The organism is Calyptranema fuscum S582 (assembly GCF_055793305.1).
Map to the genome: position 1 here is coordinate 173,015 of NZ_JBSLYH010000004.1, position 47,010 is coordinate 220,024.

35 protein-coding genes (1 of these 35 running past the window's edge) are annotated in these 47,010 nt (G+C 48.5%); 12 read left to right on the forward strand and 23 right to left on the reverse strand.

The features are described 5' to 3' along the window. Nucleotides 1-171, reverse strand: the start of a protein-coding gene (locus ACR6Z4_RS04860; protein WP_479716095.1) for a hypothetical protein. It extends 189 nt beyond the left edge of the window; 171 of the gene's 360 nt are visible here — the first part of the coding sequence; its start codon is at nt 169-171; its stop codon lies off the left edge, out of view. A gap of 250 nt (nt 172-421) precedes the next feature. Between ACR6Z4_RS04860 and pssD the strand changes: the two genes are divergently transcribed. The 4 genes from pssD (at nt 422) to ACR6Z4_RS04880 (ending at nt 3,028) form a co-directional block, all read left to right on the forward strand. Continuing rightward, the gene (pssD, locus tag ACR6Z4_RS04865; protein WP_479716096.1) at nt 422-868 is read left to right on the forward strand and encodes a PssD/Cps14F family polysaccharide biosynthesis glycosyltransferase; all 447 of its coding nucleotides are present in this window, start codon (nt 422-424) and stop codon (nt 866-868) included. Between the two features lie 21 nt (nt 869-889). Then, nucleotides 890-1,417 carry a glycosyltransferase gene (locus ACR6Z4_RS04870; RefSeq protein WP_479716097.1) on the forward strand — a complete coding sequence of 176 codons (528 nt, stop codon included), beginning with the start codon at nt 890-892 and terminating at the stop codon, nt 1,415-1,417. Between the two features lie 93 nt (nt 1,418-1,510). Next, a complete protein-coding gene (locus ACR6Z4_RS04875; RefSeq protein WP_479716098.1) occupies nt 1,511-2,509 on the forward strand; it encodes a sugar transferase in 999 nt (332 codons plus the stop codon). A 192-nt stretch (nt 2,510-2,701) separates the two neighbouring features. Beyond that, nucleotides 2,702-3,028 carry an STAS domain-containing protein gene (locus tag ACR6Z4_RS04880; protein WP_479716099.1) on the forward strand — a complete coding sequence of 109 codons (327 nt, stop codon included), beginning with the start codon at nt 2,702-2,704 and terminating at the stop codon, nt 3,026-3,028. Nucleotides 3,029-3,060: 32 nt separating this feature from the next. On the opposite strand, the gene ACR6Z4_RS04885 is transcribed toward ACR6Z4_RS04880, so the two are convergent. Next, entirely contained in the window at nt 3,061-4,185 is a 1,125-nt protein-coding gene (locus tag ACR6Z4_RS04885; RefSeq protein WP_479716100.1) for a PP2C family protein-serine/threonine phosphatase, read from the reverse strand. A 148-nt stretch (nt 4,186-4,333) separates the two neighbouring features. Here ACR6Z4_RS04885 and ACR6Z4_RS04890 point away from each other — a divergent pair, with 148 nt between their 5' ends. Continuing rightward, on the forward strand, nt 4,334-4,774 hold the full coding sequence (locus ACR6Z4_RS04890; RefSeq protein ID WP_479716101.1) for an ATP-binding protein: 441 nt from the start codon (nt 4,334-4,336) through the stop codon (nt 4,772-4,774). Between the two features lie 162 nt (nt 4,775-4,936). Here ACR6Z4_RS04890 and ACR6Z4_RS04895 read toward each other — a convergent pair whose 3' ends face one another. The 4 genes from ACR6Z4_RS04895 to ACR6Z4_RS04910 form a co-directional block, all read right to left on the reverse strand. Further along, the gene (locus ACR6Z4_RS04895) at nt 4,937-8,368 is read right to left on the reverse strand and encodes a response regulator (RefSeq protein ID WP_479716102.1); all 3,432 of its coding nucleotides are present in this window, start codon (nt 8,366-8,368) and stop codon (nt 4,937-4,939) included. Nucleotides 8,369-8,568: 200 nt separating this feature from the next. Continuing rightward, nucleotides 8,569-8,757, reverse strand: coding sequence for a CPXCG motif-containing cysteine-rich protein (locus ACR6Z4_RS04900; RefSeq protein ID WP_479716103.1), 189 nt, complete (start codon nt 8,755-8,757; stop codon nt 8,569-8,571). A 98-nt stretch (nt 8,758-8,855) separates the two neighbouring features. Further along, on the reverse strand, nt 8,856-9,503 hold the full coding sequence (locus tag ACR6Z4_RS04905; RefSeq protein ID WP_479716104.1) for a class I SAM-dependent methyltransferase: 648 nt from the start codon (nt 9,501-9,503) through the stop codon (nt 8,856-8,858). 77 nt (nt 9,504-9,580) lie between these two features. Further along, nucleotides 9,581-10,774: a site-specific integrase gene (locus ACR6Z4_RS04910; RefSeq protein ID WP_479716105.1), complete on the reverse strand. Its 1,194-nt coding sequence runs from the start codon at nt 10,772-10,774 to the stop codon at nt 9,581-9,583. Nucleotides 10,775-11,232: 458 nt separating this feature from the next. On the opposite strand from ACR6Z4_RS04910, the gene hemH reads away from it, so the two are divergent. Further along, entirely contained in the window at nt 11,233-12,396 is a 1,164-nt protein-coding gene (gene hemH / locus ACR6Z4_RS04915; protein ID WP_479716106.1) for a ferrochelatase, read from the forward strand. Nucleotides 12,397-12,483: 87 nt separating this feature from the next. On the opposite strand, the gene ACR6Z4_RS04920 is transcribed toward hemH, so the two are convergent. Further along, nucleotides 12,484-14,136, reverse strand: a complete 1,653-nt coding sequence (locus tag ACR6Z4_RS04920) for a bifunctional pantoate--beta-alanine ligase/(d)CMP kinase (protein WP_479716107.1) — start codon at nt 14,134-14,136, stop codon at nt 12,484-12,486. A gap of 323 nt (nt 14,137-14,459) precedes the next feature. Between ACR6Z4_RS04920 and ACR6Z4_RS04925 the strand changes: the two genes are divergently transcribed. Together ACR6Z4_RS04925 and ACR6Z4_RS04930 are read left to right on the forward strand one after the other, a co-directional pair. Continuing rightward, nucleotides 14,460-14,993, forward strand: a complete 534-nt coding sequence (locus tag ACR6Z4_RS04925; RefSeq protein ID WP_479716108.1) for a cofactor assembly of complex C subunit B — start codon at nt 14,460-14,462, stop codon at nt 14,991-14,993. A 68-nt stretch (nt 14,994-15,061) separates the two neighbouring features. Next, the gene (locus ACR6Z4_RS04930; protein WP_479716109.1) at nt 15,062-16,351 is read left to right on the forward strand and encodes an adenylate/guanylate cyclase domain-containing protein; all 1,290 of its coding nucleotides are present in this window, start codon (nt 15,062-15,064) and stop codon (nt 16,349-16,351) included. 134 nt (nt 16,352-16,485) lie between these two features. Here the strand turns inward: ACR6Z4_RS04930 and ACR6Z4_RS04935 are convergent, their stop codons facing one another. The 5 genes from ACR6Z4_RS04935 to ACR6Z4_RS04955 form a co-directional block, all read right to left on the reverse strand. Continuing rightward, nucleotides 16,486-17,487 carry a zinc-dependent alcohol dehydrogenase family protein gene (locus tag ACR6Z4_RS04935; RefSeq protein WP_479716110.1) on the reverse strand — a complete coding sequence of 334 codons (1,002 nt, stop codon included), beginning with the start codon at nt 17,485-17,487 and terminating at the stop codon, nt 16,486-16,488. Nucleotides 17,488-17,713: 226 nt separating this feature from the next. Next, nucleotides 17,714-18,538, reverse strand: coding sequence for a hypothetical protein (locus tag ACR6Z4_RS04940; RefSeq protein WP_479716111.1), 825 nt, complete (start codon nt 18,536-18,538; stop codon nt 17,714-17,716). A 207-nt stretch (nt 18,539-18,745) separates the two neighbouring features. Beyond that, the gene (locus tag ACR6Z4_RS04945; protein WP_479716112.1) at nt 18,746-19,024 is read right to left on the reverse strand and encodes a hypothetical protein; all 279 of its coding nucleotides are present in this window, start codon (nt 19,022-19,024) and stop codon (nt 18,746-18,748) included. Nucleotides 19,025-19,231: 207 nt separating this feature from the next. Then, complete coding sequence (locus tag ACR6Z4_RS04950) at nt 19,232-19,666, reverse strand: hypothetical protein (RefSeq protein ID WP_479716113.1); 435 nt, start codon at nt 19,664-19,666, stop codon at nt 19,232-19,234. A gap of 16 nt (nt 19,667-19,682) precedes the next feature. After that, nucleotides 19,683-23,315, reverse strand: coding sequence for a choice-of-anchor D domain-containing protein (locus ACR6Z4_RS04955; protein WP_479716114.1), 3,633 nt, complete (start codon nt 23,313-23,315; stop codon nt 19,683-19,685). Nucleotides 23,316-24,165: 850 nt separating this feature from the next. Between ACR6Z4_RS04955 and ACR6Z4_RS04960 the strand changes: the two genes are divergently transcribed. Both ACR6Z4_RS04960 and ACR6Z4_RS04965 read left to right on the forward strand, forming a co-directional pair. After that, complete coding sequence (locus ACR6Z4_RS04960) at nt 24,166-24,981, forward strand: M23 family metallopeptidase (protein ID WP_479716115.1); 816 nt, start codon at nt 24,166-24,168, stop codon at nt 24,979-24,981. A gap of 253 nt (nt 24,982-25,234) precedes the next feature. Continuing rightward, nucleotides 25,235-26,554 carry a D-alanyl-D-alanine carboxypeptidase gene (locus ACR6Z4_RS04965; protein WP_479716116.1) on the forward strand — a complete coding sequence of 440 codons (1,320 nt, stop codon included), beginning with the start codon at nt 25,235-25,237 and terminating at the stop codon, nt 26,552-26,554. Nucleotides 26,555-26,762: 208 nt separating this feature from the next. Here ACR6Z4_RS04965 and lptC read toward each other — a convergent pair whose 3' ends face one another. From lptC to metG, 3 genes are all read right to left on the reverse strand, one after another. Continuing rightward, nucleotides 26,763-27,920: an LPS export ABC transporter periplasmic protein LptC gene (gene lptC, locus ACR6Z4_RS04970; RefSeq protein WP_479716117.1), complete on the reverse strand. Its 1,158-nt coding sequence runs from the start codon at nt 27,918-27,920 to the stop codon at nt 26,763-26,765. Between the two features lie 93 nt (nt 27,921-28,013). Continuing rightward, complete coding sequence (locus ACR6Z4_RS04975) at nt 28,014-28,619, reverse strand: LabA-like NYN domain-containing protein (protein WP_479716118.1); 606 nt, start codon at nt 28,617-28,619, stop codon at nt 28,014-28,016. Between the two features lie 129 nt (nt 28,620-28,748). Next, the gene (gene metG, locus ACR6Z4_RS04980) at nt 28,749-30,350 is read right to left on the reverse strand and encodes a methionine--tRNA ligase (protein ID WP_479716119.1); all 1,602 of its coding nucleotides are present in this window, start codon (nt 30,348-30,350) and stop codon (nt 28,749-28,751) included. A 952-nt stretch (nt 30,351-31,302) separates the two neighbouring features. On the opposite strand from metG, the gene ACR6Z4_RS04985 reads away from it, so the two are divergent. Together ACR6Z4_RS04985 and ACR6Z4_RS04990 are read left to right on the forward strand one after the other, a co-directional pair. Then, on the forward strand, nt 31,303-32,022 hold the full coding sequence (locus tag ACR6Z4_RS04985; protein ID WP_479716120.1) for a lysophospholipid acyltransferase family protein: 720 nt from the start codon (nt 31,303-31,305) through the stop codon (nt 32,020-32,022). Between the two features lie 14 nt (nt 32,023-32,036). After that, nucleotides 32,037-32,858, forward strand: a complete 822-nt coding sequence (locus ACR6Z4_RS04990) for an alpha/beta fold hydrolase (RefSeq protein WP_479716121.1) — start codon at nt 32,037-32,039, stop codon at nt 32,856-32,858. 75 nt (nt 32,859-32,933) lie between these two features. Here the strand turns inward: ACR6Z4_RS04990 and ACR6Z4_RS04995 are convergent, their stop codons facing one another. The 8 genes from ACR6Z4_RS04995 to ACR6Z4_RS05030 all read right to left on the reverse strand — a co-directional run bounded on the left by ACR6Z4_RS04995 (nt 32,934) and on the right by ACR6Z4_RS05030 (nt 46,703). After that, nucleotides 32,934-35,141, reverse strand: a complete 2,208-nt coding sequence (locus ACR6Z4_RS04995; protein ID WP_479716122.1) for a PAS domain S-box protein — start codon at nt 35,139-35,141, stop codon at nt 32,934-32,936. 3 nt (nt 35,142-35,144) lie between these two features. Next, nucleotides 35,145-35,522 (reverse strand): response regulator, encoded by a 378-nt coding sequence (locus ACR6Z4_RS05000; protein WP_479716123.1) that lies wholly within the window; start codon nt 35,520-35,522, stop codon nt 35,145-35,147. Nucleotides 35,523-35,666: 144 nt separating this feature from the next. Then, on the reverse strand, nt 35,667-36,854 hold the full coding sequence (locus tag ACR6Z4_RS05005; RefSeq protein WP_479716124.1) for a sensor histidine kinase: 1,188 nt from the start codon (nt 36,852-36,854) through the stop codon (nt 35,667-35,669). Nucleotides 36,855-37,333: 479 nt separating this feature from the next. Then, nucleotides 37,334-37,756: a response regulator gene (locus tag ACR6Z4_RS05010; protein WP_479716125.1), complete on the reverse strand. Its 423-nt coding sequence runs from the start codon at nt 37,754-37,756 to the stop codon at nt 37,334-37,336. Between the two features lie 21 nt (nt 37,757-37,777). Then, on the reverse strand, nt 37,778-42,370 hold the full coding sequence (locus ACR6Z4_RS05015) for a PAS domain-containing protein (RefSeq protein ID WP_479716126.1): 4,593 nt from the start codon (nt 42,368-42,370) through the stop codon (nt 37,778-37,780). A gap of 142 nt (nt 42,371-42,512) precedes the next feature. Continuing rightward, nucleotides 42,513-44,057, reverse strand: a complete 1,545-nt coding sequence (locus tag ACR6Z4_RS05020; protein ID WP_479716127.1) for an ATP-binding response regulator — start codon at nt 44,055-44,057, stop codon at nt 42,513-42,515. A gap of 75 nt (nt 44,058-44,132) precedes the next feature. Continuing rightward, entirely contained in the window at nt 44,133-45,086 is a 954-nt protein-coding gene (locus ACR6Z4_RS05025) for a lysylphosphatidylglycerol synthase transmembrane domain-containing protein (RefSeq protein ID WP_479716137.1), read from the reverse strand. Nucleotides 45,087-45,110: 24 nt separating this feature from the next. Further along, on the reverse strand, nt 45,111-46,703 hold the full coding sequence (locus tag ACR6Z4_RS05030) for a hypothetical protein (protein WP_479716128.1): 1,593 nt from the start codon (nt 46,701-46,703) through the stop codon (nt 45,111-45,113). Nucleotides 46,704-47,010 lie beyond the last annotated feature (307 nt).

Here is a 47,010-nt window from a genome sequence, read left to right on the forward strand (position 1 = left end):
CCTCTCGGACACCCCGAAATCTGCCGCCAAGGCATCATAAACCCGCTGTTCTACATCCCCAGGCAACCGAACCGTAGCCGCATCAACAACGTCCGGAGGGGGAACAGAAGCCGCTTGACCATCGACCCCTGGCGTTACCTTGCATGAACTGATTACTACCAACAACAGCATGATCCAAAAGACTTTAGACCGAAGAAATATAAAGCACTTTCTCATGAGATCAACAGAGATTTAAGCTACTATTCCCAACCGTAAAAACACTTATCCAAAAAACTAGCGGATTTTCGTCTAAACCCAGTCCAAGTATATTTCCGCAAGGCATTTAAGGAGCGCTCCGATACACTACGTTCATAAGCTGTCAGAGGCTGATTTAAGCCGGTATTACTCAATCCTTCGCTTCAGCATTGCTATTAAGTTCGGTATGAAAATCCTACTCATTTGTTCTACAGGTGGTCATTTCCGTGCATTGCAGCAACTCAAACCGTTTTGGGACAGCTATGAACACTCTTGGGTAACTTTTCGTACCGGACCGAGCGAAGCAGCACTGAAAGGAGAAACCGTTCATTGGGCGTTCGGGCCGACCAATCGCAACATTCCCAACTTAATTCGTAATTTGTGGTTTGCCTGGAAAGTTATTACCCAAGAATGTCCTGATTTAGTCATTTCAACAGGGGCAGGTGTTGCCGTTCCCTTCATTATTCTGGCTAAGTTTTTTGGTAGCCAAACTGCGTTTGTTGAATCGATTACCCGTGCCGAAGAGTTGAGTCTATCTGCTCGTTTGGTACTGCCATTCTTAGATGTTCTTTATGTTCATTGGCCCCAGCTCAAGGTGCGCTATCCCAAGGCAGAACTGATTACCTCTTTATAATTATTTTTCTGGCATGATCCTATGATCCTCATTACAGTTGGCACAGAACAATTTCCGTTTAATCGCTTAATGCAGTGGGTTGACGCCCTGATAAACCAAGGCTTTTTGCGAGACGAGCAAGAAGAAATTATTATTCAATACGGCAGTTGCACCATCCTTCCAGCAGGTGCCAAAGTTTATCCGCTTTTACCCGAAGCAAAATTCCGTAGCCTCCTCTACAAAGCACGGTTGGTCATTGGGCATTGCGGCGAGGGAACCATCAATTTGTTAGAAGATATTGCAACCCCTTACATCTTGGTACCCCGTAGCCACCAGTATGGAGAACATGTCGATAACCACCAAATTGAGCTAGCTCTTGCCCTTGAGCGAACAGGTGTACCAATCGCCTGGTCACCCGGAGATTTGGTTCGCTTCATTGCCTCACCGACCAGATCAACTCTTTCAAATGTCCCGGCAAGTTCTATTAATAACCTGTGTCGAATGCTGGAACTGAGGTTTGGGCATAATGAGGTGCAAGAACACCTAGAAGTATTGTCTATAATGGGCTGACAAATGGGCAAAATCTAGGTTAGGTAATAGAGGAGATTATCATACATAGTCTCTTCTGTTACTTCCTGTAGCCCGTATCTCTCTAGAAAAATCATGACCCCGACCCCTGGAGATGTGGATTTTCAAGTCACATACCAAAATCAGATCTGTCTGATCCAGCTACCGTCCCTTTTTACCGTGACCGAAGCAGTCGCCTTTAAGAAGAAATTCCAGGAGATCTGCAAATCTGAGTCAGTGCCAACCCGGATGGTTTTAGACTTTGGTCAGACCAGTTTTATCGACAGTAGCGGCATTGGTGCATTGGTCAGTTGCCAGAAAGTTGCGAAATCTCTCGATATTGAACTGGTGTTGTGGAGTCCTTCTCCGCAGGTAGAAATGGTGCTATCACTCACCGGGTTAGATGAATTCTTTACCATTGATAAAAGCACTAAGGCTGTTTTACCTAGTGATGCAACAACTCATAAAGATGTTCCTATCATCACCCATCCCTCTGTGCGGTCGAGAGTGAAGCGCTTAGTTGACATTTTAGGAGCACTGGTCGGGTTAGGTATTACTGGATTTATTTTTATTCCCCTGGCGATCGCCATCAAACTAGACAGCCCCGGTCCTATTTTCTTTGGTCAGACCCGCTGTGGCTGGATGGGCAGACGCTTTAAGCTTTGGAAATTTCGCTCAATGGTGCCTAATGCGGGCGAACTGAAGCACTTGGTCGAAAACCAAGTTCAAGGTCCTATTTTCAAAAATGCCAACGACCCCCGAATTACAAAGGTGGGTCGCTTTTTGCGGCGTACGAGTTTAGATGAACTACCGCAATTTTGGAATGTTCTCAAAGGAGAAATGAGCCTTGTGGGAACTCGTCCGCCCACACCAGACGAAATCGACATTTACGAAGTACCGGAGTGGCGACGGTTGGATGTGAAACCGGGAATGACCGGAGAGTGGCAAGTTTATGGTCGTTCTAAAGTCACCTCTTTTGAGGAGGTCATTCGCTTAGATCTCCGGTATCAAGAGAATTGGAGCCTAATGTATGACTTCAAGCTGATTTTTCAGACAATTTGGGTCATCTTCCGAAAAGATAGCGGAGCATTCTAAGTAATACTGGTGTTGGGTGTTCTTCTTGGCATCAGTATGAGTTTGGCTCAGGTTTCAGAGGTGCTTCTTTAGTGGCAGAAGTGACATATCAGCGGTGCAACAGGCAGATTTTACGTCTTGCCTGCATTATGCTGGAAGCGAAGCTACCGCATCATAGTTTTGAAAACTATTCATATAGTTAGGACTGAAGACATGGAAGCAGAAGTAAAAGTAGTTCGACCTGCCGGAATTTTGGATAGTACAAAAGCTGGTCAATTTCGCTCTGAAATCAACGAGATCGTCAATGAGGGTGCAAAACTACTGCTCGTTGATCTGGGAGATGTAACTTTTATGGATAGCTCTGGGCTGGGTGCCTTAGTTATTGCTTTAAAGACAGTTAAATCGACGGGTGGGAATCTATATGTCTGTGCAGTTAATGAACAAATTAAAATTTTGTTTGAACTGACCAGCATGGATCAAGTTTTTGAAGTGTTTGCAAGTCAAGATGAATTCCAGCAGACTGTCTTATCCAGGCAGTAGTGTGATAGCCCCAGGGTCGCTAGTCACACAATTTATTTGAACGTCATTTGGAGTAACGAAACGTCATCGCTGAACGTATCAGACCCACTGGTGGCTCGGATCGAATCTAGAATTTCATCTAAGTTATAGTTGTCTTTAGCTAAAAGATTGACAAATGTGTCTAAGTTCCAGATTTGTCCACCGGGTTGACCAAGGTCATAAATTCCATCGCTAAAAATGTAGAGTTTACTACCCGATGGAATTTGTTGTCTACCACTGGTAAACATTGCATCGGATAACATGCCTACCGGCAAACCAGGGGTTCTAAACCGTTTGACTTGAACTGTATTATCGGGTGCAGGAGAGATTAGAATTGCAGGAGGGTGCCCTGCACTGGCATAGGTCAATTGCCGTTTCGATTGGTTATAAATTCCATACCAGATCGTGAAATATTTTTCATTCTGGTTATTCATTTGAAACGTTTCATTCAGGGCGCGCAATACATCATGAGGCTGGTAAAAATTGACATCCGGTAAGGATTGCGATCGCAATAGATTTAAAACCGAAATTGACGGTAGTGCCGACCCTAAGCCATGTCCAGAAACATCTAATAAATAGATCATGAGATAATCGGGATCAAGCCAATAGTAGTCAAAACAATCGCCTCCCAGCTGACGGGATGGAATAAAGCGAGAGTCAATACAAACTTTTCCGGTGATAGGTTCCGGTAGCAGCGATTGTACGTACATGGCTGCTTCTGCCAGTTCTGTTTCTAAAAGTTGTTTCTGAGTTTGCAAATCGCGGCTCAGTTGGTGCAACCGTAACCCAGCTCGAACTCTGGCTTGTAGTTCAGTAATTTCGATAGGCTTTGCCAAAAAGTCATCTGCCCCTGTATCAAGACCTTTGATTCGATCTTCTAAAGCGCCTCGAGATGTCAGCAAGATAAAAAAAGTGGTTGCAAGATCTGGATTTGCCTTAACTTGACGGCAAACCTCCAATCCATCAACCAGGGGCATCATCCAATCGCAAATGATCAGATCTGGATAAATAGCATTTGCCTTCTCAAGACCTTCCTCACCATTAACTGCAAGGTTGACCTCATATCCCTGCCCTTGCAGTGCTTTTTTAAGAACTAATCGAATTGTTGGATCATCATCAATGACTAGAACTTTTGGCATGAGAAAATTAGAATTAGAATTAGAGTTGTTTTTTAGATCCTGACACAGAGTTTAAGAACAGGCTTGCGATCCCTTTTAACCACTTTAACCGTTTTCTTAACTGATACCGTTCTCCTACTCTCTTTACAAGTTAGAGGATCTTCACCAGTTGAAATTCCCGAAACAGGCACGAATTAAAGTCAATACTGACCTTAGTGCTTTGGCTACAGTTTTGACATGGTTTGGTGAGCAGTTCGATCATTCCATGATGCCTTACTCTGCATGGCTACAGTGCCAATTAGCACTTGCAGAAGGTTTTACAAATGCAGTTCGCCATGCTCACCGAGATAAACCAGTAGAGACCCCCATAGAAATTGAGGTGACCTTGTCTCAACATGCTCTAGAGATGCGAATTTGGGATTGCGGCTCAGAATTTGATCTCGAACACTTGATTAGTACATTGTCGCCAGAAGTGGATAAAGAAGCAGAAGGAGGCAGGGGATTAAAATTGATGCGACAAATGGCTGATATCTTGACCTACACCCGCAGCGTAGATCAGCGGAACTGTCTGCTGATTGTGAAGTATTATGCTGAAAGTCAGGTTTCCTAGCCAAAAAATATCGACGGGCAGCGGGCACAAATTAGATAAACTCCGGACGTTCAGGATTATGGTATTGCTTAATCGCAGGATGGGTTTGGACGTGAAACCAAAGGTTTCACGTCCAAACCCATCCTCAAAATCAGCACCGCCAGTTAGCGCGGGGGTGAGCCTTTACCTCAGCTGCTTGGGGTGCGTTGCCAGGAATTGATGCATCATTTGCAACGTGTCTTTAAAGGCAGTAAACAAATGGATTGGGTTTTCCAGGTGGTGTTGACGTGCCTGCTCTTCTAATTCACTGGCGATCGCCTGTAGGGTCTTGGCACCAATGTTAGCACTAGCGCCTTTGAGATGATGGGCTGCGCGTTCGAGTTCGTGTAAATTTTGCTCTGCGATCGCCTGTTCCAATTCCGTAAGATGATTGGTGCTGTCTTTAACAAAAAGATGGAGCAATTCTAACTCAAAGTCGGGATTGCCGTCTGAAATTTGGTGCAGTTGCTCCCAATCAATGTCTAATTCCGCCTGAGTAGACCCATCCCATGCATTAGCAGAGGGCGGTGCGTTAGCAGGAGAGAGAGCCGTCGTTGTCTGTTCTAATGGTGGTATGGCGGAAGAACCAGGAGCGTTGGATAGGAGTTGACGCCAATGGGCAAGCGTGGCTGCTAAATGGTCTTTACTAACAGGTTTTTGTAAGTAATCATTCATTCCGGCTTTAAATGCCCTATCGCGATCGTCTGGCAATACGTTGGCAGTCATCGCAATAATGATGATGGGATGACGTTGGTCTATCCGTTGGCGTTCGATCCTGCGGATGGCTTGAGTCGTGCTATAGCCATCCAAAACTGGCATCTGACAATCCATCAAAATCATGTCGTAGTTCGTTTGAGCGATCGCAGATAGGGCTTCTTGTCCATTTTCAACCACATCTGCTTGATACCCTAAATGGGTTAATTGCTTTAAAACCACTTTTTGATTGACGATATTATCTTCTACCAGTAAGAGTTTGAATTCTGCAATAAAAGCCGTAGGGTCGGAGGTGAATGGATCGAGCGCTAATAGGTTTGGATCATGTTTATCTCTAGAGACGATAGATTTTGGGGCAACAAGCGTTGCAAAACATCCAAACATATCAACAGGATGAATTGGTTTCACTAAATCAGTGGAAAAAATTGTTTTTAGTTTTTGTTTTTCTGCTCCACTTTGATAAGGCGATCGCAGCAAAATCAGCGGAGTTTGACTAAAAGTAGGACAACTTTGCAGCTTTTTCCCCAGTTTGATCAGGTGCAGATCCGATGAATTAGCTTCAAGAATCACCCAATCATAAGCAAGCTCTAAGTTTTCATTTTTTCTAGCCTGATTTAGCGCTAAATCTACAGACCTAAAACGGTCAACCTGTATTCCCCAGCTTAGGGCATAGAAGGACAAAGTCTTATAAGTAATTTCAATATTACTAATTAATAAAACTTTGATATCTTGCAATCTTTCCAAAACCTGAATAGGCAAGCAGGGTTGGCTTTTTTGTTTGCCAAATTCTATCCAGAATCCAATATTTGAGCCTTTGCCAACTTCACTATCAACCCTAATTTGCCCCCCTAAAAGTTCTATTAACTGTTTAGAAATGGCTAAACCCAATCCGATGCCTCCATACTTTCGGGTATTGGAAGAATCAATCTGACAAAATGGCAAAAATATTTTTTCTAAATTAGCTGGAGCAATACCAATTCCTGTATCTGAAATGGAGAACAGCAATGTGACGTTTTCAGGCGTTTCTGACTCTACACTAATTTGAATTAAAATCTCACCCAGATCCGTAAATTTAATCGCGTTATCAATCAGGTTAATTAAAACTTGCTTGAGATGATTCAGGTCTCCACACAAGTTAACGGGAATATCGTGAGAGATTAAATAGGCAATTTCAAGGTGTTTGGCATAAGCCTGGGGTGCTAAAAAATCAATAATTTCCTTGAGGCAACTCTTGAGATCAAACTCCAAAATCTCAGGTTCTATTTCTTTGGCTTCTAATTTAGACCAGTCTAAGATGTTGTTGATCAGGGTTAATAAGTTTTTGCCACTCGCACAAATTGTTTCAACCAGATCTTTTTGCTCAAGTGTTAATCGACTATCTAATAACAGTTCTGCCATACCTAATACAGCATTCATAGGAGTACGAATCTCGTGGTTTACAGTCGCCAAGAATGTACTCTTCATCTGAGATGCTTTTTCTGCCTGTAGACGGGCTTGTTCTAGTTCTACATTTTTTTGGGTCAGTTGTTGGCGTTGTTGCACTTCTTGCTCTAGAAGATGCGATCTTTCTAATAAGCCACCGATGCCTCTGGCAATCACTAACAACGACGACTCTTCTGCGGCTGACCAATCGCGTAAACAGGTACAGTCATCCAGGCGAATAAATCCCCAAAAGCGATCGCCTATATAGATAGGAATAATGATCAAAGACAAAATGTCTTGTTCCTCTAACATCTCCCGTTCTGATTCGGGAAAATCTTGGATTAACCCTTTAATCACTCGGCCTTGAGACAAGGTTTTAAACCAACGATTGAGCAGGGGTGTATACACCGTATCGCAAGGATGATCTGGACTCTGTTTTGCCCCAGATAAATGATTTAACCACTCAAATCTCTGGATGGATTGACTTTCATTAATATCTGAGTCTATGTGATTTTCAAAAATATAAATACGACTGACATCAGCTGCATTTCCTAAGGCGCTTAAGGCATTGGCGATCGCATCGTGATAGTTAATTTGAATTAACAAATGGTGCGTGGCTTCTGCAACACCTTGAACTAACCGACTTTGACGCAGCAATAATGCTTCATTTTTTTTACGTTGTGTAATATCTTGAACTAAAACTAACACTTCATTGTCTGCACAGGGTGCAATTCGAGCTTCATAGTCGCCGATTGCATCACCGTTTTGCAGCTGATAATTAAAGATTTGAATATCGCTTGTTTTAAGAGCCTGATCAATGTAATACAAAGCAGAGGCTGAAACATCAGGTGGCAGCAGATCTACGAGATTTTTACCAATCACCTGATCGGGTGGCAAAATTGGATCAAAATATTTTGCCCCTCTACAATCTAAATACACCCCATCCTGACTCATCCTTAAGATCAAGTCTGGAACTGTAGTGGTCAGAGCATAACTAGTTTTTTGAAGACGCTGGATTTCTTGTTCTAAAACATAATTTACATCCTGAAGATGTTGATGTTGAATAATCTTGTGAATTGTGTGAGGTAAAAGGGTGAGATAGTTTCCTGGATCATCTTTTAATAAATAGTCATTGATCCCATGACCCATGGCATGAGCAATATTTTCTTCATCTCCATAATTAGCGATTAAAATAACAGGAATCTTTTGACCTAAAAAATCAAGTAGATCAATTACGGTTCCATCTGGTAGTTGATAGCTGCAAAGAATAATATCAACTGAATTAATAGTGGCGCTATCTAACGTTTTTTTTAATTCAGCAATTGAAGATACGGTTTGAAGTTCACAATTACAACTCTGAGCTGCGATCGCACGTTGAAGGGCAGCTAGATCTAACGACCTACTTTCGACTATGAAAATCTGGGTTTTGTCGTTTTTCATTGTTACTCAATGGTTTAAAAAATCATGCCTCATGTGATTCCCCAACAATCCAGGAAAACAGCACGAATAGGGACAACCCCATGAACCAGGGGGGTAAATGGAAAAAACCGATGATTGTGAGCGGTACGTGGAGAATGACTTGGTAGACCGCGATCGCCAGAAATAATACAAGCAGGAATAGCAAGACAGCCATGTTGGGGTCATCCTTCGTATTCACTATCAATTTCAATTTCTAACGTATCTTCATCGATCCGGATATAGAGCACATTCGGACGGCAGCACACCTGACAATCTTCAACATATGACTGTTGCATGCCACCACTGAAATCAACGAATGTTAGATTCGATTCGCCGCAGTAAGAACAACGATATTCACCTGTGTTTTGCATAGAAGAAACGATCAATGAAGAGAATAAATTGTGAATTCCAGTTCTGTTTGAGAGCGCGACGGCGGAGCTGTCGCGCTCTCAAAAAAATTACCCGTTAATTATTTATAAGCCTGAATAACTTGTAAACTACCGCCTGCATATAGGGTGCGATCGCACGTTTTGAACCCAGCCGTGGTTAATTCAGCCGTTAGATCCGTCTGAAGCAATTGCCACGCTGTTTCGGTTTCAAACAGCCAAAGAAATAGGGCTAAGCCAGGGAAGAATAGGGGATTGGTCGGGTTGTGAAAATCAACCAATGTAAAAATGCCACTGGGTTTCAGCACCCGATAGACTTCTCCCAAAATTTTTCGGCGTTGATCGGGTTCCATTTCGTGCAAGGCAACACTGGTATGAACCACATCAAATTGTTCAGCCGCAAAGGGCATGGCTTCTGCCCACCCTTCGACAAACGTAGCCTGGGGTACATTTTTGCTCGCTCGTTTTAGAGAGAGTGGCGACGCATCTAAGCCGATAATGGGATGCGATCGCTGTAGATCGTCATCTGAAAACCGCTGAACTAAAAACTGTGTTGCCTGACCACTGCCGCAGCAAAGATCTAACACCTGCATGGTGGGCTCAAGGGTGAGATTAGTTAATGCCAGTTGTCGAAAGCGCGTTTCACCACCGACTGCCAACGCCGATAAGCGGGCGATCGCATCGTAGAGCCATTGATAGCGATAACTGAGAGATCGTAAAAAAGTTGCCACGGCAGGAGTTGGGTAGTAGATGGGGTCAATAGGACGGGAGCAGGAGAGATCGCGTCTTCGTCTGGTAGTGCATACGCCTATTCTGGTTTTGCCAGATCAACGGTCGGGGCTTTGATTTGGCTGCGGCTGAGGGCGTTGCTAACGGCTTGTTGTTGATCTCGACGAGCAATCCATCGATGGTACGTGCGGTTGTGAATGGTGACGGAGTGTCCCATCATCTTAGCTGCCACCGTATCGGGCAAGCCAAAGTGAATGGTTCTAACCGCCCAGGCATGGCGCAAGTCGTAGGGAGAAAACGGAATATGATAGCGACGAAATTGATTGGTAACGTGTTGCCCAATCCGTTGCAGAGTCGTTTGGCTCAGATCTGTGCTGACGGGCGGAAGTTTCCCTTCTTTTAGATGAAATTGTTCAACCCATTCTGGATAAAAGGGCCAAACTTCGTGGTACCCGGTTTTAGTCGTAGCCAACACTTCAATGGTGGCTTCAGAATTATTTTGCTGGAAGGTAGAATACTCGCAAAAAAAGACTTCGTGGTTTCTCAACCCGTAGGTTGCCATCATGCCATAGACAAATTGCCACGCCGGATTGGGGATTTGTTGCCATGCAGCAATAATGGCTTCGTCGGAGGGTAAATCTCGAACTTGGGTAGCACTGGCGCTATAACTTCCCCAGAAGGCTTTCAGCTCTGTTGGCAGTTCAAGCTCTAAAAAATCTGACAGGGCAGATAGAGCAGTACAACAAACCTGACGACTACGAGAGTTTGCCGGTGTAGACTGAACAGCCGCATAAATGGCTTCGGGTAAGTTTAATTGGGGGTGAGTCTGGGCGATCGCCTCTAACTTGCGCAGATAAGGCGCATAGGATTTTTCCCAGGTTGTCTTTGCCGATGCCTGATCTTTAGTGCCTCGGGACTGGGTGCGAAACGATTGCTCAAATGCCTGGAGCTTTTCAGCCAAATCCATTTGATGCAACCGCCCACCCCCACCCGTCGGTAAGTATTTGCGCCAGTCAAACGTATTTTGGATCAGTTGGGCAGCAATAATTTTGGCTTCTTGCTCAGCCTGCTTTAATCCCGTAGGAGTAGCGGGTAAATTGAGGCTAATCCGCTGTTGGTATGCCCGCAACCGATGACTGTCAGGGCGAGGAGGCAACGTTCCGCGCAAACTGAGTTTTTCGCCTCGACGCTCTAACAGCAACCCTAAACGAGCCGCTTTTAAGCGCTGGTTCACTTGAGCAAGGCGAGCATCAATAGCAGATTGATCTGTCATGAAACCCTGAACAGCGATAAGTGAAACGATCGTTGATATAGCGCTGTGCTGGTTGATTCAGTCTGGTGTTGTGGGGCGCTCTGCGCCCCACAACACCGTTTCCGTACGTAACGAACTTGCACACCGTTATATATCCAATCTATAGCGCTTTGTCGGCGCTTAAACCCTGATTGTGGTTTACAACTCTCGTTTCGTCAGGGTTTCAAAAAATCTAGGCTCCATGCAATTGAGAATTGCTATAGTTTGGGAACGAGCGTTTTGCCGGATATGACCCTCTTGTTACGGAATTGAACTCCATGTAGAGGTGCTGTAGCAGAGAACGGTCAGCAAAGCGTTACAATTTCAAAAACTTTTGTTGCAGATATCCCGGTTCTTGCCGATGGAGAGACGCTACACTTCAGTATCATTGTTAAAATTGATAACGAATATTAAAAGCTAACGTTAAGGATTGTAGCCATATGGGGCGTGTTGGGGTTTTGTTACTCAATTTGGGCGGACCGGACCAACTCGATGATGTCCGTCCGTTCTTGTTCAATCTGTTTTCAGACCCCGAAATTATTCGATTACCGTTTCCCTGGCTGCAAAAACCTCTGGCTTGGATGATCTCGACCTCTAGAGCCGATAAGTCGAAGGAAAATTATAAACAAATTGGCGGCGGCTCGCCGCTGCGCCGCATTACGGAAGAGCAGGCTCAAGCATTGCAAGCCCAGCTGCAACATATGGGTCAAGATGCGCAAGTCTACATCGGAATGCGCTATTGGTATCCCTTTACCGAAGAGGCGATCGCCCGGATCAAGCGAGATGGGGTAGATGAGTTAGTCATTCTGCCGCTGTATCCTCAGTTTTCGATTAGCACCAGTGGCTCCAGCTTTCGTTTGCTAGAGCGCATTTGGAGTGAAGACGAGGGACTGCAAAAGGTAGACCACACGGTTATTCCATCCTGGTATCAGCAGACGGGCTATTTGCAGGCCATGAGCGATTTAATTGCTCAACAGCTAGACCAGTCTGCCAACCCCGATGACGTTCACATCTTTTTCAGCGCTCACGGTGTCCCCGTCAGCTATGTAGAAGAATCGGGTGATCCCTATCAACGGGAGATCGAGGAATGCACGGCACTGATCATGCGGACGCTCAATCGCCCCAATGCCCATACGCTGGCATACCAAAGTCGGGTGGGCCCGGTGGAATGGTTGAAACCCTATACCGAAGATGCGATCGCTGAACTGGCTGAACAGGGGATTAAGAACCTGCTAGTCGTTCCCATTAGCTTTGTTTCAGAGCACATCGAAACGCTCCAGGAAATCGATATTGAATACCGTGAGATTGCCGAAGAAGCCGGAATTCATCACTTCTACCGAGTTCCGGCACTGAATACGCACCCTATCTTTATTCAAGCGCTGGCAGACATGGTGGTGGATGCGCTCAAGTCTCCTAAACTGAGACTGGCTGATGTGATACAGCCCAGAGAAAACGTCAAGCTCTATCCTCAAGAACGATGGGAATGGGGAATGACCACCACAGCTGAGGTTTGGAATGGTCGGTTAGCCATGCTGGGCTTCCTGGCATTGTTGCTGGAACTGATTAGCGGACATGGTCCCCTACACTATGTTGGGTTGCTGTAGCCAGTCGCTCTGTAGACGCATCTCTACTGTTCGAGAAAGCTGAGAGAGTGCGCGCCTGTGGCGCGCACTCTCTCAGTATCAAGTGATTTATTCGGCAGCTTGAGCTGCAAGACCTACTTTCTCGTGGTAGAGACGGACAATTTTGGCGACGACTTCATCGATATTGAGATCATCGGTTTGAATCTCGATCGCATCTATAGCTTTACGCAGGGGTGCCATAGTGCGGGTGCTGTCTTTGAAATCTCGCTCGTAGATGGTGCGCTCCAATTCTTCTAAGCTAACGTCAGGTTGCCCTTGATTTTTCAGGTCTTGCTGACGACGACGGGCACGCTCTTGCACGGAGGCGGTCAAGAAAATTTTGAGTTCGGCATCGGGAAACACATGGGTGCCAATATCGCGGCCATCCAAAACAACGCCGCCCCGACGACCAAACTGTTGCTGCTGTTTGACCAATGCCTGTCTCACAGTAGGTTGTGCCGATACTGCCGAAACCTGTGCCGTCACCTCTAACCCTCGAATTGCCTGAGTAACCTCTTCTCCATCGAGCCAAATTTTGAAATCCGCAGGATCGTCATTCATCTCAATCTGGCACTGGCTGACCAATTCAGCGATCGCCGCTTCATCGTCAACAGCAATCCCCAACTGCAATACCTTCCAGGTCACGGCTCGATACATCGCCCCCGTATCGAGATACAACAACCCCAGTTTTTGGGCAACTTGACGCACAACGGTGGTTTTCCCGGCTCCGGCGGGTCCATCGATCGCCAAAATGGGTTTACGGTTGTGCAATACCAGATTGTCAATCAGCCGCGTTGAGCCTACCCGAGCCGCGATCGCCAATAATCCGACGTCATCAATTTGGTCTAACGGTTGCATGGTTTCTGGATGTACAAGTTCAATATATTCAGGTTGAATGGCAGGCATAGTGGCTAATTCGGATTTGACAGCGGAAATTAAATCGTGACTGAGATTATGTCCCTGACGGAGCATCTGGTTTGCCTTTTTTAAACTGCGATAGAGGACGGTAGCTTGCGATCGCTCTTCTGGCGATAGGTATTGATTACGAGAACTCAGTGCCAAACCATTGGCTTCTCGGACAATCGGACAAATGCGCAACTCAACCGGGACATTCAGATCGGCAATGACCCGTTGCAATACGGCAACCTGCTGCGCATCTTTTTGCCCAAAATAGGCGCGATCGGGCTGCACAATATTCAACAACTTCATTACCACCGTGGCAACCCCTTCAAAATGCCCCAACCGCGATCGCCCACATAATCCACTGATCATGGCTTTGGGTGGAATGATTTGGGTCAGGGAATTTTGGGTGGCAACATCGGAGGCGGAACCCGGTACAGTGCCGTATAACGCCGCCGGAGTCGGCGCAAAAATAACATCGACCCCTGCCTGCTCACACAAGGCTTGATCGTGCGCTAGGGGGCGCGGATAGCGCTGAAAATCTTCGTTGGGACCAAATTGCAGCGGATTGACGAAAATGCTGACGACGACCCAGTCATTTTCTTGTCGGGCACGTTGGATCAAACTTAAATGCCCTTGATGTAATGCCCCCATCGTCGGCACTAACCCAATGGCGATCGCCGACGGTTCAGAACCCGGTAAATGAGCAGAGGAATCTTCAGTCGCAGGGGCGATCGCCTGATCTCGTACAGACCGCTGCTGCCGGGACTTCGCCTGACTTAAATAGCATCTCAATCCAGCAACCGTGGCAAATACGCGCACCTGATCCCCCACTCAGTTCAAGCAGTCTTCCGCTTAGTAGTGTACAGAATTCCTGCCAAATCTGCCTTCATCAAGTGTCCACTCGCTGCACTGGACGCCATAAACATAAAATCCCCGACCGAAGTCGGGGATACACTTAATCAACGAGGTTCCACCTTTAGAGTTCCCACAAACCCAGCCAAGTTCACTACCAAACACAACCACGCTGGAAAAATATAATGAATGAGACGCCAAAATTTGCCAGGGGAGCTGTGGCATTGTGACAACTCCTCTGACAAACCCAACCGTTGATCGAATTTATATTCCGCCTACCCTGAAACTGAATGGATACTGCCGTCATTCCCTCTACCGCTTTTCTTACCGTACTTTTGTCGATTGGGCTGTTTTTCTTTATCCGGGCTTCTGCGAAGGATAGAACTCAGGTCGTTCAACTGACGTCAGATGCACCAGAGGCATCTTTATTCGAACAACTGCAAACCTATTTCACTCAGCGTTCCTATCGGCTGGCTGCCGTAGACGCTGCTCAAAACCAGGTGACCTATGAGGGCATGGTTCGCCCCAGTTTATTTTTAGCCGTGTTTTTAAGCCTGCTAGCCGCTGTTGGCATTCTCTGTCTGTCCTTGGTGTTATCGATGCTATTTCCTGCCGGAGCAACATTTTTTCCGGGCTTAATTTTAATTGCCCCTCTGGCTGGATTGTTTTATTGGAAAAAAGCAGGGCGACAAGAACGGGTGCTACTGCGCATTGAAACGGTGACAGATGAACAGGCGACGACCCAAAATTTACTCACCGTCACGGCTCATCGCGATGAATTGCTGGAACTTCAGCGAAGTTTGCCATTGCAATCGGTCGAGTGATGTTCTGTGAAATACTGGCTTCAGTGCATCCAACCGATCGCAAACCCGTCGGGAGAACCTGAGAACCAATGAGCCTACTTGCTCGCGTTAGACGTATCTTAAAGCACTGGAGCGAGGCTCAACCCCCTGAGTCCGCCGCATATAAACTTTGGCGACGACAATTTCTGCGAAAACGCTTGCAGCTCTCTTTACAAATTGCCATTTGCGCGTATCTAACCTTTACGGCGCTGAGACTCAGCCTTGCCGCATTGCAGATCCAACCCTGGGATCTGTCCTGGTTTTTGCTCGCCGGAACTACTCAGTTAGCCTTGCTTACCTGTCTTGTATTGCTGCGCACCCCCATGGGCAAACGGTTGCCGATGGGGGTGTTTTTGGGGGCATCCTGGTCAATTACCCTGATCGAGCAACTCTGGGCAACGCTGAGAGGCGAAGCTTTTACGGGAATTTTTTCCTGGACGTTGGTATTTTTGGCTCAGGCAACCTTAATGCCCCTGTCCTGGCGATTGCATCTGATTTCGCAATTGGGCGTCTTTGTTTATTATTGGGGGGTCAACCGCATCCTCAATCTGCCAAATCCGGCGGCAAATTTTTGGGATACGTCCCTGTGGCTATATCTGTTCTGGTTTTGTGCCATCAGCAACCTTTCGGTGTATATGTATGAACGGTTGCAACGGTCTGAATTTCATGCGCGCCAAGCCTTAGAGCTAGAGCAACGAAAGTCGGAGCGGCTGTTGTTAAACATTTTGCCGGAAGCTGTTGCTCGACAATTAAAACAAGAACATCGCACGATCGCCGAGCAGTTCCCGGAGGTGACGGTGTTATTTGCTGATATTGTTGGCTTTACGCAAATGTCGGCAGGGATTCCACCGGAAGAAATGGTGGGGTTGTTGAATCAAATTTTTTCTGCATTCGACCACCTGGCAGAACAATATGGGCTAGAAAAAATTAAAACAATTGGTGATGCCTATATGGTGGTGGGCGGGTTGCCCATGGAACAGGAAAACCATGTCGGGGCGATCGCCAATATGGCACTAGGCATGCAACGGGCGATCGCCCAGTTCAACAAGGAAAATCAGCAATCCTTTAGTATGCGGATTGGCATTCACACGGGTCCCGTTGTTGCCGGAGTGATTGGCATCAAAAAATTTATTTATGACCTCTGGGGCGACACCGTCAATATTGCCAGCCGCATGGAGTCTCATGGGTTACCCGATCAGATTCAGGTGACGACGGCTGTCTATGAACGGCTACAGCACGATTACCTGCTGGAAGAACGGGGGCTGATCGATATTAAAGGCAGAGGCAAAATGATGACCTACTTCCTGAAACGCAAAAAAGCAGCCCTGGTCAAGCAATAACCGTTCGTCATTGCTTAATAGCGGAACGGATGTGAGTGTGAAACCTCTGGTTTCACACTCACATCCGTCCCAAAAATCAGCAAGGTTGATTAAGAAATGTGGGCTGGGATTGAGATACGCTGCCTCTCAAACACTCAGCCATCAATAGATAGCACCACCTTCCCGACCATACCGCCGCGTTCAATCAGCCGATGTGCCTCTGCGGCTTCGGATAAGGGCAACACATGGGTGAGTTGGATCTTGAGCTTATCCTGGTCAATCAAATGGGCACTTTGTTGCAACATCTTGGCTTGCTCTGCCTGGGCATCGGCTAACCCTTTGAGCATGGGGGTCAGCATCAACTCAAAACTGATGCGTAAGTTGCGATCGCGTGCTACTTTCCAATCGGTTTCAGGATCCGCCGCCAACAACGTTACGACATCGCCATAGACCTTAGTTGCCGCAAAGGTTTGGGAGAAAATTTTCCCGCCTACTGTATCAAATGCCAGGTCTACACCTTCCCCATTCGTCCATTCCAGAGTTTTCTCAACAAAATCACTCTGGGTATAGAGAATTGCCTGATCCGCACCCCATCCATAAACCAGTTCTGCCTTTTCGGGGGTGCTGACCGTGGTACAGACATCTGCCCCAGCAATCTTGGCTAATTGAATGGCAATATGCCCTACACCTCCGGCACCCGCATGGATCAACACCTGCCGCCCTGCTTCCAGCCCTCCCCGGTCAAACAGTGCTTCCCAGGCAGTAATCAGCGCTAAGGGCACCGCTGCTGCTTCCTCAAAACTCAGGGAACGCGGCTTATGGGACACAAACCGTTCATTGACTACCGCATATTCGGCATAATTTCCGGAAGGTCCACCCAAGCCACCCGCACAGAAATAGACCTCTTCGCCAATGTGAAACTGGCGCACACCCGGAGCGATCGCTTCAACCACCCCTGCTCCATCACACCCCAAAATAGTAGGCGACTGATCCGGGAAAAACGTGCCTCGCTGCCGCAATTTTGTGTCGATCGGGTTAATGCCTGCGGCTTTGAGTCGGATCAGCAGATCGGTTTCCGTTTTTAGCTCTGGCTCAGCAACCTCCTGAAGGTGGAGGACATCCGGTGCGCCGGGAGCAGTCATCACAACAGCTTTCACAGTTTTATTCTCAAAGATTAGAGGTCAGACGTTAGGGATCATAACGTAGAGACACGATGAATCGCGTCTCTACATCAGGATAATTGGCAGGAAATCACATCTCTCCGGATCGGGACGAAGGCTAGTACACCAACTTAAAAGTTTTAGAGGGGGGGGTGGAGGTAAAAACCCCTCTTGGGGGCGCAGCCCCCAAACCCCCATGTTGCAAAATTTCGTGTTTGCAACACTAGGTATCACGCCTCACGGGTTCGGGGGCGAATTGTGTTTTTACAGACGCAGGAGTAAATTGCATTTCTGCCTGAGCAGGGGCTAACCGTTGGGTGGCATTTAAGGCATCCAAACCATCGACCAGGGCATGACAGAGAATCGGATCGGTTTCTCGACTCAGCATGACTCGGAAACAATCGACCAGTTCAGTCCGCATTTGTCGTTGCGATAGTGTATTGGGCGATCGCCCTGCTTTTACCGACATCCCTTTCACGTCAGCCGCCAATACCCAACGGGTTGCCTGCCGAATGGCAATCAATCGCTTCAACGGATCTGCCTGAGTCAGAGCATTCAGCAGCCGATCAAACCCTGTGATATCCGTCTCAGGAGCGGCTTGAGCAACATGCAATGCTAACGCCACAGCAACCCCCCATAAACCAAACTGAGCCAGGGTGAGCGCCAGGGCTAACCAAACGCTATCGGCGTCTGCCCATACTTGCAGCACCATATACACACTGAGACAGGATAGGCTGCCCGTGGCGATCGCCAGGGTTAATCCGCGATTGGCTCGATGCCAGAGGCTATGCCACAGCGGCAATGGCAAGGTCAGGCGCAAGCGTCGTTGCTGCACCATAAATACAGTCACGGCAATGCCCAAACCCAGGGCGATCGCCACCACCAACTGCCAATTCCACAACAAGAACATCAGCAATGCCAACCCGATGACACTGCGCTTCTCTTGTCGCAATCGCCGGAATGCCAGCCGATTAAACGATATAAAGTCAGAAACGTAGCGCTGACACTGTTTTACCAGTCGCCACCACCGCACGGAAGCCTGCGCCACAATACTCTCCCTCAGGATCTCGATGAAGCGAACAAGAAAATCCTATCGGAAAAGCAGCCTGATGAACCATTCTGGTAATTATCGTTCAAATTTGGTCAATAGCTATTAGCTATTAGCTGTTAGCTATAAGCTATTAGCTATGAGCTGTTAGCTGTTAGCTGTTAGCTGTTAGCTATTGGCTGTTAGCTGTTAGCTATGAGCTATGAGCTATTCCCCACTCCAATCTGGGCAACTCTCTCCACTTTGCCAGCCGTAAGGATGCAAGCCACAAATTAAGATGGTGCGGGTTGCTTTGCTGCACCCGTAGGCAATGCCGTGATAATTCGCGCACCCTAGGCAAGCTCTGGGACGTGAGGGTGTGACATCGCCAAAGCCGAGTTGCGATCGCAGAATATGTTGCTTACTTTGTTGTCGGTGCCATTTAGCATGAGCCGCTTTTCTAAAAAAGTAGTTGGCCTGGCTAAAGGGGTCTTGGGCGCTATCCATTTGGGTTTACCCCATATCGAAGATGATCTAACCCACTTGCCGCGATCGATCCAGTAATTCACACACCAAACAATCCACACACTTAAGGATCACAGATCAATTAACTTCTAATTCTTTTTTAGAGAGCAACGGCTCCGCTGTTGCTCTCTAAAAAAGAATTAGGTTTTATAAAATCTACAATCCTAAACAAACCTGAGCAAGCAAGGTCTAACGTCCTAAGCGTTGGCGTAAATCTGTTGCCAAAACTTCGCCAGTCGCTTCTACTAGTTTTCCCACGATCGGATGAATAACGACGCTGGCAACCATGCCTGATACCGCTGGCACATATCGGGCGAACCATTGCTGCACTCGTTTTAGACGAGTTGGGTCAGGCTTTTCGGCAGTGACCGCACCTTCTAGCTCTTGTACCCATTGTAAAGCAACCTCTTTATGGGCAGGTAAAGCCTCGGTTTCGACCTGGGTTTTCAGTTGTGCTAACAGCCTGACAAACTCCATCAGTTCAGCGTCTGTGGTGCCGGTATTGGGGGTCGTTTCAACCTGCTTTTGTTGATGCACATTAACCCCTAACCCGACCACATCGCCTGTGATAGAGCCGCCGATGCTAATGTTCAAACTATTGTTAGTAGGTAATTGTTCGCTCATACGATGATTAGCCTCGTTAAATTAATCCAAATTCAGGACAGCTAAAGTAATGCCAGGGAGCTGCTTCACTCTGGCTGTCATCGCTGCCATAGGCACTCACAGTCCATCGCCATAGATAGGTTTTGGTATCCAATAACCATTGCGTCACATCAACTTGAGTGGGGGTCACGTTTAAGTCTTGAACGACGGTTGACCAGCTCTGTTGGCTATCGTCGTAATACTGCAAGCTGACGCGATACCCCGCAGGCGTTCCACCCGTCGTCCCTGCTGCCCAACTCAACATAACGCCACCAGAACACGACAAACTTGTTCCGTCTTGTTCAGTTGTACCTGGAGTCAGAGCTTCGGGAGTTGAAGGTGGCTCTTGCTGCACCTGGATGCGGATAGTCTCGCGAACGGTTTGATCATTGCGACCCATAGCAACGAGGGTATAGCTGGTATCTTGGGTCGGACGGATGGGAATACACTGTCTGGTGCCAACGGCAACATCACCCATATCCTGGATATAGGCACGAGTGGCATTGGTGACGCTGTAACACAGTTCCGCATCTTGACCGATGCTGATGACTTGGGGCGTCGCCACAAATTCTGAGATTTGCGGGGGTTCTACAACACTCCCTGTACCGGATAAGGTAACGGTGCGACTGCTGCCTGCGGCATTGTGCGAAATCACTAACGTAGCAGTGCGATCGCCTGCTGCTGTCGGGCTAAACTGAATGGCAACCTGGCAGCGTTCATCTTCTGCCAGACGAGCGTTGCAATTGTTGGTCGCGATCGCAAAATCACCTTTTTGTTCGCCAGCGATCGTAATGGCACTCACACTCAGAGGCACCGCACCGGGGTTAGAAATCGTCACCGTACCCACGTCACTGCGATCGCCCACCGTTATCTCACCCCACGACAGGCGATCGCGATCGACCTGAATGGCTGACGTTGGCTGAGATGGTGGAGTGGTGCCACGCCCGCTCAAGGCAATATTCCAGACGCGTTCTGATGCGTTGGCAGTCGCTGTGGTGCCAATTGCCGATAAGACTAAATTGGCAACCCGATTGCCCTCACGGGTGGGCTGAAACGCAACCTGAACCGTACAGGTTCCGCCCGGAGCCAGGGTTGTTTCAGCACAATTGTCATCACTCCAAAAGTCATCTTTATGTTCTCCTAGCGGACTGATGGCTTTGATCTGAACGGGTTCGGCACTGGTATTTTTGACCGTAATGGATTTTGCCTCACTGCGCGTCCCTAGATTTTGATCTGGAAAGGCGATCGCACCCGGATCAAACTCCAACGTCACTTCACCCGCAACGGCTCGCCCGGTTCCCGATACCTCAATAATGGATTGGCTGTCTCCCGCTGCACTTTCTAGCATCACAGTAGCCTGACGATCGCCTGTCGCCTGGGGTGTAAAACTCAGGGTGACGGTGCAATCGTCTCGTGGCAGCAGGGGTGTAGCGGTGCAGTCATCTTGCACCTGAAAATCACGGGCGTTATCCCCCGTCAACGTCAACCGTTCAATATCCAGCGGGGTTGTGCCCAGATTCCGCAGCTCAACCGTTTCAGGTGTACTGCGGGTATTGATGTCCTGTTGGCTAAATTCCAGGCGATCGCGGCTGACTGAAATTTGGATATCGGGCGATCGCGGTGACAGCGAAGGACGCCACCACAGCAACAACAGGGCGATCAAACTGCCACCCCCTACAACAGACCCAAATATCAGCAGATTGCGCCAAAGATTGGGCGGCACATGAAACTCAGGTCGGGTCGGTAACCTAATCTCTGTCGCACCATCGGGTTGCACCAACGGCGGTAGCAAATTCAAATTATGCCGAGTCAGCGCAGCAGCCGTTTCTTCTGCCAGCGACTCTCGCAGATGCAATGCCTGGGTCAGTTGGGTTTGCGCAACAGCAACGTTATCTAACCCCAGTGCCCGTGTCCCTAACTGATGAAATGCCCAGGCGGCTGCCGATTCATTGCCCATCGCCTGTGCTGCCTGCAAGCTTCCGTGCAACACTTGCTCCCACGCACCCCACTGGTTGCTGAGCATGAGGATTGGGTCTAATGTCTGTCCCAGTTGCAATGCCGCAGACCATTGTTCGGTTGCAACAGCCTGTTTTGCCAGCTCCAACAGCAGGTTAGAACTCTGCAATAGAATATCGGGCGATTGGCTACTTGCCCAGTTGGTAAAGTAATGGAGGATGCGTTGACCCCATTCGCCCAGATTCCAGGCGTGTTGCAACGGTTGCAGCAAGTTCTCTGCCAATCCATAGCTATTGCCATCAGTTAACACCAGATTATGGCGCACTAAGTTTTGCAGAACAGGGGCAATATTGGGAATGGCAATCAATGCTCCCAGGTGGTGTGCCTGGACGGGTGCCCCGTTCAACACAGACAGCACCGCCAGCGATCGCCGTTCTTCATCGGGCAATTGTGCCGATAACCGCACGCTCAACTCTTCCATAGATGCGGTTTGCAGCAATGTTACCAGCGAGTCAAATGGACAGGTCTGTTCGCGCACCCATGCCGTTGCCTGAAGAATTCTCAGCGGATGACCTTTAACGAGTTGACAAACAGACTCTGCGGCAGACCGTTCTGCTGCCGTAAGCGATCGCCGTAATTCTCGCTCGACCAATGCCATCGCATCGGGTAACGATAACCCCGGCAAAGCGATCGCCTGATCGTCTTCCCACAATTGACGGGTCGGAGATGCCAACAAAAACGTCAAACTCGGCAGATTATTTGCCAGTTCTTCAATCTCTTCTCTTGCCCACTCGACATCATCCAGCAGCACCACAGCTTGCTTGCCGCGTAAGGCATAGCGAATTTCGGTATCGGTTGGCTTAACCGCAGCATCGCCCGGATAGTGCCAGAAGTCGTCGAAGAGGGTTTGCACCACATCAGCAACGGGTTGTCGGCGAATGCGACGATAGACCAAGCCATCGGTAAACAGGTCGGCAAACGCCGTGTGATACGCCAGCGATCGCAATAAAGCTGTTTTGCCCAATCCCGTTTCCCCGTAAACTTCAATCGGGGACGTGAGTTGCAACGCGCCTGTGACCTGTTCGATTTCACGCTTACGCCCCAGCAAATTCACCGGACGGCAATACAGCGAAGCGTCTGGTTTGGGGCGAGCGGTCAAGGCTGGCGGTTTCTTAGCCGTCAGGTCTACCTTGCCACCATAATTCGTAATTTGGATAATTTTGCTGCCGATAGCAATTTGCTGCCCCTGCACATTGCCCTGAATATGTGCCTCAATATTTGTGGCTGTATTTGTGGTTGTCGCACCGGCGATCGCAGAGGATAACTCAGCCGGGGATAGCGATGACCCCATCTCGGGTGGCTCAGTGATTGGATCTAAAACCAGATCTTGCTGCCAGAGAAAATCCGTTTTGCCCGTTTGCCGAGCGGTGATTTTAATCGTTTGGATCGAGGTAATGCCCAGTTGCGATAACCCTTGCTTCAGCAACGACATGACCCCTGCTTGTGCCAACGTCCGGGAAGATTCCAAAATCAGGTGCAAATCATGACCATGACGTTGCCCCGTAACGGTGATGCCTTTGGGCTGTAGCGAACGATTGATCAGAGCCGCGATCGCCTGGGCATCACCTTGTTTGGCTAATTCTAGATAGGTTTGAGGAATCATCTGATGAGCCATGATAATAACCCTGAGCCTTCGTCGATAGAAAATCGCGATCGCACTCCCACCGGGAATGTCACAGTACCAGGAGAAGGAAATAGTCTAGATTGCGGGGAATCGGTCTGAAAATCCTATTGCAAAAACTTTTCAGATTTACGAACCCCACCGTTGCACTATCACCAATGCGTCGTCTTTCGTGAGAACGCAAATCGCTATATATACTGATCTACAGAGAAATTCGGATGACTTCCCGGAACTTCAGACAGCTTTACAGGTGTCCTACTGCTTTTCGTTGTCCGTAGAAATTTATTGCGATAATTTAGCATTTGCATGGCTAAGCAGGACGGGGTGCCGGGGTTCCACCCCGGCACCCTGTTCTAGCCAGCCTTTCGGCTGCTAGACACATGAAAAAAGTCCCCAGAGATGGGGTCTCTGAGGAGGAGGTCGTTCTTTATTCATCAGTTGCTAACCGTACTTTTTCGCAAGATCTTCAAGATTAATCAGAATTAATACGGATCAATTTCAACTCGATTTCAACGCGATCGCCATGGTCGAGACGATTTTAAAGGGGCGTGGGTGCAACCCTTAAACCTGTGGATTTAATAATTTTATTGAATCCTTGCCGTTTAAGGTTTTTAAGATGAAAACTGTGGCATAATTTGGGCTCAAGAATTCATATTCAAATACCTAGTATTGCAAACACGAAATTTTGCAACATGGGGGTTTGGGGGCTGCGCCCCCAAGAGGGGGTTTTACCCCCTCCACCCCCTCTAAAACTTTTAAGTGGGTGTACTAGACTACGCCTGACCTGCGCAACGCCAAACGATTCACCATTGAGGAAACTTTTACTCACTCATCTTTGCCCTCTATGACATCAAACGCTGGAATTCGTTCAAATAAGCTATTGCTACTTGTGGGTATTAGTTTGTTTGGGCTTGTCATCCTCGATACCCACCAAGACTTAGTTGCAGCTCATGGGTTAAACGCCGTCGAAATTCCTCAAGCGAATTCCTCCCAACCCACGTTTAATACATCGACGCAGACACCTACGGCAAATCCAAACTCTTATTCTTCAACGACCTCCGCACGTCAACCCGACCTCGCCATTAATACAGGCGTTGTCAGCGCCAATGAAGACCCTCAAGTTGCTGACATTACCTCCACGGATATCGCCGTAAATGAATGGCAAGGTGCTTCTTTTCCGGTGGAAAATTTTCAGTCTTACACCTCGCCGTTTGGATATCGCCGCTCTCCAACAGGTGGCTATAGCCAGGAATTTCACTATGGGCTGGATATGGCAGCGCCCGAAGGCAGCTATATTCGGAATTGGTGGTCGGGTCGGGTTGTAGAAGTGTCGGACAATAGCAACTGTGGCACGTCGGTCGTAGTGGAATCTGGAAACTGGACGCATATCTATTGCCATATGCGTGGACATGTCGAATCCGATGCCAATGGTCCGTTTCTGATTGACCGCGAAGGGGGCTTACAGATCCGGGAAGGGCAAGAAGTTTTAGCAGGCGATCGCATTGGGCGGGTCGGTATGACTGGTCGCACCACAGGCCCTCACCTGCATTGGGGATTGAAATTTAATGGCAACTGGGTTGATCCGGCATTGGTCTTAAGAGCCATGTATGCAGGGCAACAAAATGCTTATCGTCCTGGCGATAACACTCCAGTTCAGTAAGATCAATACGTAATACCGTTTCCATGTGAAGATGCGCCTGATTGGAAGAGGGGGTGAAGGGGGCGTTGCCCCCTTCGTGGGGGTTTCACCCCCACACCCCCTCTTAAAAAGTTGCAGCTTCATATTTGATTGGTATAAGGATTGTAGATTTCATAAATCCGCAGATTTATGGCAGCGCGGCGTCGCCGTGCTGCCATAAATAACCTGGCTTAGCTCATTTCTCATTCGCTCATTTTTCACAGGAGCACTAAGTGTGCTGGAATTTTTCAGCTCTATCCTGTCACTGTTTCTCAGCACAGGAGAGGTCAAACCCTTGCACGAAGTCAATTGGGGCAACTGGTTAGATGCCACCTGGGTAAAATCGCTGGGGCAACCCGAACGTGCGATCGAACCGACTGCTACCGCGATCGTGCAACGGCACGTAGAGGCAGTAGCCGCCGCAGGCATGTCAGTCCCAGAGCAGGGCATTTGGATTCAGACGCAAGATCAGATTCTTGCCGAACATCAAGGTGCAGCATTGCTGTCGGCTGCCTCGTTGAGCAAAATTCCCACGACGCTGGTAGCACTAGCCACCTGGGAACCGGATCATCAATTTATTACTCTGGTCAGTGCTACCGGATCGATTCAAGCTGGCGTTCTGCAAGGGAATTTAGTAGTTCAAGCTGGGGGCGATCCCTTCTTTGTCTGGGAAGAAGCGATCGCCCTTGCCAATGCTTTAGAGCAAATGGGAATTCGCCGCATCACCGGGGATCTGCTCGTGACTGAGAATTTTGTGATGAATTTTCAATCGGATCCCCTGATATCTGGCAATCTCTTGAAGCAGGGGATCAATGCGACTGAGTGGAATGCTGAGGCGGCTACTCAATATCAAACCTTACCTCCAGGCACCCCCCAACCTCGTATCAGCATCGAGGGAACCGTGCGCGTGCTATCTCAGGCAGAAGCGGCTAACACCAGTGCCAAACCGATTTTGCGCCATCGATCGCTGCCAATGGTAGATATTCTTCGCTCGATGAATATCTACAGCAATAACCTCATGTCAGACATGATGGCAAACTCGGTCGGGGGAGCAAATGTGGTTGCCACCAAAGCAGCGCAACTGGCGGGGGTGCCCGCTGAAGAGATTCACTTGATCAACGGCTCTGGATTGGGGGAGGAAAATCGCATCACCCCCAGAGCGATCGCTGCTATGCTCATCGCCCTGCAACGATACGTTCAACCCCATCAATTAACCGTGGCAGATTTATTTCCAGTGATTGGTCGCGATCGCGGTACTCTGGGCGGTCGCATGCTGCCTACAGGGGCGGCAGTTAAAACAGGAACGTTAGACAGGGTGAGTGCCCTGGCCGGTGTGATCCCCACTCGCGATCGCGGTCTTGTCTGGTTTTCAATTATTAATGTAGGCACTGCCGACCTGGAATTGTTACATGCCCAACAAGATCTGTTAATCCAGGGCTTAATTCAAGATTGGGGCGTCACCGACCCAGCAACGGTTGGGCTGGCAAGCAGCGATCGCACGCAGATCGAGGGCACTCAGCTAGGCGCAGCCAGCCGCAATGAAATCTTGCCGTAGGCTCTGCCTTCTATAGCAGTATGCAAGTTCGTTAAGTACAGAAACGGTGTTGTGGGGCGCTCCGCGCCCCACAACACCGTACTGAATCAACCTGCACAGCGCTACATAGCCGTCGAAGGGTTGATTAAGACAAAGGGTGTGGGGGCTTGCGCCCCCAGTCAGGGGTTCCACCCCTGCACCCCGTTCAACCAGCCTCTCGGCTGCTATATTACTCAGGAATGATCTCTGACACCACTCTGCCGCCGCTAACGACCACCGTCTGGTCATCCAGCCGTCCAAAGGCACGCGGACCACGCACATGCAAAAATGGCTGCACTTGCCGATAATCAACATTGCCCTCGGCTTGTACTTGCTGCGTCGGAATATTCCACGTCAGGCGATCGGAATTGAGCTGCGATTGGTTGCGTTGCGAAACAGCACGAACATTTTGGGTAAAGGTGGCAATCCGGCGCTTTAAATCCATGCGTGCCTGATTGGAGTTAATCACGACCTGCTGTTGTTGCTGATTGACCGTCACAGGTTGATTAGCCACTAAAACATCTTGCTCTAAATTCCAGATTAAGGAATTGCCTCTAATTTGCAGCGGGGGATCGCTCATGGCAATTTGAGCATCTTGCCGCAGAGTAGCAACTTTGGTTTTGAGATTGACATCTGCCCGGTTTGCGACTGCCGTATCGGTAATGCGGTTACCCCGAAGTCGCGCCACTTGCACCAGGCGATCGCTCAACACCTTTTCTTCATCGATAAACCAGGTAAGTTTTTCCCCTTGCAGCCTCATCGCCGGATTTTGAGAAATCATTACCACACGACCCGTAATTTCTGCGCGTCGCTCTTTACTGAACAGTTGCAACTGCCGACCCGACAGCCGCAGCTGTGGATGGGTACCCACGACATGATTGCGAACGGTCAAAACCCCCTCCGCTGGCACCCATTCCATTTCATCTCCGCGTAAGACTGCCTTGCTTTTTAGATCGGTTGCCACAACCTGACCCCGCAATACAATCCTTTCTCCGTCTTGCTGAATCTCTCCTTGCTGCGCCTGCACTTGAAGGATTGCTTTGCCATCTTCAAACAACTCCCCTTTCGGGTTAGTTACCTGGGCAATTTTTTGATCCTGGCTATAGACCACACGTTCAGCATGAACATTCCACAGCGTGGCACCGTTGTCACCGGCTTGTTTGAGGGTGAGGTTATTAAAAACTAAACTGCTTTCAATTTCTTGAGTAGGCTCGCTGTCATCCGTTGCACTGTCGGTAGTGCGCTCCCCACCCCGGCACCCCGACAAACTAACCAACAACGAAACCGTAGCTAGCAGTATGGCTAACGCTTTCGGTAAATAAATTCGTGAACCTCGGAGACTTTGCATGAACTTTTTCAGCGACCTTAGTTGGGATCGATGCTTCCGCATAGAGGTGGTCTATGTGCCACACTAGCATCTACGCAAAAACATTATCTTAATCTAGGGTTCGTCGGGATCATCCATCAAGCCAATGCCTGAAAGAGGTCGGTAGGTATAGTTTTGCCGAGGCATTTTCTGGATATCTTCTTTAATCGAATCCAGATCAATATATCGATCTGCCACATTGATCAAGCTGTCGCTCGTCATCGACCGCAGACTCACCACTTCTACCCGTGCGCCCCGATAGCTGACGGCATTCACAGCGTAAGCCAGATCTCCATCGCCACTGACCAGCACAGCAGTGTCATAGGACGACACCAGTGCCATCATATCCACAGCAATTTCAACATCTAAATTGGCTTTTTTAGAACCATCTGGCAGTTGCACCAGGTCTTTTGCAATCACCCGGTAGCCATTACGACGCATCCAGAGCAAAAAGCCCTGTTGCTTTTCGTTGGTGCGATCGACGCCCGTATAGAAAAAGGAACGCAACAGTCTAGACCCGCAGGTCAACCGGCACAGTAGTTTTGTATAGTCAATTTCGATGCCCAATTGCAGCGCTGCATAAAACAGATTGGAACCATCAATAAAAATCGCAACTCTACCTCGATTTTCTAAAACCTGTTCGGGGGTGAACATGTCTTCGTTGTCTACTTGATTAAACATAGTTTTATACCTCAACGTTGTTATGAAAGAGTCATCCAGGGTTTTTATGGAATCTTGTTTAGAGCTTTAGTTAGGTTGAATCGGGGCGAATCAGGTGAAAAAAATAGCCGTCGATTTGCAGTGACCGAGTTAAACGGGAGCGATCGGCTCTAATCGTTTGAAAATAGGCTGGGGATCACCCAAATATTGATTACCCGGTAGAGTTCCCCACTGCGAATGGGAAACGAACAATGCAACGTGATTTATTGTTGTTTCGTCATTAAAGTCAATATCAAACCCAAGCTGACGGTAGATAGCAGTGCTGATATCGGGAATGATGGGAGACAAAAGATACGCAGACAACCTGACAGATTCTAAAACTGAGTAGAGCACTTGTTCAACATCGGCTTGTTTGCCCTGTTTATACAGTGACCAGGGAGCTGTCTCATCGAGAAACTTATTGCTTGCCCGCACCAGTGACAGAATGGCGTCACACGCCTGACTAAAGGCAAGGGCATCATAGGCTTGGGTCACTTGCTGCCCTAACAGCGTTCCTTTGGATTTAAGAATGATATCAGGTGCAATCGTCTCGGCTGAGACGGGGGGAACACGGCGATCGCAGTATTTGATAGCCATGGGTATGGTGCGATTTAGAAGATTACCTAAATCATTTGCCAGATCTGCATTCAGAATATGAATGAAACGGGTTTCGTTAAAATCGCCATCTCGCCCAAACTCAATTTCTTTGAGGAAATAGTAACGAACCGCATCCGCCCCATACTGCTCGACTAAATCGACGGGATCAATTGTATTGCCTAGACTTTTTCCCATTTTCTGTCCGTCTTTGGTCAGAAAACCGTGCCCAAAGACGCGACCTGGCAGCGGTAGATCTGCCGACATCAGCATAGCAAGCCAATAGACCGCATGGAAACGCAGAATATCTTTGCCAATGAGATGCAATTGAATCGGCCACCAATGGGCTAGGGCATTTTCTAGGGTGGGTTCGACATCAGGATCTAAAAGAGCCGTAACATAACCCAGAAGAGCATCAAACCAAACATAGAGGGTATGGTTGGCATCGGTGGGGACAGCAAACCCCCAGTCTAAGTTAATCCGAGAGATCGAAAAGTCTTGTAGCCCTTGGCTAACAAAACTCAACACCTCATTGCGGCGACTTTCAGGTTGGATAAACGTTGGATTGTCTTGATAAAAGGTTTCTAAAGAATGTTGATAGTGGGACAGACGAAAAAAGTAATTTTGCTCGTCTCGCCATTCCACCTCTTTATTGGTATGGATAGAGCAGCGATGTCCCTCTAATAGCTCTCGTTCTTCTTTGAACTCTTCACAAGAGACGCAATACCAACCTTTTTGTTCCCCTAAGTAAATATCACCCTTTTGCCAAACCCGCTGAAAGAACTCTCGGACAATACTCTCATGGCGAGGAGACGTCGTACGACTAAAGCGATCGTAGCTAATATTGAGCTGTTTCCAGAGGGATTGAAACCCTGCTACAACCTGATCGCAGTGATCTTGAGGCGATCGCCCCAGATCGGCTGCTGCCCGTTGTATTTTTTGCCCGTGCTCATCGGTTCCGGTAATCAGGAGCACTGATTTACCCTGAAGCCTTTGAAATCGCGCGATCGCATCCGCAGCTATGGTCGTGTAAGCACTGCCCATATGGGGCAAGTCATTCACGTAATATAGAGGCGTTGTTAATGCAAATGAGTCTTTTCCCGTAGCAATACGATCCATGAGAATACTAATAATTAACCCCCACTACTTATCTATAGCTTGAAGACAAAAGGGGTTAATCCCTATCTCGTCCTAAAGTAAGCACAGCCTATCTGAACCGGACTAACCGATTGAGATGAGGCAGCGTCATACTATTTACAAAGCAATACTATGTTTAGCGTGTTTATGTGTTCTGCTTGGCTTGTTTGATTGGTTTGTTTGTTTGATTTGCTATAGAAGTATCCGGAAAATTTGAACGTAAATACTAACTATAGTAATCATTAACTCTCCCGAAAAGAGGCTGAAAATCTTAAATGATTATAATTACTGAGATACCTATTCATGAATCTAAAATCTATTAATCAAATCTTAATGTTTAGTCATTGAACCATAGATTTCTTTAAATCAGAACCTATGCAAAAGATGACAGTAAGACTTAATCAGCAAGCCCTGCGGGCTTCCCCGTTCAACTTTCCAGACCGATTCTCAGTGAGATATAGCCGTTCTAAATCCGTTCTAAATGAGTTTTAAGATGGGCGCGTTGGCAGAGGCACACCCCGGCGGGGTGTGCCTCTGCCAACCCATTTGGAATTGCGATATTAGATTATCTTTTCGCACCCACCAGAATTACTGTTCTATCGTTTGCTATCCAGATTTTTCCTGGTTCTAACTCAGGTTGGGTTGACTCCAACACAAAATCGATCAGAATCAGGATTTCTGCCGCTGTTTGCCTATAGTTGCCAAAAGGATTGGGCAAAGACCGCTGACTCTAACTTAAGTAGGAGAGCGATGGCTCCAGTGCCTTACTCTGGAAGCATGGTGAAACAGCACGGGTGATGTAAATTAATGTAAAAGACTATTTGGGTTTCAGAATGGGGGGTTTTAGTTTGCTCAAAACAAGATGTCATACGCGTTGGGAGCAACTGAGGGAGCAATTGAGAGGGAGACTATATCAGCGTCAGAGGTTATCTGTATGACTCTTGTCAACCCGCTACTGATTTCGCAACATCTCCTATCCTCTTTTGGAACGCGGGCATTTTTCCATCATCAAGACCGGATTCCCGATAGCAGTCGGGTATTGTTGATTAGCAATCATCGCAGCTTTTTAGATGCTCCCCTATTGATGGCAACGATTGATCAATCTGTACGATTTGCCTGCCATCACTATATGGCGAATGTGCCCTTACTACGGGAATTTGTCACCCGTCTGGGCTGTTTTCCGTTGGATGCGCCCAATCAGCGGCAACAACACTTTTTTCATCAAGCCGTTAGACTGTTGCAGAACCGTGAGATTGTTGGCATTTTCCCGGAAGGGGCACAGACCATGGTCAGTCTTACCTCGCCCAGCCAGGTAGGCGTGTTCCAGCGGGGGTTTGCGCATCTGGCATTGCGATCGCACGTTGAGGATCTCGCCATCTTACCCGTGGCGATCGCATCTCAGGAAGAAATTTCTCACTCCCTTTTTCCGGTCAAACTGCTCAGCTGGTTTGATGCCTCTGAGCCATTGTTTGACCAATCGGGCTGGCATCCGTTAGTGGTCTACCAGCGGGTAAATGTATTAGTGGGGCGTCCGATCTGGATTACCCAGGCGCACCGTCAGAGCTATCAGGGGAAACAAGCCAGAAGCATTATTACAGAACTGACAGAGCAGTGTCATAGTGAAATTTGTGACCTACTCCGCCAGGGTTTTTAAGATTGCAAACCACCATGCCTCCATCCTCTGCTAACGTTTATTTTCGGACGCCCAATAAAACTAGACATGAACTTCCCTTATTTGTGTTTCTCCCTGGAATGGATGGCACAGGCAGCCTGTTGCATAAACAAACGGAAGGATTAGAACGGTCCTTTGATGTACGCTGTTTGGCGATCGCACCCGATGATTTAACCGATTGGGACAACCTCACAGATCAGGTCACAGCCTTGATCAGAACGGAATTGGATGGCGACTTTCAACGCACCGTCTATCTATGTGGCGAATCGTTTGGCGGTTGTCTGGCATTGAAGCTGGTGTTGCGATCGCCAGATTTGTTTCATCGTCTGATTTTGATCAACCCGGCATCATCGTTTAACCGACGGCTATGGATGAGCTGGGGATCGTATTTAACTCAGGTGTTGCCTGAACCCATTTATCAGTTATCGTGCATTTCGTTGTTGCCCTTGTTAGCCGCGCTAGATCGCATTGAAGCCAATGACCGTCAAGCCCTGTTGACTGCCATGCAATCTGTCTCTTACCGCAGCTCGGTCTGGCGAATTGCCCTGTTGCGCGAGTTTGAGGTCAATGAGCGACAACTGCAACAGATCACCCAACCGACATTAGTGATTGCCAGTGAGTGCGATCGCCTATTGCCGTCGGTGTCTGAAGCCCGATATCTGGTCAGCAAATTACCCAACGCCCGCACCCACACGTTGCCGGTCAGTGGTCACGCCTGCCTGTTAGAAGGTGATATCAACTTGCATGAAATCTTACAGAGAGTCGCGTTTGTCGAACCTCTGGCACCGCGATCGCAGGTGTCTGAATTGATGGGCTGATCGGCTGAATCAACCTGCAATGTATTGAGAGGGGGCGACGGCTCTGCCGTCGCCCCCTCTCACATCTCCAAGTTCCTAAATCGGCAGGCAGACCCGAAAGATCGTCTGTCCGGGGATACTTTCGACTTCGATCTGCCCACTGTGACGGTCGATAATTTTTTTGCTGATATCCAGCCCTAAGCCACTGCCTTCTCCGGGCGGTTTTGTGGTGAAAAAGGGATCAAAAATTTTGGCTTGAATGTCCGCCGGGATGCCACATCCAGAGTCTGTAATTTGCACGATCGCCTGATCCTGTTGCAGAAATGTGGCGATCGCCAAGGTTCCCTGACCCTGCATGGCTTGAATAGAATTTTGGATGAGATTCGTCCAGACCTGGTTGAGTTCATCGGGATAACAGAGGATTTTAGGCAACGGTTGGTAGTCGCGGATGACGTCGATGCCTTGCTTGATCTGGTTATGGCATAGGGTCAACACAGTTTCCAAGCCGTCCGTCAGATCTGCCAATACCCGTTCGCCGCTGTGGTCATAGCGGGCATAACTCTTGAGCGCAAACACAACTTTAGAAGCCCGTTCGACCGCCGTCGAAATATTTTGGCTATTGCCTTTGAGTCGCGCCAGATTGTAAGCCACTTGTAATATCAAATCAGCATGGTCGTCTTGGAGTAATCCAATAAAAGGGTCAATTTCGTCGTGAATCCCCATATCAACCAGGGTATCGGCAATATTCCATGCCCCCTCAATCTGATGGGCTTGCAGGTGATCGCTGAGCGATCGCTTTAATTGTCGCCTTTCTCGCGAACTCGGCGTTTTTAACAGATCAATTTGCATCACCCGATCAACCAGGGTAAAAAATCGGATCTGTTCAGCCTCAGGCAGAATCTGAAACAGTTTGGGTAGCTGACCGAGTGATTCTTCTAGCGCTTTGATCGTATTGCCATTCGAGGCACGAATTGCCCCCAGTGGGGTGTTGATTTCGTGAGCAATGCCCGCAATTAAATGCCCCAACGCCGCCATTTTTTCAGACTGGATCAGTTCTGCCTGGGTTGCTTGCAGTTGTTGCAGAGCGGCTTCGAGTTCTTGATTGGCTTGTCGCAACGCTTCTTCAGCTTGTTTGCGTTCGGTAATGTCATTGGAAAGGGATAGCAAACATTCTTCCCCATGCAGACTAATAATTTCCAGCGATAGCAATGCCGTCCGGGTTTCGTTTTTCTTAGTGCGATATTCAAATTCATGGTTGCGCACCACCCCTTCGGTCGATAAGACATGGAAGACGCGATCGCGATCGTGTGGATCCATCCATAAGTCGAGTTCAATCGCCGTGCGCCCAATAATTTCTTCTTTTTTATAGCCTGTCACCTGACAAAAACTTTCGTTGACTTCGATGTGACGACCATCTTTGAGGCTGGTGATGGTGACCGCACTGGGGCTGGAGTTAAACGCTTTAGAAAATTTTTCTTCTGAAAGTCGCAGTGCCAACTCGGCTTGTTTGCGATCGCTGATATCGCGGATCATAAACAGCGCTTCTTTCTCACCACTCACGACCACCCGCACTTCTTCATACTGCAATTTGCCATGCACCCAGTTTTGTTGCTCATACAGCTGGCTTTTGCGAGTGCTGAGTGCCTGATTGAGGTGATACAAATGTCGCTGGACAACTTCTGCGGGCAAAAAATCCTGGATGTGCCTGCCAATGGGGTGGTAGTCCGGTGGCAGTAAATCGTTAAGCTCCTTGGTTTTGACGTAGCCTAAATAAAACCCATCGCTGTTCATGCGAAACATTAGATCGGGGATGGCTGTCAAAATGGCGCGGTTTTGCGCTTCGCTTTCCAATAGTGCGGCTTCTGCTTTGATCCGTTCGGCTTCGTTGTGCTTGCGATCGCTAATATTTTGCACAATCCCTTCGTAATACAGCAGGTTGCCATTGGCATCACAAATTTTCCAGGCAGTTTCGGCAATCCAAATCGTGCTACCGTCTTGGCGGTAAATTTGCGATTCAAAGTTTGAAACTTTGCCCACTTGCGCCATTGAGGCGGCAAATTCGGCGCGGCGGTTAGCGTCTACATAGAGGCGATTGTAGAAATTGGGTTGGGATAGGAGTAACTCTTCTAACGAGTGATAGCCATACATGTGCACCAGAGCAGGGTTGGCATCTAAATATTTGCCATCCATGTCGGTTTGAAAAATGCCATCGACGGCATTTTCGAAGATACTGCGATAGCGCTCTTCAAAGGGATAGGAGAGAGGTTGAGGTGGGCGATCGCGGATGTCTGAGGACTCATTCATAGGCTAAGCATTCCAGCCCAAGGCTTGGCTAATTTGCGCGGCGAGTTTGAGCGGGCGAAACGGTTTAGCAAAAACAGCTGCCACCGCCAGTTCTGAGAAACTATTTCGCTCTGCCGATTGAGCTTTGGCAGTAACAAAAATCACGGGAATTGCCTGGGTGACAGGGTTGTTTTTTAAGTGCTGTAAGGTCGTTCGCCCATCCATATCTGGCATCATCATATCCAGCAAAATCGCATCTGGTCGATGATGGGCTGCCATCGTCAAGCCTTCGTGACCCGAACATGCCGTTAAAACCGTCCAACCTGCGCCCATTTCTAGACCCAATTGGGCGATCGCCCGCACATCCTCTTCATCATCCACAATTAAAATTGATTTATTCATGAGCGTTTCAACCATCAAGCAGTCTTTTCATCCCAACATGTGCGATGCACAATAGAACGTTTCCAACATCCCCTAACAGGGTAACGTTCAATCGGGAAGAACTCGGATAGATCCGCCATCTTGCTGATGGGGAATAGGTGTTGATCAGGGATGGGGATTCATGGAAGGGGTTGACGAGGGTAGGGATGAATAAATATAGGGCAACTGAACGGTAACAGTTGTTCCGTGATTTACAGTACTGCTGACCTGGATTTGTCCTTGGAGCGCATCAACACAGCGTTTGACGATAGACAAACCCAGCCCCGTTCCTGGCAGTCCAACGGCATTGCTGGCTCGATAAAAACTTTCAAACAGACGATGTTGTTCAGACTCAGGAATACCAATGCCTGCATCTTGAACCTGAAACAGAAAAACGTCATCCTGACGGATTAAATCGACCTGAATTGTTCCGCCCTGGGGCGAATATTTGATTGCATTGGATAGCAAATTGCTACAAATAGAGCGGATCAAATTGATATCAGTGACCGCATGATTAAGTTCACCATGACAGGTCAAAATAATGCGATGGCTATCGACAATGCCCTGACGAATATCTTCAACTAAATCCTGACAAAATATAGCTAAGTCTAATAAAGCAGGTTCGCATTTCAACTCACTCGCCTGAACTCGGCTGAGGTTCAGCACATCGTCAATTAAATAAATCAGTTGATCGTTGGCAAATTCAATCCGCTCAAACCATCGTTTACACTTTTCATCGATCGAGTTTTCTAAACTTTTTTGCAAAAGTTCTGAAGCCGTGCGGATGATGGTTAATGGATTGCGAAATTCATGGGAAACCATCTCAACAAAACTGGATTTGAGACCATTTAATTCTTGTTCGCGTTCTAATGCCTGACGAAAGCGTTCTTCACTTTGTTTGCGTTGAATTAATAGTTGTTGCCGCTCGATCGCAAACCGAAAAATTTGGATCAAACGTTGTAACGTCACTTGATCTTTAACAATGTAATCTTGGGCACCTTCAACCACCGCTTGTAGCGCTAATTCTTCATCATCTAGCCCCGTTAAGACGACCACTGAGACATCAGGAATGGCTGCCCGAAATTGTTTTAATGTTTCGATGCCGCGTGAGTCGGGTAACCCCAAATCGAGTAAAACCAGGTCAAAGGGGCGATCGCTTTCATAGGCTTGATACGTGGCGATCGCCTCTTCCAGGGTTTCAGCAGTCACAATCTGCCATTCTTGCGTAGCCAGACGGGTAAACCCTTGGCTCAAAAGCCTGGCATCAGCAAGATTATCTTCTACCAATAAAACTTGAATTGATTGATTCTGCATAACCCGTTCAGTCAGAAAATGTCCGATTTCATCTCACCAGCCCCAGTTGTTTAATAAACCTCTGGCAAATTAAGTGGTTGGGGTTCGTTGGGTGGAGGCAAAGCCCCCGCCCAACGAACTTGAAAGAGATCGAATAGGCAGGATCGCGTGCCGTACCCATCACCTTCAGGTTGGAGAAGAAAGCAGCTTGATTAAGGTGTAATGTCCTGCGTAGAGGCGCGGCATACCCTACAAGAAGCAGGTCTGCCGAATGTTGCGCCATATAAGCCCCATAAGTAGAGGGCTGAATGCGCCAATAAGCCCTAGAAGTAGAGGGCTGAAGGTGCCAATGCGAGATATGAGACCCCCCGTAGAGGAGATACGACCGCTACACTCCTGTACTTTATCAATCTGTATGTCGTTATAGGGGTATAGATCATTGGCATTGACGACGACGACCCCTGAAAATTACCCACCTATGGGAAACATACCCCCCAGGTTCATGGCAACTTAACCACCGCCAACCAAAAATCATGAATTAAATGAATCACCTGGATAAACTGTTGAATATCCACAGGCTTCGTGATGTAACAATTGGCATTGAGTTGATAGGAACGTAGGATATCGGCTTCATCGGCAGATGTGGTCAAAACCACCACCGGGATCAGTCGCAGATGGGGATCTGTTTTAATCGCCTCTAATACTTCTCGCCCATCCATTCCGGGCAAATTGAGGTCTAGGAGAACCAAGTCGGGGCGGGGTCTATCGGCATACCCACCGACTTGGTGTAAACACTCCATCGCCGTTTCGCCATCCTCGACCCAATGAATCCGATTGATAATTTTACTGTCTTGCAAATTTCGAATGGTCAGCTTCGCATCACTGGGAGAGTCTTCTACTAATAGAATTTCAATAGGACGCATGGTTGGGCGATCGCTCCAAATTTATAGTGAATGGGATGGAAACGTAAAGTAAAAGGTGGTACCCACGCCCTGCTGTGATTCTGCCCAAATATTACCCCCATGACGTTCAACAATTTTTTTACAAATAGCCAGCCCTATCCCGGTTCCGGGGAATTTGCGCTGACTATGCAAGCGTCGAAAAATATCAAAAATGCGTCCTAAATACTGAGATTTGATCCCAATTCCATTATCCTGCACCGAAAATAGCCAACAGTCTGACGGTAGAGAATCGGAGTGAGGCTGAGCCGGAGTTGCGGCTTCAGATTGGCAAACCGCACTGATGTGAATCTGGGGTGTCTCTTCACACCGAAATTTGATGGCATTGCCAATTAGATTTTGAAACAGTTGCAGCAGTTGGGTGCGGTCAGCCATTAACGTCGGCAGAGGATCCATCGTGATCACAGCCTGACTTTCTGCGATCGCCGTGTGGAGATTATCTAAAACATCGGACAGCAGAGTATTAAAGTCAATCGGAGTTAACACCAGCGGACGACTGCCCACGCGTGAATAGGACAGCAAATCCTGAATCAGCGATCGCATCCGTTGCGCCCCATCAATGATGAACCCCATATATTCCTGCGCCCGTGCGTCTGACAGCACCGCACCATAATCCTGGCTGAGCAGTTGGGTATAGCCGCTGATCGCCCGCAGCGGTTCTTGCAAATCGTGAGAAGCAATATAGGCAAACTGCTCTAACTCTCGGTTAGACCGTTGCAGTTCTTCATTCAGCTGTTCGAGTTGGGCTTCGGCTTGTTTGCGTTCGGTAATATCCAACACGGTGCCAATGATCTGAATGATGTCACCAGCGGCATCGTAGACCATCTCGCCACGTGCCGTGACATAAATCCAGGAGCCATTGGGTCGGTAAATGCGGTACTCAACATCGTAAGACTGACCCGTGGCGATCGCCAGCTTGACCGTTTGATCAAAGCGTTCCCAATCTTCGGCATGGATGTAGTGCTGCAACTCATCATACGTGGGGGTACCGAGTGCCGGATCACGTCCAAAAATACGAAACACTTCATCTGACCAAATCACCTGCCCGGTTAGCAGGTCAAATTCCCAACTGCCCAGTTTGCCAATGCGCTGAGCTGTTTTGAGATGCAGATCCCGTTTCTGCAACAGTTGTTCAGATTGCTTGCGATCCGTAATGTTAATGTGACAGCCAATCATTCGCAACGGCTGCCCCGCTTCATCCCATTCGATCACCTGCCCCGAACAAATCACCCAAACGGTCGAACCATCTTTATGGTGATATCGCACCTCGTTATAGTATGGAATCTCACCGTAGCTCTTGGCGTGACGCTCAAAACAATCGAGGACTCCCGGTAAATCTTCCGCAAAAATCAAGCTTTGCCAGCTTTCTGGCAGGTTAGGCAGTTCGCTATCTTCATAGCCAAACATCCGCTTGAAGCCAGGACTCAAGTATTCCCAGTTGCTAGAAATATCCCAATCCCAATAGCCTGCCAAAACGATATCTAAAATATGTTCTAGTAGTTTGAGTTCGTTGCGAACTTGCTCGGTTTGCAACCGCTCGGCTTCCGCTTGCTTGCGATCGCTAATTTCAAAAATCACACCCATCATGCGAACGGGCTGGTCTTGGGCAAAGGTGGCTCGCCCCAACCCCAAAACCCAATGGAGGCTGCCATCAGGATGGATAATGCGATATTCGTAACGAAAGTCTTCCTTCCGAGTAATAGCAGTTTGAATAGCAACTTCCACAAACGGGAGATCATCGGGATGAACCCGATCTGACCAGTCTTGATAGGTACGGCTGGGGGTGCCAGGAGCGTAGCCAAACAAGATCTCATGCTCTGGTGTCCAAATGATTTCGCCGGTGAGCATATTCCAATCCCACACGCCCATTTGAGTCGCATCCAGGGCAAGGGATAAGCGCTCAGATGATTGGCGTAACGCGTCCTCGATCTGTTTGCGATCGCTGATATCGATATGAGTGCCCAGCATCCGCAAGGGATTGCCTGCCTCATCCCAGGCAATAATTTTGCCGAGTGACAGAATCCATTTCCACTCTCCGGTGCGAGTGCGCTGGCGAAACTCTACCGCGTAATCTGAGATTTCACCGCTAACATAGGCGCGATAGATATTGGCAACTGATGCATGATCATCCGGGTGGAGGCGATCGATCCAGTTGGCATTCGTCTCCTGAAAGTCGGCGGGGTCATAGCCCAACATCAGCGCATATTCATCGTTGACAATGGCTTCACCCGTTTGAATATTAAGGTCATACAGCCCCTGGTGGGTTGCTTTTAAGGCAAGGCGCAGGCGTTCTTCGCTGTCTTTGAAATCTAACTCTGCCTGCTGCCGTCGCAACACATTCGTGAGAATATTGGCAAAGATTCTGAGTAGCCGTAGCCCGTTGTCTGACCAGGTTTGAGGACAGCGATAGGACGCAAAACCCACCAGCCCAAACGTATTGCCCTGATCTCTCAGCGGAATCACCAGAGAGGCTTTGATACCAAACTGATGAAAGCTGTGCTGATCGATTACAGCGGCGGGCGGCAGGTCATCTACATCAGGAATACAGACACTTTCTCCCTGACGCAGCAGTGTCGTTGCCCAGGGAAACAGGTCTACGGGCACGTTTTGCAGCGTTTGGAGTTGGGGCGATAGTCCCTCTGCCACCCATTCGTGGGTCATGCTATGAAAGAGTGGATTGTCTGAATAGCGAAAGATGTAGCTAGTATCCACCTGCATAAATTCGCCAATCTTTTGAAGCGCCTGATTAATGCCCTCTGTGACGTCATGGGGAGAGAGTTGAATAAAGTGGCTGGATAGATTGGCGACGAGTCGATCAAATTCCACCTGCAATTGCATCGCTTGCTCGGTCATCTGACGCTCGGTGACATCCTGCACCGTGCCGATTGAGCGGCTGGGTTGCCCCATGTCGTCATAAAAGGTCTGACACTGTTCCTCGACATATTTAATTCGACCGTCGCTCATCAACAGCCGATGGATCATCTTGTAGGGCGTGCGATTGACTAAGGAATCGCTATAGGCTTGATGGACGGCGGCTCGGTCGTCAGGATGAACGGTGTCTAAAAAGGCTTCATAGGTTGCCCCAAACTCTTGGGGAACAATTTCAAAGATGTGATAGATTTCAGCCGACCACAGCGTTGTGTTGGTGCGCAAATCTAGCTCCCAACTGCCAATCTGGGCGATCCGTTGGGCTTCTTTGAGCCGCTCTTCGCTGGCTTTTTGTGCCTGTTCTGCCTGTTTTCGTTCGGTGATATCGGTCAGCGTGCCGACATACCCTGTAATCTGTCCACTCGCATCCAATTCAGCGATCGCCTGCCCAAACACCCATGAAACAGAACCATCAGGTCGCTGAAAGCGATATTCCATTTGAAAGGGACTGTTTTCTTGAGCGGCGCGATACCACTCTGTTGTAACGCGATCGCGATCGTCAGGATGTAGCCCCTTCACCCAACCCGCCCCCACAGTATCGGTAAGGGATAACCCCGAAATTTGCATCCAGCGATCGTTGACATAAAAGCAATTACCCGCCGCATCCGTGCGAAAAATGCCGACCGGAGCCGCTTTTGCCAGGGACGCATAACGTTGTTCGCTCTCATAGGCAGCGATTTCTGCTAACTTGCGATCGGTAATGTCATATTGAATGCCATCCCAGACAATATCTCCATCATTTCGCACCCTGGGCGACGACTCAATATGCATCCAGCGCACCTGATTGCCGATGACCATTCGCCCCTCCCAGGTAAACCGGGTGAGGTGATCTCTGGCGTGTTGATTGAGCTGAATAAATTCGTCGAGTTCATCCGGATGAATCACCGTAAAGGCTAACGCAGGATTTTGCATCACCGCTGCCGGATCTAGCTGGTTCATCTCACCCCAGCGCGGGCTGATGTACTCAAATTTCACGGCTCCGTCAGCGCTCATGCAAAACTTGTAGACCCCCATGGGGATGTAAGTCACCAGGTTGTTATATTGCTCGTAGCTATGCCGCAGGGCAGCTTCAGTGCGTTGGCGATCGCGTTCCGTTCTTAATGCCCCAATGCCATAGCTGAGGTCATCGGCTAACTCGATCAGCAATTGAACTTCTTCGTTGTGAAACACACCGACATCAACCGCATAGATATTAAAAACCCCCAACATCTCGCCATGATTGATTAATGGCAAGGCGATCGAGGCACGATATCCGTGTTGTAGCGCCAGGGCACGCCACGGCAAATAGTCGGGTTCAGTTTGCAGATCGTGCACAATACAGGGTTTGCCTGAGCGAATGGCTTTGCCCGTGGGACCCCGCCCCCACTCGCTATCTGCCCATGTGATGTAGAGCGTATTCAGATAGTCGGCTCCCTGTCCCGCATAGGCAATGGGTTGCACCGTTTTGCCGTCGTCCTGTTGCACCTCACCGATCCATGCCAATCGATAACCCCCGATCTCGATCATCAGCTGGCACAGGGTTTGCAGTAAGGGTATCTCCTCCTTCGCCCGGCTTAAGGCGCGATTGCACGCACTCAGCAGCTGGAGCGATCGCTCTAAGCGTTTGACTGAAGGATCTGACTCATCCGACGTTGGGGGATCTGGCGGCATGGTTTATACAGAATTGCGATCGTCATCTTCAATTTTGCACTTAGGAATAGGAATTAAATAACGTCGATGATTTGTTGTAGGGGTGAACGGCCGTTCGCCCCTACAAACGATTCAATCGTCGATCTGATTTAATCCACGATCTTTAGAGAGGTAGCATGACATAAAACGTACTCCCTTCCCCTAAAACGCTGTCTGCCCAAATCTTGCCCCCGTGCTGTTGCACAATATTGCGACAGATCGAAAGCCCCAGCCCCGACCCACCCTTTTGCCGAGAATCGGAGGCATCGACCTGCTGAAACCGTTCGAAGATGAACTGCAACTTATCCGCAGGAATACCCCGCCCCTGGTCTTTGACCGTAATCAACAGAACCGTAGAAGCGGGGAGAGATGCCGGATCGGCAGCGGGTGAAGGCACAGGTGATTGACGATTTTCTGGCTCGACTGCCTCAGCCATTAAGCGCGCGCTCATCCACACCCGACTGCCTGCCTTTGAGAACTTGATTGCATTGCTCAATAGATTGGTCAGGACTTGCAAAATGCGATCGGGATCTGCCACCACCTCCAGATCACTGGGCTCTGTAATCAGTTGAATCTGGGCATGATCTGCCATTGCCTGCATGGCTTCGGTCGATTGTGTCAATAAGTTATCGACCTGACAGTTGACCTTTTGCATGAAGATCTTGCCTGACTTCATGCGCTCTAAATCGAGAATATTATTGACCAAGCGAATCAAACGTTCGGTGTTATTAATCGCGATACTGAGGACGCCTTCACCCCGATCGGTCAACGTTCCTAACTGCCCAGAATGAAGTAAATCGAGGGCACCCATTAGCGATGTCAAAGGAGTACGCAATTCGTGACTCACCAGGGAGATGAACTCGTTTTCTAAGCGTTTTCGTTCAGTAATATCGTTGACGATATTAAGCGTACAGGCGACGCCATCCAATTCGATCCATTCAATTGAGAGTAAAACGATCTTAAGTTCACCCGCTTTTGTGCGAAATTCACACTCCTGATTGTGTAACACTCCTTTTTCTAACAGGATCTGGACAGCACTTTCATAAACATCCTGAGTCACTCCTAATTGCAGCTCGGCAGCCGGATAGCCAATAATTTCGTCCAGCGGATACCCACTCATGCGCAAAAAAGCAGGGTTGACATCCAAAAACCGTCCGTCCGATAAGGTGGCGATCGCAATAGGGTTTGGGCTAGAGCGAAAGGCTTTGGTAAACTTTTCTTCTGCCTGTTTTCGTTCTTGAATTTCTTGTTGCAGTTGGGTATTTTGGCGTTGCAATTGGGTTTGCAAGCGACGAATTGTCAGATGGGTTTCCACCCGTGCTAAGACTTCTTCGACCTGAAATGGCTTGGTAATGTAATCCACTCCGCCCACTGAAAAGCCTTTGATCTTATCCAGCACATCACCCAGCGCACTGATAAAGATCACAGGAATGTCGCAGCTCTGCGGATTTGCCTTGAGGCGTTGGCAAATTTCGTAGCCATTCATTTCTGGTAAATTAATGTCTAACAAGATCAAATCGGGCGGTTCAGCCTGCACCCCCATCAATGCCATCTTGCCATTGATGACGCTGCGGACTTCGTATCCTTGTTCGCTCAGCATCGCGGACAGAAGACGTAAATTATCGGGCGTATCATCGACAATGAGAACGTTGCCTTTGAAGTCAGTCATCGGGTCAAACTTAACGATACACGGATTGAATCGGTTGGGTAAGCATCGAGCAAAGCTCGACGCTTACCCAACTCCTTAATGTTCACTACTTTTCATCTGCCGCACTGCCATCAAATACTGATTTAAGAAGGGTAAACCGCCGATCGCAGGTAAGACATAACGAGCGGTACACAATACCCCCAACGCGGCGGCTGTGGGTGCATCAAAGTAGGGTTGATAAAACCAGATCAGGGCAGCATCACGGGTGCCAACACCGGCGAACGTGAGCGGCAACAATCCAGCGAGAATTGCCAGGGGTGATAGGGCAAGGTTCGCAAGAAACGGTGTCCAGGCTTTGAGCGCCAGGATGAAAAACCAGATTTGTAGCAGATGCAGAAACCAGATAAACACAGAGAGGGACGTGATCCCCAGAAGTTGCCGTTGATCTGCCCAGAAATAAGCGTGCATGTCATTCCAGGAGACTTGCAATTGCTTAAGTTTAAGCTTGAACTTGGCAGGGGCGATCGCCCCTGCGGCGATAAAAAACACCTGGGCAAATTTCTTAGACCCCAGCAGCAGTAAGCCCAGCAGCAACCCCGACCCGACACAAACGGTCATCAGCCAAAACAAGCCATCTTTTTGCGGATAGACCAACAAGCCAAACACGCACCACAGCAGCAGCGACAACATATCACAGGACTTTTCAAACACCACCAGTGATAGGGATAAGGCACCGTTGAGATGACCCTTTTCGCGCATAAAATACGCCTTGGCAATGTCGCCCATTTTAGACGGCAATACCATATTCAGCACACTGGCAGCGAGAATCAGCCGATTGGCTTCAGCAAAGCCCAACCCCTTGCCGCCGGGCATCAACTGCTGCAAGCGCCATGAGGTCAGTAAGGTCAGCGGCACTACCATCCCCAAACTGACCATCATCCACACCAGATCACAATTGCGAAAGACCTGCACTAATCCCTGAACGTCGATCTTCCAGTAGATCACAACCAGAATGGTGAGGCTAATCCCTATAGAAATCAATCGTTTCATCATCTGCCTGTTTGATGTGCCTGTTTATAGCTGACGCTGAAGTTTTAAGGGCTGATTAGGGGCAAGCGTGTGAACGTGATCCGTTAAATCCAGCCAGGGTTGCAGTTGTCCGGGTTGAAACGTGCGGCTCATGACGACATAGATAGAAGTCTGGTCACACCCAATGCCTGCGCCAACCACCCCAGCCCACGACGGCGATCGCAGTTCATCGGTCACCTGCCAGCGATCGCCCGTCCAGCGTAACTGTCGTTCGAAGCTAAAGGGAGTCGGCTTTTTGCCCGTAATCAACAGTTTTTGTAACAGCTTACGGATCAGATTAGGGAAAAAGCGCCCCACGGTGAACATGACCACTCGCAAAATCATCAAATTCAACGGTGTCATCTGCTTTTGCTTTGCCCAGCCCAGTTGCCCGCGAATCGTGATCTCATCCGCACTGACATATACCGGATAGGTGCCCACCAGATGCCCCACCGCATTTTTTAGCTTACCTGCGGCATTAACTTGTAGCGAAAACTGCGTATCCGACGCAATTAACTGTCCCTGTCGAAATAGCTTGAACACACCGCCCTTGTTGAGAGCCAGATACAGCACCGTGTCGTGCCGCCGATCGATCACCATGCCAGCCTGTTGCAAATACACCTGCCCTTGCGGTTGCGGCGTCAGAGGTGGGCGATCGCAGACAAAATCACGCCAGGTTAGCAGATAGTTCCAGGTGTGGTGTCCAATGATGTGATCATCGGCGTAGCAAGGAGCCAGCCCATTGGCTAACCCTATGAGAAAGCGATCGCTCATATTCAAAGCTTGCGGCATCCATTTTCCTACCAACTCAAACCCATGGGGAAAAAAGTTGTAGGTATTGCGACTGGTATATTCGCCGCCATAAGACCCATCAGGATGAATAAACAACGCTGCCAGATCAACAGCTTTAACGATCGCCGCCCGTAAGCGTTCTTCCGGTCGCATTTCATAGATCTGCGCCAAACAATCGATCGTCAGCGTATGGTAGCCCGGATCGCAGCCCTCATATTCTTGAAACCAGCCTTCTGCATCTTGCCAGGCCAATACCCGCTCTAGCCGTTGGGCGATCGCGTCCTGCCACTTCGACACACCCAATAGCCGCGACACCCGTTCTAAACACAGCGCAATTAACGCTTGATGATTGGTCAACCGTCCGCTTTCGTGATGATGTGCCAACCAGTCTGCCCGCTTTTCAAAAAATGCCAGGGCGCGATCGCTCTGTAACCCCAATAGGCGATAGCTTTCAACACAGGCAAGCAGTGAGAACGCTGCCGCTCCCCCTGCCCGTTCAAACGGAAAATAATCATCACAAGAGCCATCGGCATGGGCACTCCGCGCCGCATAAAGAATCCCTGCCTCCACCCAATCGCGGATCACGGGTTGCTGATAGTAAGGATTGTCTGCGATCGCCGTGTCATACGCTAACGCCAGCGGATAGACAAACTCCTGCGCCATGCCACTGGGAAAATCGATGATTTTGTAATGCCAAAAATTGCGATCGAAACAGCCATAGGTAGGGCTATGGGGATTGCGATCGAGCAACGTCAGCAGTTTAGGAATTTGAGCCAGAGCTTCGCGGGCAAACAGATCTCGGGTCATACACACAGCAACAGGACAGCAGGGGAGAGAATTTTGAGTGGGTAGTGAACTGAGATTATCTCATACCCCAAAACTAGAATTGTGAGCTTCCCTATTTAGCGGCGAGCAAATTTCTAGTCAAAAAATTCTCCGCTGGTTCCGACCCCGCTTACCCAGCCTACGTCCTGAACGAAATCGAAGGGCAACCCAACGAGTCAAGACGCAGCCCATCCTGTTCGGGGCATTCAATGGTGTAGACCTAAAAATATACAGAAGAATTCTGCCTATCCAGCCCAAATTAACTATTACGCGGAAATCTTCTGTCAAT

What these genes read in the sequence shown, in the direction of transcription:
- pssD (WP_479716096.1), top strand. Translation starts at nt 422, where the DNA reads ATGAAAATCCTACTCATTTGTTCTACAGGTGGTCATTTCCGTGCATTG.
- hemH (WP_479716106.1), top strand. Translation starts at nt 11,233, where the DNA reads ATGGGGCGTGTTGGGGTTTTGTTACTCAATTTGGGCGGACCGGACCAA.
- ACR6Z4_RS04895 (WP_479716102.1), bottom strand. Translation starts at nt 8,368, where the DNA reads ATGAAAAACGACAAAACCCAGATTTTCATAGTCGAAAGTAGGTCGTTA.
- ACR6Z4_RS04875 (WP_479716098.1), top strand. Translation starts at nt 1,511, where the DNA reads ATGACCCCGACCCCTGGAGATGTGGATTTTCAAGTCACATACCAAAAT.
- ACR6Z4_RS04955 (WP_479716114.1), bottom strand. Translation starts at nt 23,315, where the DNA reads ATGGCTCATCAGATGATTCCTCAAACCTATCTAGAATTAGCCAAACAA.
- ACR6Z4_RS04945 (WP_479716112.1), bottom strand. Translation starts at nt 19,024, where the DNA reads ATGGATAGCGCCCAAGACCCCTTTAGCCAGGCCAACTACTTTTTTAGA.
- ACR6Z4_RS04950 (WP_479716113.1), bottom strand. Translation starts at nt 19,666, where the DNA reads ATGAGCGAACAATTACCTACTAACAATAGTTTGAACATTAGCATCGGC.
- ACR6Z4_RS04990 (WP_479716121.1), top strand. Translation starts at nt 32,037, where the DNA reads ATGCCTCCATCCTCTGCTAACGTTTATTTTCGGACGCCCAATAAAACT.
- ACR6Z4_RS04960 (WP_479716115.1), top strand. Translation starts at nt 24,166, where the DNA reads ATGACATCAAACGCTGGAATTCGTTCAAATAAGCTATTGCTACTTGTG.
- ACR6Z4_RS05000 (WP_479716123.1), bottom strand. Translation starts at nt 35,522, where the DNA reads ATGAATAAATCAATTTTAATTGTGGATGATGAAGAGGATGTGCGGGCG.
- ACR6Z4_RS04975 (WP_479716118.1), bottom strand. Translation starts at nt 28,619, where the DNA reads ATGTTTAATCAAGTAGACAACGAAGACATGTTCACCCCCGAACAGGTT.
- ACR6Z4_RS04910 (WP_479716105.1), bottom strand. Translation starts at nt 10,774, where the DNA reads ATGACAGATCAATCTGCTATTGATGCTCGCCTTGCTCAAGTGAACCAG.
- ACR6Z4_RS05030 (WP_479716128.1), bottom strand. Translation starts at nt 46,703, where the DNA reads ATGACCCGAGATCTGTTTGCCCGCGAAGCTCTGGCTCAAATTCCTAAA.
- ACR6Z4_RS04930 (WP_479716109.1), top strand. Translation starts at nt 15,062, where the DNA reads ATGAGCCTACTTGCTCGCGTTAGACGTATCTTAAAGCACTGGAGCGAG.
- ACR6Z4_RS04995 (WP_479716122.1), bottom strand. Translation starts at nt 35,141, where the DNA reads ATGAATGAGTCCTCAGACATCCGCGATCGCCCACCTCAACCTCTCTCC.
- metG (WP_479716119.1), bottom strand. Translation starts at nt 30,350, where the DNA reads ATGGATCGTATTGCTACGGGAAAAGACTCATTTGCATTAACAACGCCT.
- ACR6Z4_RS04870 (WP_479716097.1), top strand. Translation starts at nt 890, where the DNA reads ATGATCCTCATTACAGTTGGCACAGAACAATTTCCGTTTAATCGCTTA.
- ACR6Z4_RS05025 (WP_479716137.1), bottom strand. Translation starts at nt 45,086, where the DNA reads ATGAAACGATTGATTTCTATAGGGATTAGCCTCACCATTCTGGTTGTG.
- ACR6Z4_RS04885 (WP_479716100.1), bottom strand. Translation starts at nt 4,185, where the DNA reads ATGCCAAAAGTTCTAGTCATTGATGATGATCCAACAATTCGATTAGTT.
- ACR6Z4_RS04985 (WP_479716120.1), top strand. Translation starts at nt 31,303, where the DNA reads ATGACTCTTGTCAACCCGCTACTGATTTCGCAACATCTCCTATCCTCT.
- ACR6Z4_RS05010 (WP_479716125.1), bottom strand. Translation starts at nt 37,756, where the DNA reads ATGCGTCCTATTGAAATTCTATTAGTAGAAGACTCTCCCAGTGATGCG.
- ACR6Z4_RS05015 (WP_479716126.1), bottom strand. Translation starts at nt 42,370, where the DNA reads ATGCCGCCAGATCCCCCAACGTCGGATGAGTCAGATCCTTCAGTCAAA.
- ACR6Z4_RS04925 (WP_479716108.1), top strand. Translation starts at nt 14,460, where the DNA reads ATGGATACTGCCGTCATTCCCTCTACCGCTTTTCTTACCGTACTTTTG.
- ACR6Z4_RS04900 (WP_479716103.1), bottom strand. Translation starts at nt 8,757, where the DNA reads ATGCAAAACACAGGTGAATATCGTTGTTCTTACTGCGGCGAATCGAAT.
- ACR6Z4_RS04880 (WP_479716099.1), top strand. Translation starts at nt 2,702, where the DNA reads ATGGAAGCAGAAGTAAAAGTAGTTCGACCTGCCGGAATTTTGGATAGT.
- ACR6Z4_RS05020 (WP_479716127.1), bottom strand. Translation starts at nt 44,057, where the DNA reads ATGACTGACTTCAAAGGCAACGTTCTCATTGTCGATGATACGCCCGAT.
- ACR6Z4_RS05005 (WP_479716124.1), bottom strand. Translation starts at nt 36,854, where the DNA reads ATGCAGAATCAATCAATTCAAGTTTTATTGGTAGAAGATAATCTTGCT.
- lptC (WP_479716117.1), bottom strand. Translation starts at nt 27,920, where the DNA reads ATGCAAAGTCTCCGAGGTTCACGAATTTATTTACCGAAAGCGTTAGCC.